This is a genomic window from Janthinobacterium sp. LM6, from assembly GCF_002002885.1.
Classification (GTDB): Bacteria; Pseudomonadota; Gammaproteobacteria; order Burkholderiales; family Burkholderiaceae_D; genus Janthinobacterium; species Janthinobacterium kumbetense.
The window spans coordinates 5663962-5719864 of the sequence record NZ_CP019510.1 but is presented as its reverse complement, the minus strand read 5'-3'; the positions used below and the strand labels follow the sequence as shown (position 1 = coordinate 5719864).

Here is a 55903-nt window from a genome sequence, read left to right as displayed (position 1 = left end):
CCATCGGCACCTATCGCACCTGTAGCAAAAACCGTGTTGGCACCGGCTGCAGCCTGGCCATTCCCAACCAGCACCCGCCCATCGTAATTCCAACGATACGGGTGCCTGGATGAGGCAACACGCCGCTGTGTGACTCAATCACACAGCGGTTTTTTTTTGGAGAATTAGTCGTGCTGATCGTTATCCTTACATTGATCGTTGATACCATCGCCACCTTGCTGGGCGGCGTGTTGCTGCTGCGCTTCTGGATGCAGGCGGTGCGCGTGCGGCCGCCCTCGTCGGTGGCGCAATTCACGTTTCAATTGTCCGACTGGCTGGTGCGCCCCCTGCGCCGCGTGGTGCCGGGCGTGGGCGGGTATGACTGGGCCAGCCTGATTGGCGCCTTCCTGATCGTGCTGCTGGCCAGCTCGGTGCTGTTTATTTCCGGCTATCCTGTCGAAGTGGTGCTGCTCAAGTCGCTGCAACGCTTCCTGCAATGGATACTCTACGGTTTCATGGCCTTGCTGATCATCGAAGCCATCTTCAGCTGGGTCAACCCGCATGCGCCGCTGGCACCGTTCGTACGGGCCCTGAACGAGCCCCTGCTGCGCCCGATCCGCAAGGTCGTGCCGCTGGTCGGCAGCCTGGATCTGTCGCTGCTGGTGGCGTTGATCCTGCTGCAGATCGCGCAGGTGCTGGTGGGGATGATTATTGTGGTGAGGTAATGCGAGGAGGTCGGCCTGGCGCTTGCGCACAAGCCGACCGGACTACATACTAATAGCGGTAACCGAACGCCGCTTCGAACTGGTCGGCGATGCTTTCTGGCGTAAATACGTGGTTTTGCGCGCCCTGGGTGGCGATCTTGATGGCGCCCAGCAGGCTGGCCAGACGGCCGCTGGTTTCCCAGCCCAGGTCGTTGGTGATACCGAACAGCAAGCCGGCACGGTAGGCGTCGCCGCAGCCGGTCGGGTCCAGTACTTCTTTGGCGGTCACGACAGGAATGTCGATGCGCTTGCCGTCCGTATAGATTTCCGACCCTTTTTCGCCGCGCGTGACGATCAGCGCTTCCAGGCGGCTGGCGATGTCCGGCAGGGTCAAGCCCGTGCGTTCCATCAACATTTCCATTTCATAGTCGTTGGCCGACACATACGTGGCTTTGTTGATGAAGTCGATCAACTGTTCGCCATTGAAACGTGGCAACTGCTGGCCCGGGTCGAACATGAAGGGAATGCCCAGCTCGGCCAGGTCGGCGGCGTGCTTGAGCATGCCCTGGTCGCCATCCGGCGAAATGATGGCGACCTTGGCCGGACCCGCATTGGCGATCGGGTTTTCGTGCGCAAACGACATGGCGCCCGGGTGGAAGGCATTGATCTGGTTATTGTCCGCGTCGGCCGTGACGAAGCACTGCGCGTTGTAGCTGTCGGCCTTGATCAGGATGTTGGCGGTGGAAATGCCCAGCTTTTGCAGGCGCTCCAGGTAGGCGGCGCTATCTTGCCCCATGACGCCGACGATGCGCGGGTCGCCGCCCAGCATTTTCAGGCTGTAGGCGATGTTGCCCGAGCAGCCGCCGAACTCCGTGCGCATGGTTGGCACGAGGAAGGACACGTTTACCTTGTGCAACTGGTCGGCCAGCAGGGATTCGCCGAAGCGGCCGGGGAATTGCATGATGGTGTCGGTGGCAAGCGAGCCGCAGATCAGCGATGTTTTGGTCATGATAGTGTCTGTTAAGGGTAAAAGATGGCGATATGGTAGCCAGACGCCGTGAGTTGCTCTAATGCAAAGTACAGTTTGATGGTTTGTTCCGAGCGCGGTGCAAACCCCGTGCTCACGTCGATCGTGGCCGGCAGGTAGTCGCGCGGCGCGATCACCCGGCGCAAGACAGGCTTGTCATTGGCATCGTTGAGTATCAGTTCGATGCTGGGCCAGGCTTGTACACTGCGGCTCTGGTTGCGCAGCAGCGAGACGTAGGAAAAGGTCTGTTCCTTGAGGGTTTGCAATTCGCCCTGTTCGATGGACAGCGCCTCGATCTGCGCCGGCAAGTCGACCTGGCAGCCACTGAGCTTGCACACCGCCATCAGGGTCGGTTTCCACTGCGGAAATTGCGCCGCCAGCGGATTGCGGAAGGTGGTCATCACTTGCAGGAATAATAACAACAGCAGTGCGACCGAGCCGAGGGCCATGGCTGCGCGCAAGGCCTTGCCGCTCTGTTCGCGGCGTCGCCCCAAGGTCACAAAGGCCGGCTCGTCGTCGGCTGGCGGCAGGACGGGTTCTTCGTGACCGTCGGCTGGATGCGGCGCAACGGAGGGCGCGGGCAGCGGCGTGAAGGAATGGTCGGCCAGGGTGGGTTCCCGGCGAACAGACACGGGCTTGTCCAGGTTGACTCTTTCGGCGGCAGGCAATGTTGCGGCCACTGGGGCTGCCGCCGCTTCCAGGTTCGGTTCGCGGCGGCTATCGCGCAAATACGTGGCGAAGGCGGGCGCGTCATCGACCTGGCGGCGCTTGAAGGGGGCCATTGGCTGGGGCAAGGGCGGTTCGGGCAGTTCTGCCGGTGTTTCTACTGGTGTTTCTTCAGGTGTAGCGAGCGGTGCGGCGGCCGGCACGTGGTCCAGCGCCTCGTCGGGCAGGACCACGTCGAGGTCCAGCTCGATGTGCTCGCCATCGTCCGCATCGTCCTTGAGCTGCGCCGTTTCCGGCAGGATGCCGAACGGGTCGAACGAGGTATCGAAGTCGAGGGAATAAATGGGTTCGTCGTCCGTGGCGGACGGCAGGCTGTTGTCGACCGGGTAACTGGTCGACAGCGGGGCGGCAGTGCCGGGGCCGGATGTTAAAAACGGCGATGCCGCAGCTGGATCGACCAGCGCGGCATTGCCGTCAAACACTTCCCTGCACGTGCCACAGCGCACGATGCCCCCACGTAACTTCAGCTGGTCAGCAGCGACCCGAAATATCGTGTTGCAATGGGGGCATTTGGTGGCGAGGGCCATTGCTGTGCTTATGCACCTTCCGCGCGGGGCGCAGGTGCTTGCGTGCTGCCCAGGCGGCCATGCAGGGCCACCCAGCCGTCTTGCTCGGCCCACACACCCAGCTGGATGAACGGTGCGTAGGCGGCGGCCACTTCTTCCGCCTGGCGTGCCAGCACGCCGGAAAGGATCAGGGCGCCACCGTCGGCAACGCGGCCCGACAGCATCGGCGCCATCAGCTTCAATGGGCTCGACAGGATGTTGGCGACGACGATGTCAAACTTGGCCGTGGCGTGTGCCGAGGTGGCAAACGTGTCTGGCAAGAAATATTCGATGTCGCACTGGTTGCGTTCGGCATTGTCGCGCGCCGATTCGATCGCCTGCGGGTCGATGTCGACGCCGGCGACAGTTTCCGCACCGAGTTTCTTGGCCACCATGGCCAGGATGCCGGAACCGCAACCGTAGTCGAGCACGGTCTTGCCGGGAGCAGGGTTCGCTTCCAGCCATTCCATGCACAAACGCGTGGTCGGGTGGCTGCCCGTGCCGAAGGCCAGGCCCGGATCCAGCTCCAGAATCAGGCCGTCAGGATCCGGTGCCTCGTGCCAGCTGGGCACGACCCAGATATTCTTGCCGATGTGAATCGGTGCGAATTGCGACTGCGTCAGGCGTACCCAGTCCTGCTCTTCCACTGGACGCATGGTAAAGGCAGGTACGTCCGTCATGCCGACCGCCTGGGCTGCAGCGGCCACGATGGCGGCCTGGTCGGCGTCGACGTCCGTCAGCGCCACCACGCGGCTGCGTTCCCATGCCGCTTCCTTCGGTTCCATGCCGGGCTCGCCAAACAAGGGCTGCTCGGCTTCCGTGCCTTCATCGGCGTCTTCCACCGAAACCGACAGGGCACCCGCTTCCATCAACGCGTCGGACATGGCCTCGGCGTTGTCACGGGCGATCTCGATGACGATTTCCGTCCAGCTCATGCGCCCGCCTTGATTTCGGATTTCTTGGCGATGCTGGGGCTGCCGCTATTCAGGTTCTTGCCCAGGTCCGGCATATCGGCCAGTTTCTGTTCCAGATAGTGAATGTTGGTGCCGCCTTCGATGAAGCGCGCGTCGATCATCAGTTCGCGGTGCAGGGCGATATTCGTGTTGATGCCTTCGACCACCATTTCGGACAGAGCGATCTGCATGCGGCGGATCGCTTGCTCGCGCGTGGCGCCGTAAGCGATCACTTTGCCGATCATCGAGTCGTAGTGCGGCGGCACGTAGTAGCCGGCGTAGGCGTGCGAGTCGACGCGGATGCCGGGGCCGCCCGGTGCATGCCACGAGACGATCTTGCCTGGCGATGGCGTGAACTTGAATGGATCTTCAGCATTGATGCGGCACTCGACGGCGTGGCCCGACAGCAGGACGTCGCGCTGGCGGAAGCGCAGTTTTTCGCCGGCCGCGATGCGGATCTGCTCTTGCACGATGTCGATGCCGGTGATCATCTCGGTGACCGGATGTTCCACTTGCACGCGGGTATTCATTTCAATGAAATAGAACTCGCCGTTTTCATACAGGAATTCGAACGTGCCGGCGCCGCGGTAGCCGATCTTGCGGCAAGCTTCGGCGCAACGGTCGCCAATTTTCTCGATGAGTTTACGCGGGATGCCCGGCGCTGGTGCCTCTTCGATCACTTTCTGGTGGCGGCGCTGCATGGAGCAGTCGCGCTCGCCCAGCCAGACGGCGTTCTTGTGTTCGTCGGCGAGGATCTGGATTTCCACGTGGCGTGGATTTTCCAGGTACTTTTCCATATACACTTCAGGGTTGCCGAAGGCCGTGCCGGCTTCCGTCTTGGTCATCGCCACGGCGTTGATCAGGGCCGCTTCCGTGTGCACTACGCGCATGCCGCGTCCGCCACCGCCGCCGGCGGCCTTGATGATGACCGGGTAGCCGATCTTGCGGGCAATTTGCACGATCGCTTTCGGATCGTCCGGCAACGCGCCTTCCGAACCGGGGACGCACGGTACGCCAGCCTTGATCATGGTTTGCTTGGCCGACACTTTGTCGCCCATCAAACGGATCGATTCGGAGCGGGGACCGATGAAGACGAAGCCCGATTTCTCGACGCGCTCGGCAAAGTCGGCATTTTCCGACAGGAAGCCATAGCCTGGGTGAATCGCTTGCGCATCCGTCACTTCAGCGGCGCTGATGATGGCGGGCATGTTCAGGTAGCTCAGGGACGACTGGGCCGGGCCGATACAAACGGATTCGTCGGCCAGCTTGACGTATTTCGCGTCCTTGTCGGCTTCGGAGTGGACTACAACCGTTTTAATGCCCATTTCGCGGCAGGCGCGCTGAATACGGAGGGCAATTTCACCACGGTTGGCAATCAGGATTTTTTCAAACATGGTAGGTTCGCGTATGTCTGTGAGAGCCGGCGAGCCGGCGAAACAACAAGTGTGAGGGGCTAAAACTGCAAACGGCCGTTGCCGGCCGTGTGGACTGGGTTTTAGCCGATCACAAACAAGGGTTGACCGAATTCGACCGGTTGGCCGTTTTCGACCAGGATCTGGGTCACGACGCCGGCTTTGTCGGAGTCGATTTCATTCAGGAGCTTCATCGCTTCGATGATGCACAGGGTATCACCTTCCTTGACGGTCGAGCCCACTTCAACATAGGCGGCGCTGCCAGGAGCGGAGGAACGGTAGAAGGTACCGACCATCGGCGACTTGACCACATAGCCCGTTGGCTCGGCGGCGACCACGACGGCGGCTGCCGCAGCAGGAGCGGCGGCTGGCGCGGCTGGCTGGTATTGGGCGGGCATGCCTTGCGGCTGCATCATGACCATCTGGTTTTGCGGCATGGCCGACGATTTGACGATGCGAACCTTGCTTTCGCCTTCGGTAACTTCCAGCTCTGCGATATCCGATTCGGCGACCAGGTCGATCAAGGTCTTGAGTTTTCGTAGATCCATGTAAAACCCCTAGGAATGTAGTTTGTTTTATGAGTGATGCGGTGATGTCCAAGAACCTATCGCCGCGCTAAATGCGTGCAGATCGCGTAGATTAACGTTTTTTAAGCGCAAAGTCGATGGCAAACCGATATCCATCGATACCCAGGCCGCAGATCGTCCCCTGCGCGATCGCGCTGAGAAATGAGTGATGTCGAAACGTTTCGCGTTGATAAATATTCGAGATATGGACTTCCACGAACGGGATGGCGACCCCGGCCAGCGCATCGCGCAAGGCAACGCTGGTATGGGTCAGGCCGCCCGGATTGATGACGATGGCATCGATCCCTTCCGCTCGCGCGGCATGGATGCGGTCGATCAGCGCGCCTTCATGGTTGCTTTGAAAGCAAACCAGGTCGGCACCGGCCGCCATGGCTTGCGCCATTGCTGCCTGCTCGATATCGGCCAAGGTGCTGGCGCCGTAGACCTCAGGCTCGCGCGTTCCCAGCAAATTCAGGTTGGGACCGTTGAGCAGAAGGAGGTTTTTTGCCATGTATGGAAGACCGTTTTAGCGAAAGTTCCGCATTTTGCCGCCAAAGATACGCATTGGCAAGAGAAAAAAGCACGCTCCGAATTTACAATTTATCCAGATCGGCGCGCAACTGATCAAATTTCAAGCGGCCCAGATAGGTCTTTTTGACTTCGCCATCGGCGCCGATCAGTACCGTAAAGGGCAAACCACCCGTGGCATTGCCAAAATGACGCGACAGATCGGTGCCGCTCATGCCGGACACATACACGGGATAGGCGATCTTGACCTTGCTGGCAAAAGTGGCAATATTGCTGGCCGAATCGATGCCGATGCCGATCACCTGCAGGTTTTTCGCCCCGTAGTGGCCTTGCACTTCGGATAACTCCGGCATTTCTTCCACGCAAGGCGGGCACCACGGCGCCCAGAAATTGACCAGCAAATTCTTGCCTTTCCATTGCGACAACGCCTGCGTGACGCCTGCCGCGTCCGGCAGGGACAGCGCATACAGTTCGTTGACGGGACCCGTCGCGCCTGGCGCGATGGCGGTCGTCTGCGGTCCCGCTTGTTTTGCCGCTTCTTTCGCTTTTTCCTTGCTCAAACCGATATAAGCACCCATGCCGCCAAACATCAGCGCCACGATGGTGCAGGCGATCCAATTCTTTTTTGTCATAACTTTATCTATATCAATGTTAGTCGGCAGCCGGCACGCCGTCGGCGAGGCTGGTAGCCAGCAGGCTGCGCAGCCCGGCGATGTCGGTGCGCAGCACTTTTCCATCCGCTTTGGCTTTCAGCGCGCCGCGCATATCGTCGAGCTCATACATGGCCGCGTGCACGCCTTCGTTTTTCCACAAGAAACTGGCTGTCTCGACCGCATCATAACGCGCTCCCTTGAAATGCGGGCTTTCCGACATGTCGAGCACGACATTTTTATTCAGCAGGAAGATGTGGATTTCCTTGGCGCTCTCGGCAAACAGCTGCAAATAGATCTCGTCGTGGGGGCCGGCCGTGCCATTGAGCACGGGGCCGCTGAGCAGGGGATGAAATTGTTGCAACGCTTCCATCACCTGCAGCGCAATCGTGCGCAGCTGGAACAGCCGCGCCGGCTGGCTGTCGGCCAGGAACAGGGCATTGTATTGCCGCACCTGTTCTTCGATCATGTCGTTGTCCGGCAAGATATTGGGACGGTTCGGCGCGTCGCCGAGGACTTGCCGCGCCGCCTTGCGCTTGGCGCTGCCATAGTCGGCGCCATCCTGCGCCACGAGGCGCGCGGCAGCGGCGGCGATTTCCAGGCGCAACTGCGCGCTATCGTCAAATGCATCGTTCGTCATGAGCGAGATGATACTCCGAAGCGGAAAAAGTCATGGCGTCAGGTAAAATCCTGCACTTGCTGTTTTTTATCTCACCGTCTTACTTACTTAAGCGTGCACCTTTCGCACTGATCACATGCATATTCATATTCTCGGCATTTGCGGTACCTTCATGGGCGGCCTGGCTGTCCTGGCCAAGGAAGCCGGCCATAAAGTCACTGGTTGCGATGCCAACGTGTATCCGCCGATGAGCACCCAGCTGGAATCGCAGGGAATCGAACTGATCCAGGGCTTTGATCCGGAACAAACCAAGCTGAACCCGGATTTGTATGTGATTGGCAATGTGGTCTCGCGCGGCAACCCGCTGGTGGAAGAAATCCTCAACCGTAGCCTGCCGTATGTGTCCGGCCCCCAGTGGATCGGCGAACACATCTTGCGCAACAAGTGGGTGCTGGCCGTGGCCGGCACGCATGGCAAGACGACAACGTCGGCCATGCTGGCCTGGATACTCGAAGACGCTGGCTACGCGCCGGGCTTCCTGATCGGCGGCGTGCCGATGAACTTTGGCATTTCCGCCCGCCTCAGCGGCAAGATAGACGGCAAAAGCGCCGATTCGGACTTCTTCGTCATCGAAGCCGATGAATACGACACGGCCTTCTTCGACAAGCGCAGCAAGTTCGTGCATTACCACGCGAAGACGGCGATCATGAATAACCTGGAATATGATCACGCCGACATCTTCCCCGATCTGCACGCGATCGAGACGCAATTCCACCATCTGGTGCGCACGGTGCCCGGCATCGGCCGCCTCGTGTTCAACGGCGACGAAGCGTCGCTGCAGCGCGTGCTGGCGCGCGGTTGCTGGAGCGAAAAAGAAAGTTTTGGTCAAGATGCCAACTGGCAACTGCAAGAGCAGGCCGATGGCAGCCTCGACGTGTACTTCAATGGCCAGCAGGAAGGCCATGTGGCGTGGGCGCTCACGGGCAAGCACAACCGCAGCAATGCGCTGGCGGCCATCGCCGCCGCGCGCCACGTGGGCGTGCCGATTGCCCAGGCGTGCGCCTCGCTGGCCACGTTCGAGAGCGTCAAGCGCCGCATGGAAGTGCGCGGCGTGGTCAACGGCATTACCGTGTACGACGATTTCGCGCATCACCCGACGGCCATTGCCACCACCGTGGGGGGGCTGCGCCAAAAAATGAGCCAAACCGTCGGCAACAGCGGCCGCATCCTGGCCGTGCTGGAACCGCGTTCGAACACCATGAAGCTGGGCGCCATGAAAGATGCGCTGCCCGGCAGCCTCAAGGATGCCGACCTGGTCTTCGGCTTCGGCAGCCATGCCGCGTTGGGCTGGAGCCTGGACGACGCACTGGCGCCGCTGGGTCAGATTGCCAGCGCCTATGAAGACATCGATACCTTGGTGGCGGCCGTGGCCGCCAGCGCCCGTCCCGGCGACCAGATCGTGGTCATGAGCAACGGCGGCTTTGGCGGCGTGCACCAGAAATTGCTGGAGGCGCTGGGCCGATGATTCTGTACCTGCATGGATTTCGCTCGTCGCCCCTGTCGATGAAGTCGCGCCTGCTGGCCGCGCAGATGCAGGCGCTGGGCCGCGAAGCAGAATGGCTGTGCCCGCAGTTGCCGGCCTCGCCCAAGCTGGCCATCGAGCTGGCCCTGTCGCTGGTCAAGGATGCGGCGCCGGCCGACTTGACGATTATCGGCTCCTCGCTGGGCGGCTATTACGCTACCTGGCTGGCCGAACAGCTCGGTTGCCGCGCCGTGCTGCTCAATCCTGCGATTGTTCCCCTGATTGACCTGGAGCAACATGTGGGCGTGACGACCGAATTCCATTCGGACAAGCCATTCGAGTTCAAGCGCGAATACATCGATGAGCTGCGCACGTTTGCCGTGGAGAAAATTACGCAGCCGCAACGCTATTTCCTGATTGCCGCTACCGGCGATGAAGTGCTCGACTACCGCGACATGGTGGCGCATTATCAGGGGGCGCAGCAGTGCATCATCGATGGCAGCGACCATGGCATCAGCGAATTTGCCGCCTACCTGGCGCCCGTGCTGGCCTTTTGCGGCATCGACGCGGACTCTGCCCGGTGAGGCCGGGTTCGCTGCGCCAGGCGCAATGGCACGCGCACGTGAATGCCGTCAATGCGCCGCCGGCCTTGCGTCACTGGCTGACGGGCGGCGGTTCGCTGACGGCCAAGCTGAAAGCGCATAGCAGCGCGTTCCGCGTGCAATGTTTGCATCAGGAAACATCGCGCTGTTTGACCGACGAGGCCGCCATCATCGGTTTGCACCGTGCGGGCCGGGTGTGGGAACGCGAAGTGCTGTTGCGTTGTGATAACAAACCGGCCGTGTTTGGCCATACCGTCGTGCCCATGCAGGCGACGGCCACGGACTGGCCCTTGTTTTCCGCGCTGGGCGAGCGTTCGCTGGGTACGACCCTGTTTGGCGACCGCATGGTACGGCGCGGTGAACTGGAATTTGCCCGCTTGCGCGCCGGGCACCCGCTGGTGCAGCGGGCGCAGGCGGCGCTGGCAGGGGAAGGGCAGCGCGCCGATGAGCAAGCGCTGTTTTTTGCCCGCCGTTGCCTGTACCAGCGTCACCAGGGATTGTTGCTGGTAACTGAAGTATTTTTGCCGGCGGTGCTGGAGTTGACGTCCGTCACTCGCACCGTTGCAACCGACACATTAATAAACAAAGCATAACAATGAATCTATTTTTTGAAGAATCCGGCGATTTCAAGGTCGGCACGGTCCTGTCGCAAGCGGGTGAAGCGTATCAGGTCGAAATGGCCAGTGGCAAGCGCACCAAGGTCAAGGTCAAGGATGTGCTGCTGCAGTATGAAAAGCCGGCCCCGGCCGAGCTGCTGGAACAGGCCAAGGCCGTTGTCGCAGAGATCGATCTCGATTTCCTGTGGGAAGTGGCGGGCGAAGACGAGTTCGGCTTTGCCGAGCTGGGCGCCGAGTATTTCGGCCATGCCCCATTGCCGCCGGAAGCGGCCGGCCTGATCCTGGCCCTGCATTCGGCGCCCGTGTATTTCTACAAGAAGGGCCGTGGCCGCTACAAGGCGGCGCCGGAAGCGTCCCTGAAGGCGGCCCTGGCCGGCATCGAAAAGAAAAAACAGCAGGCGCTGGTGCAAGCCGCGTATGTGGAAGAGCTGAAACAGAACCGCTTGCCCGCCTCGATGCAGCCGATGGTGCTGCAACTGCTGTTCAAGCCGGACAAGAACACGATCGAATACAAGGCACTGGAAGCGGCGTGCACGGAATTGCACACGACGCCGCCGCGCCTGATGCTGGCCGTCGGTGGTATTGCTTCGCCGAAAGACTTGCACCTGTCGAAATTCCTCTTCGAAAATTTCCCGAAAGGCGCCGGCTTCCCGAGCGTGCCCGTGCCATCCGTGACGGCCAAGCTGCCGCTGGCCGACGTGGCCGCCTTCTCGATCGACGACGTGACCACGACCGAGATCGACGATGCCTTCTCCGTGCAACCGTTGCCGGATGGCACCGTGAAAGTGGGCATTCACATCGCCGCGCCGGGCCTGGGTATCCGCCCGGAAGACGTGATCGACAAGATGGCGCGCCAGCGCATGTCGACCGTCTACATGCCGGGCGACAAGATCACCATGCTGCCGGACGAAATCGTCAATGCGTTTACCCTGGCGGAAGGCACGACGTGCCCGGCACTGTCGCTGTACGCCACGCTGGACCCGAAAGCGGACTGGGCAGTTGTCAGCACGCAGACGCGCGCGGAACTGGTGCCGATCGCCAGCAATTTGCGCCATAACCAGCTGGACGACCTGGTCAACGAGGAAACCCTGGCCAGCGGCGAGGGCGAATACCCGCACAAGGCCGATTTTGCCGTGCTGTGGCAATGGGCGCAGCAGCTGGAACAGGGCCGCATGAAAAAGCGCGAAGCGTTTGGTTTGAAGCCGGAACAGAATAACCGCGTCGATTTCAATTTCTATGTGGAAAATGACATCGTCACCGTGGCGCGCCGCAAGCGTGGCGCGCCGCTGGACAAGATCGTTGCCGAATTGATGATTTTTGCCAACAGTACCTGGGGCAAGATGCTGCACGACCATGGCGTGCCGGGCATCTACCGCAGCCAGGGCGGCGGCAGTGGCAATAGCTGGGCGGCAAAGATGCAGGTGCGCATGGTCACCCATGCGGCGCCGCACCAGGGCCTGGGCGTGGATCAATACGCGTGGAGCACCTCGCCCTTGCGCCGCTACACGGACCTGGTGAACCAGTGGCAAATCATCGCTTGCGCCGAGCATGGCGTGACGGCGCCGCTGGTGGCACCGTTCAAGCCGCGCGACGCGAATTTGTTCGCCATCGTCTCCGCCTTCGACGCCGCGTATGCCGCGTATGGCGATTTCCAGTCGAACATGGAACGCTACTGGTGCTTGCGCTGGCTGCATCAGGAAAACGCGCGCCAGGTCGATGCCGTCGTCCTGAAAGATGAAATCCTGCGTTTGGTCGACATTCCGCTGGTTATCAAGCTGCCGGGCATGCCATCGGTGGCGCGCGGCGCCCAGGTGAAACTGGACTTGCTGCGCTGGGACGAAGTCGACCTGAGCATCGAAGCGCGCCTGCTGGAAATCGCCGCCGTGCCGGACGCGGCAGCCGACGCCGTGCTCGACTACGAAGAGGAATCGGGCGACGAAGGCGCGGACGAGGGCGACGTGGCGCCGGAAGCATCGCCGGAAGCGGCCAACCAGGTCAGCGACGCCGAGGCGGAAGTGGCGGAACTGGCCAGCGAAGACGTGGTCAGCGAACCCGGGGTCAAGTAAGGCGTCCGTCAGGCCCAAAGGCGGTGCTGAAAACTGTTGCCGGCACCGCCCTTTGACGTAGAATTCAGCCATCTTGTATCTTGTGCTTGTTGCGAACTGGGTTGCGCGTGAAGTCTTTCCGAGAGAATCGTTTCCTGATGATAGCCGTGGCAGTATCGCTGCTGGCGCACGGCGCCTTGCTGGCGATGCATTTTGTCGCCCCGGCGCCGCAGCGGGCCGTGGCCACCGATCCCGGCCTGGAAGTGATCCTGGTCAATGCCAAGCATGCGAACAAGCCGCTGAAGGCCGAGGCGCTGGCGCAAGCCAATCTCGACGGTGGCGGACAGGCCGACAAGGGGCGCGCCAAGTCGCCCTTGCCCGACATGCGCAAGGTGGAAGAGGGCGACAGCGTCAAGGCCAGCGCCCGGCGCATTGCCGAACTGGAACAAAAACAGCAGGAATTGCTGACGCAGGCGGCCAAGCCGACCCCTTACAGCGCCGCGCCCGTCACGGAAAAGGACAAGCCCAATCCCCTGGCCAGCGGCTCTGACTTGATGGAAAGCAGCAAGGCCATCGCCCGCATGGCGGCCGAGATCAGCCAGACCGTGGAAGACCAGAATAAACGTCCGCGCAAGACTTTTATTACGCCCAGCACGCAGGAAGTCGGCTATGCCATGTATTACAAGACCCTGCAAAAGCGTATCGAGGAAATCGGCACCCTGAATTTCCCGCAAAAGAATGGTCGCAAGATGTATGGCGAACTGGTTGTCTACATCCCCATCTTCCAGGACGGCACGATTTACCAGAAAGAGGGCGGCGCCCGCGTGGAGAAAAGCTCGGGCAACCCGGCGCTGGATGCGGCGGCCCTGGCCATCGTGCGCCGCGCGGCGCCGTATGGCCGTTTCCCACCGAATATGTTGTCGAGTGATAAAGATGACCTGTGGGTCGTCATCACCCGCTTCAAATTTACGCGCGAAGAAAAAATGGAAGCTAACCTGACTGGCGGCAGCAATTGAACAAGCAAGAGATGAATCCCGATCAATATTGCGTCTTCGGCAATCCCATCGCCCACAGCAAGTCCCCCCTGATCCACGCCGCGTTTGCCTTGCAGACAGGCCAGCCCATCGTCTATGAGCGCCGGCTGGCGCCGCTCGATGGCTTTGCCCTGGCGGCCCGTACGTTTGCCGCCGAGGGCGGCAAGGGTGCGAATGTGACGGTACCCTTTAAACTGGACGCGTGCGCGCTGGCCACCGAGCTGACGCCGCGTGCGCAAGCGGCCGGCGCCGTCAATACCCTGCGTTTCGATAATGAAACCATTCTTGGCGACAATACCGATGGCGCGGGCCTGGTGGCGGACATCGTACGCAACGCGGGCGTGAGCGTCGCGGGCAAGCGTATCCTGCTGCTGGGCGCCGGCGGCGCGGCGCGCGGCGTCGTGCTGCCCTTGCTGGAGCAGGGGCCGCAGGAAATCTTCATTGCCAACCGCACCGTGGCCACGGCCGAGGCGCTGGTGGCGCAGTTTGCCGACGCGCTGGCGCACCCCGGGCAGCTGCGCGCCGGCGGCTACATGCAGCCCGATGGCCAGTTCGATATCGTCATCAACGCCACCTCGGCCAGCCTGGCGGGCGACTTGCCGCCCGTGCCGCCGGGTATTTTCGGCCGCGACACCCTGGCGCTGGACATGATGTACGGCGCCCAGCCCACCGTCTTCATGGACTTTGCCGCCCAGCATGGCGCGCAGGTGCGCGACGGCCTGGGCATGCTGGTGGAGCAGGCGGCCGAAGCGTTTTACGTGTGGCGCGGCGTACGACCGCAGACGCAGGATTTGCTGGCGCAATTGCGCAGTGCCCTGTGAGCGCCGGCAAGAAGGGCGCGCGCAAGGGCGACAGCGGCAGCCGCTACGGCTGGATCAAGTGGCTGTTCATCCTGCCCGTGCTGGCGTTTATCGTCGTGCAACTGTATTTCTTCCTGCAAATCTGGTGGTGGGTCGACCATAACCCGACCAGCACGGCTTTCATGCGCGAACAGTTGTCTGTCTTGCAGGACAAGAATCCCAATGCCACCATCAAGCAGACGTGGGTGCCGTACAACCGCATTTCGAACAACCTGAAGCGGGCCATCATCGCCTCGGAAGACGCGAATTTTTCCGAGCACGAAGGCGTGGACTGGGAAGCCTTGCAAAAGGCATATGAAAAGAACAGCAAGAAGCAGAAAGTCGTGGCGGGCGGCTCCACCATCACCCAGCAGTTGGCGAAGAACCTGTTCCTGTCCGGTTCGCGCAGCTATGTGCGCAAGGGCCAGGAACTGATCATCACGTATATGCTGGAAAACCTGATGGAAAAGCAGCGCATTTTCGAGATTTATCTGAACGTGGTGGAATTTGGCACGGGCACCTTTGGCGCCGAGGCGGCCGCGCGCCACTATTACAAGGTCAGCGCGGCGGGCCTGAGCGCGGGACAGGCGGCGAAACTGGCCGTGATGCTGCCGAATCCCCGCTTTTACGACCGCCACCGCGATACGGGCTACCTGAACCGGCGTACCAGTGTCATCCTGCGCCGCATGGGGGCGGCGGAATTGCCTTGAGGATAGTGGAATTTCTTTGCATAAAATTAAAGCTGCCTGATTGGCATTATTGCGGCGCAGCATCTTAATTGGCCCGGTTGGTGCAACGCCGCACTTTTTCCGTGAAAAAGCGGTGCCGGGGGTGGTCGTGAAAAGGCCTTTGCGGGTACACTTGCGCTGTTTTCATTTTTGGCGCCAGCGCCAGCACATCACGATAACCCAACATCCGGCTGAGAGCGCGCATGATCAATGTCTTTGTATTACAGAATGGCCGGCTCAACCAGGTGCCGATCGACAGCCGCGCAGACCTCGAAAATGCCGAACCGGTGTGGGTCGACCTGACCGACCCCACCGATGATGAACGGGCCTGGGTCAAGGCCATCTACAACGTCACCTTGCCGGGCGAAGACGAAGTCAAGGATATTGAAGCGTCGGCCCGCTATTACGAAGCGGAAAACGGCGACTTGCACCTGCGCACGGACTTCCTGCGCGAAGAAGACGACGGTCCCTCGCGCGTCATCACCGTGGCCTTCATCCTGGCCCGCAAGATTTTGTTTTCCATGCATACGGACGACTTGCCCGTGTTCCGCCTGGTGCGCATGCGCGCCCGTTCGCGGCCAGGCTCGATTGCCGACTACATGGATGTGCTGCTCGACCTGTACGCCACCGATGCCGAATATTCGGCCGACGTGCTCGAAGGCATCTACCAGAACCTGGAAGAAGTCAGCACGCGCGTGCTGCAAAAGGAATTTACCGATGCGCACGCGGCTGAAGCGCTGAATGCGATTGCCCACGAGGAAGATTTGAATGGCCGCATCCGCCGCAACATGATGGATACGCGCCGTGCCGTGAGTTTCCTGATGCGTGGCCGCTTGCTCAATTCCGAGCAGTTCGAGGAAGCGCGGCAGATTTTGCGCGACATCGAATCGCTGGATGGCCACACGTCTTTCCTTTTTGATAAAATCAACTTCCTGATGGATGCCACCGTCGGCTTCATCAACATCAACCAGAACAAGATCATCAAGATATTCTCGGTGGCCAGCGTGGCCTTCCTGCCGCCTACCCTGATCGCCAGCGTGTACGGCATGAATTTCAAGCTGATGCCGGAACTGGAATGGTCGTTCGGCTATCCGTGGGCCTGGGGCCTGATGGTCACCAGCGCCATCGCACCCTTCCTGTACTTCCGCCACCGCGGCTGGCTGAAATAAGCCCTTGTCGCCGGGACGCGTCCGCGCCCCGGCGCTACCACCGGATCTTGTCCGGATTTCAATGCGAGCGCAGCAATTTCAAAAATCAGCGATAATCACTGGTATTGCGTGGTATTGAATTGGTATTCGCGCGTAGCCGCTTGCCTGACGCCTGATTCTTTCCCCGTTGGCTGCCTTTGGCAGAAAAGTATCGTCATTCAGACGTTTTCTGCGTGGTAGCGTCCGCCTGTTCCACCTATGATCGTTGCGATGCCAGCCTTGGCCGGCTGGCCGCCGCATTTCCCGTCACTGTTGCCTTCTGGAGAGTCCATGCCTGATACCGTCACCATCCCAACGCGCTTTACCCACCTGATCAGCGACTGCGACGGCGTGCTGGTCGACAGCGAGGCCGTGGCCCTGCAAGCGCTGCTGGAATTGCTGGGGCCGCGCCTGCCCAACCTGCCCGAGGGCGTCACCCTGCAGGGCTTGATCGAGCCGCGCCTGGGCCAGCGCCTGGTGCCGCTGATGCAGGACATTTACAAGGAGCTGGGCTTGCCGCAATTGCCGGCCGACGAGATCATGGCCATCGGCAACGCCGTCGATGTGGCCTGCGATGCGCAGCTGCGCGCCGTGCCCGGCGTGGCGCTGGCGCTGGCAGCCATTCCCCTGCCCAAGGCCGTGGCCTCGAACAGCGTCAGCGCGCGCGTGCTGTCGTCGCTCGAGCGGACCAGCATGGCGCCGCTGTTCGACAAGCGCGTTTTCACGCCGGACCTGGTGGGTCACGCCAAACCGCATCCGGGCCTGTACCTGGCAGCCGCGGCAGCTTTCGGCGTGCCGCCGGGCCAGTGCCTGGTGCTGGAAGACAGCGTCACGGGCGTGACGGCCGCCGTGGCGGCGGGCATGACGGTCCTGGGCTTCATCGGCGGCGGGCATATCGCCGCCGGCCAGGAAGCGCGCCTGAAGGCGGCTGGCGCGCATGTCGTGTTCAGCGACATGGCCAGCCTGCCGGCGCTGGTGGCCGCGGTGATGGACACCGCGGCGGTGTAACTTTACGCGAGCTTGGCAAACACCTTGCGTGCGGCAGCGATGGTGGCGTCGATGACGGCATCGTCGTGCTGCGCCGAGACGAAGCCCGCCTCGAAGGCGGCTGGCGCGAAGTACACGCCTTCGTCCAGCATGGCGTGGAAGAAGGCGTTGAACTTGCTGCGGTCACCCGCCATCATTTCCGCGTAGCTGGTCGGTGGGGTGGCGCTGAAATAGATGCCGAACATGCCGCCGATATAGTCGGCGCAGAAGACCACGCCCGCTTCTTTTGCGGCGGCCGTCAGGCCTTCGGCCAGGCGCTTGGCCGTGGCGCCCAGCTGCTCGTAGAAGCCTGGCTGCTGGATCAGTTTCAAGGTGGCCATGCCGGCCGCCACGGCGACCGGGTTGCCGGACAAGGTGCCGGCCTGGTAGACGGCGCCCAGCGGTGCCATATGGTGCATCAGCGCCGCGCTGCCGCCGAAGGCCGCCACCGGCATGCCGCCGCCGATCACCTTGCCCAGCGCCGTGAGGTCCGGCTGGATGCCGTACAGCGCCTGCGCGCCGCCCAGGGCCACGCGCAAGCCGCACATGACTTCATCGAAAATGAGCAGGGCGCCGTGCTGCGTGCACAGTTCGCGCATCGCCTGCAGGAATGCCGGCGTGGCTTTCACCAGGTTCATGTTGCCGGCCACCGGTTCGACGATGACGCAGGCGATTTCCGCGCCGAAGCTGTCGAAGGCGTCCTTCAGTTGTTCCACGTTGTTATAGTCGAGCACCAGCGTGTGTTTCACGAAGTCTTCCGGCACGCCGGCCGACGTCGGGTTGCCGAAGGTGAGCAGGCCGCTGCCCGCCTTCACCAGCAGCGAATCGGCGTGGCCGTGGTAGCAGCCTTCGAACTTGACGATCTTGTCGCGGCCCGTGGCGCCGCGCGCCAGGCGCAGGGCGCTCATGGTCGCTTCCGTGCCCGACGACACCAGGCGTACCTGCTCGATCGACGGCACCAGGCGCGTGATTTCCTCGGCCATCAGCACTTCGCCTTCGGTCGGCGCGCCGAACGACAGGCCCAGCGCGGCCGCATCCTGTACCGCCTTTACCACTTCCGGGTGGGCGTGGCCGACGATCGCCGGGCCCCAGGAGCCGATGTAGTCGATATAGCGCTTGCCATCCGCGTCCCAGAAGTACGGGCCTTCGGCGCGCGTGATGAAGCGCGGCGTGCCGCCCACGGAGCGGAAGGCGCGCACGGGCGAATTGACGCCGCCTGGCGTGGTTTTTTGTGCGCGGGCAAACAGGATGTCGTTTTGTGAAGTCGTCGTCATGATAATCGTGCCTTGAAAGTGGATCGTTGTCTGTGTCGTCTGTACTTATTGGGCGCCGCGCTGGCGCTGCTGCCGGAACAGCCGGTTCGGCACCAGCTTGCCCATGCCGTGGCGCTGCGCGTGGGCCAGCGCGCCGGTGGTAAATTCCTGCGCCGCCACGACTACCTGCGGCACATCGTCTTCGTTTTCCGCCAGGGCCAGCAGGGCGGTGGCCGCGGCCGACAGGGTGCTGCCGGCGCCGTTGAAGATGCCGGGCAGGTGCTGCCATTCGTCGTGGCGCACCACGCCGTCCTCGCCGAACAGGGTATTGGCGCGCAGCTTGCCTTCGGCCGTGCCGGACTTGCTGGCGTCGGCCGGCATGCCGGTGACGAGCACGTATTCGCAGCCCAGCGCCACCAGGTAATCGACGTCGTTTTGTAATGTGTCGTCCGGGTCGGCATCGCGCCAGGTCTCGGCCAGGCGTTCCAGTTCCACCGGCGAGAGCACCAGCAGGGTCGTTTGCGGGATCAGCAGCTGGCGCACGGCCGTGAGGATGTCTTCGTCGTCCATGCCCTGTTCCGGCAGCGCCGAAATGAAGGGGTCGAGGATCAGCGGCACGTTCGGATAGTCGGAGACGATTTCGGCGATGGCCGTGACGTTTTCCACGCTGCCCAGCGCGCCGATCTTGATGGCGGCCACGGACATGTCTTCCAGCAGTACGCGCGCCTGGTCGGAAACCCAGTCCGGATCGACAGCTTGCACGTCTTCCACGCGCGCCGTATCGCTGATCAACAGGCCCGTGGTGACGGACAGGCCATGGCAGCCGAAGGCTGAAAACGTGGCCAGGTCGGCCTGGATGCCGATCGCGCCGACCGGATCGGACACGCCGAAGCTTAATATGAGGGGAGAAGTTTGGTTTTGCACGGCGGGTAGATTAAGATACCTAATTCAGCATTTTACTTGATTGAAGGGTGGCAGAACGTGAGTAGCAACGAAACAACGCAGCAATTCCAAACGTGGATGTGTCTTATTTGCGGCTGGGTTTATGATGAAGCGGCCGGTCTGCCCGACGAAGACATCGCTCCGGGCACGCGTTGGGCCGATGTTCCGATGAACTGGACCTGCCCTGAATGCGGTGCGCGCAAGGATGATTTCGAGATGGTGGCGCTGTAATTGATCGCAGTCCATGGGATGCCGCTGCCGCACGCAGGTATCGCGGCAGCCTGTGCTATGGTATGAAAGATTGTCGAATAATCACATGACGCGTCCCTTTTTGCCCGAGGCGCCGGCCGATGCCGCGTGCACAGGCACCACGATACTCGTCATCGACGACAGCGCGACGATACGCAGCGCGGCCGCGAAAATCCTGGGCGAGGCCGGTTATCGTGTGGTGGTGGCGGAAAACGGCTTCGAGGCCCTGGCCAAGATCGCCGACTGCCGGCCGGCGCTGATCGTGTGCGACATTGTGATGCCGCGCCTGGACGGCTACCGCACCTGCGCGCTGATCAAGGCCAGCGCGGCGTATCACGCCACGCCGGTGCTGATGCTGTCGTCGAAGGAGGGCCTGTTCGACCGCGCGCGCGGCGCCATGGCAGGCGCCAGCGCCTGCCTGGCCAAGCCGCTGGCGCGCGAGGCGCTGCTGGAGGCCGTGCGGCTGCACCTGGCCAGGCATTTTGAGTAAGTGGTTTTATTGATTGACAACGCAGCAAGGAAGCAGATGGCCATACACACAATTCTGATCGTCGACGACTCGCCGACAGAACGCTATTACCTGAGCGAGATCCTGGTGCGTGCCGGTTACGCCGTCCTCACGGCGCAGGATGGCGCCGACGCGCTGGCGCAACTCAAGCAGGCCAGGCCCGACCTGATCCTGATGGACGTGGTGATGCCCGGTGCGAATGGCTTCCAGATCACGCGCGCCATCGCGCGCGATCCCGAACTGCAGGACGTGCCGGTGATTATCTGCTCCAGCAAGAGCCAGGAAACGGACCGCATCTGGGGCTTGCGCCAGGGCGCGCGCGATTACCTGGTCAAGCCGGTGGTCGAAGCCGAGCTGTTGGCCAAGATCGCCGCGATTTCCTGAGCATGCAGACGATGCCAGGTCACGGCGTGTCCACAGCGGCCTTTCCGCCTGCCGCCGCCATGCCGTCTTTCGAGACGGGTGCGCGGCAGGGGCGCTTGCGCCAGTATCAGCTGCAATTGATCGAGCGGATACAGGCCGCGCGCAGCGGCACGCTGGCGGCGCGCAAGGAACTGGGCGTGATGCTCGGTGGCCGGCCGTGCCTGCTCGACTTGACGCAGCTCGGCGAAATCGTCATTGCCGCCGGCGTGCAGATCCAGGGCGTGCCGCTGGCGCAGGACTGGTACCTGGGCCTGGCGGCCATGCGCGGACGCCTGACGGGGGTCGTCGACCTGGCCCGCTACATGGGCGAAGCGGCTTGCGCGCCCGGCAATTACTGCCGCATCATCACGTTTTCTCCCCGCCTGGGTCTCAATTGCGCTTTGCTGGTCGAACGCGTGCTGGGCTTGCGCCAGCTGCGCACGATGCAATCCATCCCCTTGCCGGATGCGCCGCCGTCCTGGGCGTCGCAGGCGCTGCGCGACAGCGAAGGGCAGCAGTGGCTGCGCCTGGACCTGGCGCAGCTGGCGCAGTCGGCACGCTTCCTCGACGCCGGCTTTGACGGCCCCCCTGACCACAAGGATATTTGCTGATGGGTGCCCATTCCCCTATCCTGGCGGCCGGCATGCCCGAAGCGCAGCACGCTCCGGAAGCACCGGCATCGACGGCCGACCTGCCGCTGCGCCTGCGCGACGCGCTGGGACGGCGCAAGTCGCTGGCCAGCGCGCCGGCCGGGGACTGGAGGCTGCCGCTGATCGGCCATTTTCCGCTGCAAAAACAATTGAGCATTCTGTCGACGGTGATGGCCTTGAGCCTGGCCGCCAGCCTGCTGTTCGTCGGGCTGAACACGCGCAGCGGCAACATCGCCTCGGCGCAGACGCAGCTGGCCAGCGACGCGCTAATGCATTCGCAGCGCATCGGCAAGGCCGCGCCGAACGCCGTGCAAGGCAATCCGGAAGCCTTCCGCCAGCTCGAGGAAAGCCGCAATGAACTGAACCAGGATTTCCGCCTGATGCTGCGCGGCGGGACGTATCACGGCCGCGATATCGGCGAGTCGCGTTCCGCGCTGCTGGCGGCGGTGGCCGACGCGCGCAAGAAGTGGGCCAGCAGCGACCGCGCGGCCAGTACCATCCTGCGCCTGAAACCGGAACTGGGCGAATTCGACAAGACCTTGCAGCAATTGAATGCGCTGTCGCCGGCGCTGCTGGCGCAGACCGAGGAAGTCGCGGCGCTGAAGGTGCAGCGCGGCGGCAATGCGCGCGATCTGGCCGTCATCGGCCGCCTGATGATGCTGAGCCAGCGCATGAGCCGCAGCGCCAGCGAGTTCCTGTCGTCGGGCAGCATCAGCTCGGAAACGGCGTTTTCGCTGGGGCGCGACACGACGTATTTCCGCACGGCCGTCGAAGGCCTGCTCAATGGCAGCGTGTCGCTGCAATTGGCGCCCACGCGCGACGCCGAACTGCGCGACCGGCTCGTGGCGCTGAAGGCCAGTTTCGATACTTACCAGAAGCTGGTCTCATCGATACTCGACCGGCTCGACAAATTCAGTTCGGCGAAAAGTGCCGAACAGCTGATCTTCAACGAGAACGAAGACCTGCGCCAGCGATTGACCCTGCTGCAGCAGATGTACCACGTGAACCAGGAAACCCTGGGCGTCGCCTTCTGGATGATGGTCGGCGGCGTGCTGCTGACCCTGATCGCGGCGGCGGGCATCGGCAGGGTGCTGCTGCAGGACTCCGTCAACCGCACGCGCGACGCCGAGCGGCGGCGCCAGGAAGCGGAAATCCTGCGCCTGCTGTCGCAGGAACAGGAGGAGCAGGCCAAGGCCAAGAATGAACAGAACCAGGCGGCCATCCTGCGCCTGATGAACGAATTGCAGAAGGTCGCCGACGGCGACCTGACGGTACAGGCCACCGTGTCGGAAGACATCACGGGCGCCATCGCCGATTCCGTCAATTACACGGTCGAGGAATTGCGCGGCCTGGTGGGCAGGGTGACGGCGACGGCCGAACAGGTCAACCGCGCCTCGACGCAGGCGCAAAGCATCTCCAGCAAGCTGCTGATCGCGTCGCAGCAGCAGTCGCGCGAAATCCAGGGCGTCAGCGCCACCGTGGTCAAGATGGCCAATGCGATTACCGACGTGTCGAAATCGGCCAGTGTCTCGGCCGACGTGGCGCGCCAGTCGGTGGCGGCCGCGCAGCAGGGTTCGACGGCGGTGGAAAACGCCATCAAAGGCATGCATGAAATCCGCGAGCAGATCCAGGATACCTCCAAGCGCATCAAGCGCCTGGGCGAATCGTCGCAGGAAATCGGCGAAATCACCGAGCTCATTTCCGACATCACCGAGCAGACCAACGTGCTGGCGCTGAACGCGGCCATCCAGGCCGCCTCGGCTGGCGAGGCGGGGCGCGGCTTTTCCGTCGTCGCCGAGGAAGTGCAGCGCCTGGCCGAACGCTCGGCCGCCGCCGCCAAGCAGATCGGCGCGCTGGTGCGCACCATCCAGGCCGATACCCAGGATGCGACGCGGGCGATGGAAACCTCCACGCAGGGCGTGGTCGAGGGCGCGCGCCTGTCCGACGCGGCCGGCGCGGCCTTGAACGATATCAGCCAGGTGTCGAAACACCTGGCTGAACTGATCCAGGGCATCTCGTTCGCCACCGGCACGCAGGCCGGTTCGGCCAGCGGCGTGGCCTTGAATATCCAGCATATCCTGAGCGTGACGGAGCAGACCCAGGATGGCACGCAGCAAACGGCGCAATCGATCCATAAACTGTCGATGCTGGCGCAGGAACTGAAAAATTCGGTGTCGCGCTTCCGCGTCGCCGCCTGAACGCCGCGCCAGTCCAGGGCGAATTCCTTACCGAGGCATGCATGAGCACACCTGATAGTCCACTGCAGTCCAAGCCGTTCGACAGCGAACCTTTGTCGTGGGTGATGGTGGAAATCCGCGAAGCGCTGGGCCGCTCGAAAACAGCTTTGTTCGAGGCGGGTGGCCGCGAGCGCGAGGAACGCGCCACGGCCCTGCAGCATGCGCGCTCGCACCTGCACCAGGCACATGGCGCACTGGTGATGGTCGACGTGGCCGGCGCCAGCCTGCTGACGGATGGCGCGGAGCAGGCGCTTTCGCGCTTTCGCGACGGCAGCCTGGAATACACGCTGGACCATGCGCAAGTCGTCGCCGAACTGTATCAGGCCCTGAGCGAATACCTGGAAGACCTGGTGGCCGGCACGCCGCCGCAGCCGACGCGCTTGTTCCCCTACTACCGCGACCTGCAAACCATGCTGGGCGCCGAGCGCATCCACCCTGCCGACCTGTTTTTTCCGCCCACGACGGTGCTGGAAGGGCATGCGATTGCGCTGGCGGACGCGCCGCCGGTGGCCGATTATCCGGCCTGGCGCGGGCGCTTTGAAAAGTCCCTGCTGCCGTTCCTGAAGGCGCAGGATGATGCGGCGCGGCGCCAGCACGCCGGCGACCTGCACGCCACGCTGGCCCTGGTGGCCGACGCGCAGCAGGAGGCGCCGGCGCGCACCTTCTGGTTCGCCATGCAGGCGTTTGCCGGGCTGGCGGCCAGCGGTGAGGGCATGGGCACGCTCAACGTCAAACAGTTGTTCGGCCTGATCAATCTGCAGTTGCGCCGCCTGGCGCAGGGGACGGCCAGCCTGCCCGAAGCGATGCTGCGCGACGCCCTGTTCTTCATCGCCGCGGCACACGCGCCGACGCCGGAGGCGCGCCAGCTGCGCGCCGCCTTCGCGCTGGAAGGCATGCTGCCCGCCGACGTGGAAACGCGGCGCTACGGCCAGGTCGACCAAAAGGCCTTGCAAGGCGCCCGCACGGCACTGGCGCAGGCGCGTGCCAGCTGGAGCCGCCTGGCGCAAGCTGACCTCGATCCCGCCCTGGGCACGGATTTTGACGCATCGTTGCAACAGGTGGCCGCGCATGCGGAGTCCCTGAAGCAGCCGGCCCTGGCCAGCCTGTTGCGCGAATGCGCGGCCGTGGCGCGGCAAGCCGTGGCCAGCGGGCGCAGTGCGGCCCTGGAAAATGAAATCGGCATGGCGCTGCTGTTTGCCGATACGGGCCTGGAGCAGGTGCGCCGCCTGCCCGACGATTTCGCCGGCAATGCGGAAACCATCGCCGCGCGCCTGCAGGCGCTGCTGGCTGGCGAAGCGCCGCCGCCCGTCACGGCGGGCGAGCTGTCGCGCCAGATCGAACAGGGGCAGACGGTGGCCGTGCTGGCCGAGGAAATGAAGACGGGCCTGCGCCAGGTGGAAAAGGTGCTCAATGCGTATTACGCGGATGCAGCGGGGGCGAAGGCGGGGGCACTCGATGGCGTCGCGCCCGTGCTGGAGCAGTTGCAGCAGCAGTTGGCCGGGCTGGAACAGGACGAGGCGCGCGCCGCCGTGCTGCAGGTCGATGCGGCCGTGCGGCAGCTGGCCGATGGCGACGCCAAGGCGGATGCCAATGCGGAGGCGCAGACCGAGGCGCTCGACGAGATCGCGCAAAATGTCAGTGCGCTGGGATTTTTTGTCGATATGCTGGGCCGTAACGCGCAGGCGGCCAGCGGGCGTTTCCATTTCGACGCGGCCGCCGGCGCCTTCCGCGCCCTGCCATTTGAAAAAGTCGCCGCCGCCGGTGCCGTGCCCGTACCCTTGCTCGACCAGGCCCTGTCGCCTGCCGCGCCTGCCGGCATGGATGCCTTGCCGGCAGTGACCGATGTCGACGCTGAGATGCTCGATATTTTCATCGCCGAAGCGCGCGAAGTGCTGGCCTTTGTCGACACCACCCTGGCCCTGCCGCGCGAGCAGGCTGCCAGCGGCGACCATCTGGCCATGCTGCGCCGCTCGTTCCACACCTTGAAGGGCAGCAGCCGCATGATCGGCCTGGCGCAGTTTGCCGAGGCGGCCGGCGCCATCGAGCGCGTCATGAATACCTGGCTGGCCGAAGCGCGCCCCGTCAGCGACGATCTGTTTACCCTGCTGAACTACGGCTGGTACCAGCTCAGTGAATGGGTGGCGGAACTGGAAGGCGGGGCAGGGCGAGAGCGCGAGGCCGGCATGCTGCTGGCGGCGGCCGAGCGCGTGCGCGAAGGCGGTCCGTTCGAATTGCGCAAGCCGCGCCAGGCCGCGCCTGTGGCCGGCAACGGCAATGTGATCGGCCTTCCCTTGGCCACGGCGCCCGCGCTCCACGAGGCGCTGGACGATCACCTCAAGCACGTGGGCGAACTGCGCATCAGCCTTCCCTTGTACAACATCTACCTGGCCGAGACGGATGAATTGCTGCGCGTGCTCACGCGCGACTTCGGCGAATGGCGTCATGAGCAGCGCGCCGTCAGCGTGGAAGCGCTGCAAGCCGTGCATACCCTGGCGGGGACGTCGGGCACGGTCGGCTTCCAGTCCCTGCGCGACCTGGCGCACGCGCTCGAGACGGTGATCGAAACGGTGGTGTCGCCGCTGGCCGGCCTGCGCGCCGAACAGCACGACGTGCTGGAGCAGGCCACGCAGCGCATCGGGCAAATGCTGCAGGCGTTTGCGCTGGGCGACCTGGCGCCAACGCAGCCGGATATGATCGAAGCGCTCAACACCCTGTGGCGCGCCCTGACGGCGCCGCCCGGCGAGAGCAAGGAAGAGCGGCTCGACGCCCTGTTTGCGGCCGCTTACGCCAGCATCGTCGGCTCACCGGCGCACCCTGCGGAAGCGCTGCCCGACGCGCTGGCCGAGGTCCCTGTGCCGCAGCTCGAGCCCCTGTTCCAGGCGACGTATGCCAGCATCGTCGCCGACGCGCTGCAGCCGGCTGCTGCCGAAGTACCTCCGCCAGCGCCGGTGCACGACAGCGGCGCCAGTGACGACCTGTTCGACGCCGGTTTCGAACATGCGCCGCCATTGGAGCACGCGGCGCCGGAAGCGCCGGCGCCTGCCATCATGCCAGCCGATGCGGCCGCGCTGCTGGCGGCCAGCGCCGGCATCAGCGATGAACTTGACCTCGATTTATTGTCCGTCTTCCTGGAGGAGGGCGCCGACTTGCTGCCGCAGATCGGCGAGGCGCTGCGCAGCTGGCAGCAGCAGGCGCACGATAGCGGGCAGGCGCAGATGCTGTTGCGCACCCTGCATACGGTCAAGGGCAGCGCGCGCATGGCCGGCGCCATGCGCCTGGGCCAGCATGCGCATGAAATCGAGACGCATATCGAAAACATGCTGCACGCGGGCACCGCCACGCCACAGGCTTTCGAGGAATTGCTGGCCCATTACGACCATGCGTTGCACCTGTTCGAGCAGTTGCAGCAGCCCTTGCTGCCCTTGCCGGGCATGGAAGACACGCCGGTTGCCGAACCGAAGGCGGCCCTGGTGCGCGTGCGCGCCGATATTCTCGATCGCCTGGTCAACCAGGCTGGCGAAGTGTCGATCACGCGCTCTAAAATGGAAAATGAAGTCGGCGTGCTGGGCGCATCGCTGTCCGAGTTTTCCGACAACCTGGCGCGCTTGCGGCGCCAGCTGCGCGAAGTGGAAATGCAGGCCGAATCGCAGATTGCCTCGCGCATGGCCGTCGGCAGCGAGCGCGATTTCGATCCGCTTGAATTCGACCGTTTTACGCGCTTGCAGGAACTCACGCGCATGATGGCTGAAAGCGTCAACGACGTGGCCTCTTTCCATGAAAACCTCAGCCACAGCGTCGATGCGGTGACGGACGACCTGGTGCTGCAGGCGCGGTTGACGCGCGAGCTGCAGCGCGACCTGATGCAGATCCGCATGGTGCCGTTTGCCAGCATCGCTGAACGCTTGTTCCGCGTGGCGCGGCAAAGCGCCAAGGAAGTCGACAAGCGCGTCAATCTCGACATCCGCGGCGGCGGCGTGGAAATCGACCGCAGCGTGCTCGAACGCATGGCTGCTCCGTTCGAACACCTGCTGCGTAACGCCATCGTGCACGGCGTCGAGCCGCGCGACGCGCGCCTGGTCGCGGGCAAGAGCGAAACGGGCGAGTTGCTGGTGCAGGTCAGCCAGCAGGGGAACGAAGTGGCGATCGCCTTTTCTGACGATGGCGCAGGACTGGACCTGGAACGCATCTGCGCCAAGGCGCACGGCGCCGGCCTGCTGGCGACGGACGCGCCATTGACCGACGCACAGGCGGCCGAGCTGATTTTCACGCCGGGTTTTTCCACCGCCGACAGCCTGACGGAATTGGCCGGACGCGGTTTTGGCATGGACATCGTGCGCTCCGAAGCGCTGGCGCTGGGCGGGCGCGTGGAGACGCTGACGCAAGCGGGCCTGGGCATGCGCTTCACCATCCACCTGCCGCTGACCCTGGCCGTTACGCAAGTGGTGCTGCTGGCGGCGAACGGCAAGACGTATGCCTTGCCATCGGTACTGGTGGAGCAGGTGCTGCACCTGAAAGGCGAGCAGCTGGAGCAGGTGCGGGCAGCCGGATGCATCGAGTCGCACGGCCAGTCGCTGGCGCTGCACCACCTGTCGGCCATGCTGGGCGAGACGCCGGCGCTACAGGCCACGCAGCGCTATGCGCCCGTGCTGTTGCTGAGAAATGGCAATGACAGGCTGGCCTTGCAGGTTGATGACGTGGTGGGTAACCGCGAAGTCGTGGTCAAGCACGTAGGCCCGCAACTGGCGCGCATGCCGGGCATTGCCGGCGCCACGGTGCTGGGCACGGGCGACATCGTGCTGATCCTGAACCCCGTGGCGCTGGCGCAGCACCTCGAGCACCATCCGGAACTGCTGTCGCAATATGCGCTGGCCAGCCGCGAGCAGCGTGCCGTTTCCAGCGCGTTGGCGGTGCCGGTCGTGCGCGTGATGGTGGTCGACGATTCGCTGACGGTGCGCCGCGTGATGCAGCGCCTGTTCGAGCGCGAAGGCTACCAGGTGCTGCTGGCCAAGGATGGCGTCGATGCGCTGGAGCAGTTGCATGCGCTGGAGCCGGCTGCCATTCCGGCCCTGCTGCTGATCGACGTGGAGATGCCGCGCATGGATGGTTTTGACTTGACGCGCAATGTGCGCAGCGACGACAAGACGCGCGCCATCCCCGTCATCATGATCACTTCGCGCAGCGCCGACAAGCACCGCGCACATGCGTTCGAGCTGGGCGTGAATGCGTATTTCGGCAAGCCGTTCCAGGAAGAAGAATTGCTGGCGGAGGTGGGGCGCTTGTTGACCGAATCTTGAGCTACGTCACCACTTTCACCACGGCATAACGTTCCAGGGTCTCCTTGCGCGCCTCGTCGTGCTGCACCAGCGGTTCCGGATAGTCGCACCCCAGCACGATGTTTTTTTGCTCGAGCAGCATGCGCGGCACCAGCCAGGGCGCGTGAATTTCCTTGTCGCCCAGCGCCTTCAGCTGCGGCAGGTAGCGGCGGATGAAGCGCCCGCCGGCATCGAATTTTTCCGATTGCGTGATCGGATTGAAGATGCGGAAGTAGGGCTGGGCGTCGCAGCCGGACGAGGACGCCCATTGCCAGCCGCCGTTGTTCGACGCCAGGTCGAAGTCATTCAGGTGCAGCGCGAAATACGCTTCGCCGCGGCGCCAGTCGATGCCCAGGTCCTTGATCAGGAAGCAGGCCGTGACCATGCGCAGGCGGTTGTGCATGTAGCCCGTCTGGTTCAGCTGTGCCATCGCCGCGTCCACCAGCGGATAGCCGGTGCGCCCCTCGCACCAGGCCGCAAAGGCGGCATCGGCCTCGGCTCCTGTTTCCCAGGCGATGGCGTCGTAGGCTGGCTTGAAGGCGCCGCCTTCCACATGCGGGTTCTGGTACAGGATCATGGCGTAGAAATCGCGCCAGATCAGTTCGGCCAGCCACACGGGTGCGCCATCGCCGCCGCCGCCCCGGTCCATCAGGTCGACGATGGTGCGCACCAGGTAGCGCAGCGACACGGTGCCGAAGCGCAGATGCATGGACAGGTAGGACGGTCCCTTCAAGGCGGGGAAATCGCGCGCCACGTCATAGCGGGCCACGCGTTGTAAAAAATCCTCGAACAGTTGGCTGGCGCCCGACATGCCGGTGGGAATGGCCAGTTCTGCCAGGTTGCTGGCCTCGAAACCCAGCTCGCCCAAGGTGGGCAGGGGCGCCGGCGTGCCATTGCGCGGCGGCGCCAGGCTGGCCGCATGCGGCTCGATGGCGAACGGCGCCAGGCAGCCGGGTTCCGCGCGCATTTTCTTCAGCCAGGCATTCTTGTACGGCGTGTAGACGGTATACGGCTTGGCCGAGAGCGTCAGCACTTCGTCCTTTTCAAAGATCACCTGGTCCTTGAAACTGAACCACAGGCGCGCGTCGCGCGTGAGAGCGGCGGCCACCGTGGCGTCGCGCGCGATGGCTTGCGGTTCGTAGTCGTGGTTGGCAAAGACGGCGTCGGCGTTCAATTCGGCGGCCAGGCGCGGGATGGCCTCGGCCGCGTCCGCGTGCAGCACGATCAGGTCGCCGCCCAGCTGGCGCAGCTCGCCAGCGAGCTCGGCCAGGCTGGCGTGGATGAAGTCGACCCGCCGGTCGCGGCGCGGCAGGGCCGCCAGGATAGCGGTGTCGTACACGAAGACGCAATGCACGGCCTGGCTTTGGCGCAGGGCGTGATGCAGTGCAGCATGGTCAAACGCGCGCAGATCGCGCCGGAACCACACCAGGGAAGTCTTGATTGTCATTATTTCGCGTGTTCAGGGTCAAAGATAGGCCATTTTTTGCCGCCAACGGGGCTTTATCGCCGCTCGCGTCGCGCCTTTGGCGTCGCTGCGACGGCAATTCAGTGTAAACTACCGGGTATGTTCGTGGTGCTTTATGTGCGACAGCGGTTTTGCAATCAATTTTGCAATTGGCATTGAAACGCACCCGCAGGCATGGCGAATTGACCATTAATTTACAACATAACAAGAATAACGCTTGGCAACACGGTGCGCGCCGCCCAGGATGTGCGGTCGGTTGCGCCAGGCGTACGATAGCGGGGTAAGCGAGACTTGCCAGCAAGCCCACAGAGAGAGCATCGCGTATGAAAAAGAGTAAAATCGACCAGACTCTACCAGGACATCGTCTGATGCAGGGGATGGGAGAACCGGCCGCAACCGGTTCCTCCACCCTGAATCTGGCCAACCATTTCCTGATTGCGATGCCGGCCATGCAAGATCCGATCTTCGGCGGCACGGTCGTGTACGTGTGCGAACACAATGAAAATGGCGTGCTGGGCGTCGTCATCAACAAACCCACTGACATGACCATGGAAGTGCTGTTCGACCGCATCGACCTGAAACTGGCGGCCGGCAGCGACACGCCCATCATCAACGAACCGATCATGTTCGGCGGTCCGGTGCAGGACGACCGCGGCTTCGTGCTGCATACGCCGGGCGCGCGTTATTCCTCGTCGCTGACGGTGACCGATGAAGTGGCGTTTACCACCTCGATTGACGTGCTTGAAGCCGTCGCCAAGGGGGATGGTCCCGAGCGCATGCTGGTCTCGATCGGCTACTCGGGCTGGAGCCCGGGCCAGCTGGAAGACGAGATCGGCCGCAATGGCTGGTTGACGGTCGGCGCCTCGGCCGACATCCTGTTTGATTTCCCCATCGAGCAGCGCTACGTGGCGGCCATTAAACTGCTCGGTATCGATCCTCTCATGCTGGCATCGGAAGCCGGACACGCATGAGCGGTGACGCCATCGACACCATCCTCGCCTTCGATTTCGGCTTGAAACGCATCGGCGTGGCCATCGGCAATACCATGATTTGCCAGGCCAAGCCGCTCAGCGTGATCACGGCCACGGCGAACGAGCCGAAGTTTGCCGCCATCGATAGCCTGATCAGGGAGTGGGGCGCGAGCCGCATCGTGGTGGGCTTGCCCAGCCATCCCGATGGCACGGAACATGAGATGAGCGCGCGCTGCCGTCGTTTCGCCAACCAGGTGCACGGTCGCTTCAACCTGCCGGTGGAACTGGTCGACGAGCGTTATTCATCTGCCGTCATCGCTGCCAGGCGCGGTGAAGTCATCGATGACCGCGCCGCCGCCATCATCCTGCAACAGTATTTCGACGCGAATTATTAATCTGACCTTTGACCCATTCCTGAATGATCAAGAACCCTATGCCGCATCCTACGAATCCTTCCCAACTCGACGCCGAGGCCCTGTACGCGGTCTTGCTGCAACAGGTGCAGAGCGGCCTGGCGGGCATCCCCAACGTGGCCATCGTCGGCATCCATTCGGGCGGCGCCTGGCTGGCTGAACGCCTGGCGCGCGACCTCAACCTGCTCGACCGCCTGGGCGTGCTCGATGTCTCGTTCTACCGCGACGACTTTGCCCAGAAGGGTCTGCATGCAGACGTCAAGCCGACGCAAATCAGCTTTGACGTGGCCGGCGCCACCATCCTGCTGGTCGACGACGTGCTGTACACGGGCCGCACCACGCGCGCGGCCATCAACGAATTGTTCGACTATGGCCGCCCGGCGAAGATCATGCTGGCTGCCCTGGTCGACCGCGGCGAACGCCAGTTGCCGGTGGCCGCCGATTTCGTGGCCGCCTTCACTGCCGTGCCGCCGGGCCAGGCCCTGGTCCTGAAGCAAGCCGACGATGGAAAATTCACGCTCACCATAGATACCCACCATGCTTAATCCGCAACTGAATAAACACGGCGAACTGCAACATCTGCTGACGATTGAAGGCTTGCCGAAGTCTATCGTCAATCACATCCTCGATACCGCTTCCTCGTTCGTCGGCATCTCCGACCGCGATGTGAAAAAGGTGCCGCTGATGCGCGGCAAGAGCGTTTTCAATCTGTTCTTTGAAAACTCCACGCGCACCCGCACCACCTTCGAAATCGCCTCGAAGCGCCTGTCGGCCGACGTCATCAACCTGAACATCCAGGCCTCGTCGGCCAGCAAGGGCGAGTCACTGCTCGACACCATCGACAACCTGTCGGCCATGCATGCCGACATGTTCGTCGTGCGCCACGCGCAGTCGGGCGCGCCCTACCTGATCGCCAAGCACCTGATCGACACCAAGCAGCCGCACGTCCACGTGGTCAACGCGGGCGACGGACGCCACGCGCACCCGACCCAGGGTTTGCTGGACATGTACACGATCCGCCACTACAAGAAGGATTTCACCAACCTGACGGTGGCCATCGTGGGCGACATCCTGCACAGCCGCGTGGCCCGTTCCGATATCCACGCGCTGACCACCCTGGGCGTGCCGGAAGTGCGCGCCATCGGCCCGCATACCCTGCTGCCGGGCGGCCTGGAACAGATGGGCGTGCGCACCTTCACCAACATGGATGAAGGCCTCAAAGGCGTGGACGTGATCATCATGCTGCGCCTGCAGAATGAACGCATGAGCGGCGCGCTGCTGCCGTCGGCGCAGGAGTATTTCAAGAGCTATGGTTTGACTCCCGAGCGCCTGGCGCTGGCGAAACCGGACGCCATCGTCATGCATCCGGGCCCGATGAACCGCGGCGTGGAGATCGATTCGGCCGTAGCCGACGGTCCGCAGGCGGTGATCCTGCCGCAGGTGACGTTCGGTATCGCCGTGCGCATGGCGGTGATGAGTATTTTGGCTGGTAATCAGGGCTGATAGCCCAAGGACGAGTAAGCGAGCATGACGACACTACATATCAAGAACGGCCACCTGATCGACCCTGCCAACGGCATCGATGGCTTGCAAGACCTGTTTATCGCCGACGGCAAGGTGCTGGCCGTGGGCAGCGCCCCGGCAGGTTTCACCGCCGACACCACCTTTGACGCGGCCGGCCTGGTGGTTTCCCCCGGCCTGGTCGACCTGTCCGCGCGTCTGCGCGAGCCGGGCTACGAATACAAGGCAACGCTGGAATCGGAATTGCAGGCAGCCCTCCAGGGCGGCGTCACGAGCCTGGTTTGCCCGCCCGACACCGATCCCGTGCTCGACGAGCCGGGTCTGGTGGAAATGCTGAAGTACCGCGCCAAGACGCAGAACAAGGCGCACGTGCATCCGCTGGGCGCGCTGACCATGGGCTTGAAGGGCAAGTCGCTGACGGAAATGGCCGAACTGACGGAAGCGGGCTGCATCGGCTTCGCGCAGGCGGAAGAGCCGATCGAGGACACCACCGTGCTGCTGCGCGCCATGCAGTACGCGAACACCTTCGGCTACACGGTCTGGCTGCGCCCGCAAGACCCGCACATCGGCCGCGGCGGCATCGCCCACAGCGGCCCGCTGGCATCGCGCCTGGGCTTGTCCGGCGTGCCCGTGATGTCCGAAACCATCGCGCTGCACACGATCTTTGAATTGATGCGCGCCAGCCGCGCGCGCGTGCACCTGTGCCGCATCTCGTCGTCGGCGGGCCTGGAGCTGATCCGCGCCGCCAAGGCCGAAGGCTTGCCCGTCACCTGCGACGTGGGCGTGCACCACGTGCACCTGACGGACGCCGATATCGGCTTTTTCGATTCGAACGCCAGGGTCACGCCGCCGTTCCGCAGCCAGCGCGACCGCGATGCGATCCGCGCCGGCCTGCTCGACGGCACGGTCGACGCCATGTGCTCGGACCATACGCCCGTCGACGACGATGAAAAACTGCTGCCGTTCGGCGAAGCGTCGCCCGGCGCCACGGGCCTGGAACTGCTGCTGTCGCTGGCCCTGAAATGGGCCGACGACTATGCCTTGAACCAGCCGCAAGCGGGCGAGCGTCCGCTGGCGCGCGCCGTGGCCAAGGTCACGTCCGACGCAGCCCGTGTCGCCGGTATCCCGGCCGGCAGCCTGGCCGTGGGCGAAGCGGCCGACATCTGCGTCTTCGATCCCGCCGCGCGCTGGACCGTGTCGTCGGCGTCGCTGGCCAGCCAGGGCAAGCACACGCCTTTCCTCGGCTATGAGTTGAGCGGCATCGTCAAGGCGACCATTGTCGCCGGACAGGTGGCGTTTCAGCGTTAAATTTTTTGTACTGGAGTGAAACTCCAGCATACTGCCGGGGTCAGACCCGCCGGGTCTGACCCCAGAATTTGCTGTGGGTTTGCTTCTTTATCTGGTGTCATTTGAAACTTCTGCTTACCTACCGCCTCGCGCGCATCGCCATTCACCTGAGCTGCGGCATGGCCAAGAGCGCCGTGCTCTTTCCCTGGCTGGACCTGGACGGCCGCAACCGGCGGATCCGCCGCTGGTCGACGCAGCTGCTCGACATCTGCGGCGTGCGTGTGGCGCAGCCGGCCGACAGCGTGCCGGCCCTCGACCATGCGATGGTGGTGGCGAACCACGTGTCGTGGCTCGATATCTTCGTCATCAACGCCGTCCACCCCTGCCGTTTCGTCGCCAAGGCGGAAATCCGCGCCTGGCCTATCCTGGGCTGGCTGGCGGGACGCGCCGGCACCATCTTCATTTCGCGCGGCAGTAAGCGCGACCTGCGCCTGATTTTCCAGGGCCTGGTGGATAAGTTGACGGCCGGCGAGCGCATCGCGTTCTTCCCCGAAGGCACGACCGCCGCGCAAGGGCAGATCCTGCCGTTTCACGCCAACCTGTTCGAGGCGGCCATCGACGCGCACGTGCCGGTGCAGCCGCTCGCGCTCGTGTATGTGGATGACAAGGGAGCCTTGCATCACGCCGTCGATTTCATCGGCGAGATGAGTTTTGCGCAAAGCATGGTGGCGATCCTGAGCGGCCCGCCGATTACGGCGCGCCTGACCTGTCTGGCGCCCATGGCGACCCTGGACGCGCACCGGCGTGAGCTGGCGACGGCAACGCAGGCGGCCGTGGCCGCCGCGCTGCCGCTGGAAAAGAGCGCCTAGTTTTTGACGTGCAGCCAGCGCGCATGCGCGGCGCGTGCCAGGTAGTCGAGGATAAACCCGAGTATGCCGATCAGCACGATGGCGGCCATCAGCTCCGAATACGCGAGGCGGTCGCGCGTATCGAGGATGAAGTAACCGAGACCCGCCGACACGCCCAGCATTTCCGCCGGCACCAGCACGATCCAGATGATGCCGATGGCCAGGCGCACGCCCGTCAGGATGTCGGCCGTGATGCCCGGCAAAATCACCTTGAAGACGATCTCGCTGCGCGTGGCCGACAGGCTGCGCGCCAGCAGCAGCCAGTTCGGGTCGAGCCGCGCCACGCCGGCCGCCGTATTGAGCAAAATCGGCCAGACGGCCGCAAACGCCAGCAGGAAGTACACGGGCGCGTCGCCGACACCGAGCACCATCACGGCGATCGGCATCCACGATAGCGGTGAAATCATGCGCAGCAGCTGGAACAGCGGCATGGCCGCGCCGGAAAAGCTCTTCGACATGGCTACCAGCACGCCCAGAGGCACACCGATGACGATCGCCAGTCCCAGGCCGACAGCTACCCTTTGCAGGCTCAGTACCACGTGCAGCCAGATATCCGAGCCGCCCAGCATTTCCCGGAACGCCAGCGCCGTGGGCAGCGGCGCAAAGGCGGTGGCGATGGGCGTGGATTTCTCCAGCGCCGTCACGCCCATGGACCACAGCAGCAAGGCACAGGCCAGCCCCACCAGGGGCAGGCCGAACTTCGTGAACAACTTGCTTGCCATCGTCAGACCGCCACGGTTTCGCTGCGCAGCAGGTTGGCCGGCAAGCCGAAGGCGGCAGGGCCGCCCACGGCGGTGATGGCCTTGCGTACGAAGCGGTCATCGACCAGGTCGCGCGCGGCGAATTTCGGATCGAGGTTCGCCAGGAAGCGCGTATCGCCTTCGACCTTGGTGCGGCCGATGGCGCGCACCAGTTCTTCCGTGTACGAGGCGAATGGATACGGCTGGAAGTCGATGCGGCGCTGCTGCCAGTTCTTGTGCACGATCAGGCCCTGTTTTTCATAGCCGGCGTAATCGCTGGTGGCCAGCACCTTGGTCAGTACCTGCAGCGGATGCGGCGTGTAGCGGTGCTCACCCACGTTCGACAGCAGCTTGGCCGTGTCAACCTGGTTCGAACGCGTCCACAGCTGCGCCTTGACGATGGCGTTGGTCACCTTCTGCGCCCATTCGGGACGCGTGTTGATGTCGCGCTCGGACAGGAAGGTGACGCAGCACGCATGGTTTTTCCACACGTCGCCCGAAAAGCGCAGGATCTTGCCGATGCCGGCGTTTTCCGCCGCCGCATTGAACGGTTCGGCCACGATGTAACCGACGATGGACTTGCTGGCCAGGGCCGAGACCATTTCGGCCGGCGCCAGTACCACCAGGTTCACCTCGTTCGACTTGATGGCCGCGTTGCGCGCCCGCGTGACCGGGGTCAGGCCGTTCGAGGACAGGATTTGCTGCAGCAGGATGTTGTGGATCGAGTACCAGAACGGGATGGCGACCGTGCGTCCTCCCAGGTCGGAGACCTTGTTGATCTCGTTGGCCACCGTCAGCGCGGAACCGTTGACGTGGTTCCAGGCGACGACTTTCGCGGGGAATTTGGCGCCGTAGCGCACCCACAGGGTGGCCGGTGACAGCAGGTGGATGACGTTGACCTGGCCGGCGACGAAAGCTTCGATGATTTGTGCCCAGCTGCGGAACAAGCGCGGCGTTTCCGCCTGCAAGCCTTCCGCTTCAAACAGCTTGCGGGCATGGGCGACGAGCAGCGGGGTGGCGTCGGTGATTGGCAGGTAGCCGATTTTCACGGGCTGGTCGTCGCCTTTCGGGCCTTGCTGCGCCATGGCGTCACCGGCGAACAGCAGGGGCGAGGCGACGCTGGCCGTGGCCAATGCCGACATGCGCAGGAAGTCGCGCCGCGTCAGGCCGCAATCGCAATCGGACGAGGCGCAGATATGCAGGGGTTTGTTGTGATCTTCGAATGTCATGTGAGTGTTCCGGTCGATTAATTGGGGGCGAAGGCGGGCGTTTGATCCTGCTTTTGCAGCGCCTGCAGGGCGTCGAGGATGTCCATCTTGAGGGCGATCACCTCGGCGCTGTGGCCGATGCGCGGCTGGGCGATGGCGACGGGCCATTCGCGCACGATGTTGCCCGGCTTGCCGCCCATGAGCAGGATGCGGTCGGCCACCAGGATCGCTTCGTCGATATCGTGCGTGACCAGCAGCACGGCCGTGTGCCAGCGGTGCACCACGTCGACCAGCAGCGACTGCATCTCGGCGCGGGTGATGGCGTCGAGCGCGGAAAACGGTTCGTCCGCAAACAGCAGTTCCGGTTCGCGCGCCAGCGCGCGGGCCAGGGCCACGCGCTGCGCCATGCCGCCCGACAGCGCGGATGGGTACAGCTTTTCGCGGCCCTTCAAACCCACCGCTTCGATGGCTTGCGCCACGCGCGCCTGGTGCGCTTCGTGCGTCAGTTGCGGCTGGTGCTTGAAGTCGAGGCCGAAGCCGGCATTGCCCGTGACGTTCAGCCAGGGCAGCAGGCTCGCTTGCTGGAAGACGAGGGCGCTGCGCGGGTCTGGTTCGCGCATGGGCGCGTCGAGGAACTGGATATCGCCCGTGGACGGCGGCTGCAAGCCGGCCAGCACGCGCAGCAGGCTCGATTTGCCGCAGCCGCTGCCGCCCAGCAGGCAGACGATTTCGCGCTTGCGCACGCCCAGAGAGACGTGCTGGAACACGGGTGCGCTGCCCGCATAAGCGTAGCTGAGGTCCTGCGCCTGCAGCGCCCAGTCTTGCGTTTCCACCGCTGCCGTCATGCCGGCGCTCCTGCTGCCGCCTGCTGGCTGTCGAACAGCTGCAGCGCCGCCTGTAACTGCGTCAGGCTGGGGGTGACGATGGGGATGAACGACGATTCGCGCCAGCGGCGGGCAAAGCCCCGCTGCTCGGCGTTCAGGTAGGCGCGCCCGCCCATGGATTGCAGTTCCAGCATCAGCGCCTGCTGCAGCACGTCGGCCAGCTGTATGCGCAGGCGGAACATGGCCGGCGCCTGCGTCTTGAAACGGCCCTCGTGCACGCCGGCCAGCAAGGTCGCGACGGCGGCCTCCAGGGTGGCTTGCAGTGCTTCGATGCGCGGCGTGAGCGCGTTGCGCGAGCCGGCGGAAACTTGCGCCGCCTGCCCCAAGCTGGCGCGCGCCAGGCCGATCGACAGGCCGCACTGCATGCCGAGGAACGATGGGCGTACCTGCGGCAGCCAGGTTGGCGCATTGTCGCTGATGATGTCCGCGGCGGGGATGTGCACCTGCGCCAGCTTGACGGAAGCCGTATTGCTGCCGCGCAAGGCGATCAGGTCCAGGTCGTCGCTGCGCTGCACGCCTGCCGTGCTGCTGTCGAAGGCAACGATGACGGGGGGCGCGCCGTCGTTCGGCGCCACGGCGGCTGCCGCGACAAAGCCCGCCTTGCGCAAGTTCGTCACCCAGGCCAGGCCGCCGTCGACGAGCAAGCCGTCATCGCGGCGCGCGCCCGTGATTTGCAGTTGCTCGATGCCGGACAAGAATTTCATGGCGTTCGACAGGCCGCTGGCGCCCGCCTGCGTGCCGGCCAGCAGGCCGGGCAAGCGGCGTTCGGCCAGGGCGTGGTTTTCGCTTTGCAGCAGGAATTCGATGAAGCAGCGCTGGCCCCAGAAGACAAAGGCCGCCGTCACCGATTGCTCGGCCACTTTGGCGATGGCGTCGATGGCGTCGCGCACGTCGCCGCCCGCGCCGCCATGTTCCTGTGGCACGCCGATGGCCAGCAGCTGGTCGCCAGCGAGGGCAGGCAGGACGATTTCAGCCAGTTCCGACGATTGGTCGAGTTGGTCGGCGTGCATGTGCAGCCAGTGATTGAGGTGGCCCATGTCAGACGGCGCCAGGCAGGTAGGGCGTCAATTGCGGATTGACGGGCGTGCCGGCCAGGCTGTTGGAGAAATTGCACAGCGTCGCCAGGCTGATGCCCAGCACCACTTCCAACGCCTGTTGTTCGTTGTAGCCGGCGGCCAGGAAGGCTTGATAGTCGGCGTCCGTGACGGCGCCGCGCGTGGCGATGATGGCCGCGGCGAAGGCGGCGACGGCGTCCAGCTTGGCGTCGTTCGTCGGCTGGCCGTGCTGCAGGGCGCGCACGGTATCGGCCGTCTGTCCCGCTTTTTTCAGCGAGATGGCGCTATGGCCGGCGATGCAGAAATCGCAGCCGTGGATGCGCGCGGCCGTGATCTGCACCACCTCGCGTTCCATTAACGTCAGGCTGGCGCGCGCATTGATGCCGGAGACGGTCAGATAGGTTTCCAGGGCCAGCGGGGCATTGGCCAGCACGCCGATCAGGTTGGGCAGGAAGCCATTGTTGGCGATGGCCTTTTCCACGAAGGGGCGGCTATCGGCCGGGGCGGTATCGAGAGTGTGCAGCGTCAGACGGGACATGGGGTACCTTGCTAAGTTGGTAAGTCACTCATGCATTATATCGGCCATGCCGTGCAGGTAACAGACGTCAGCGTCGTCCTTTTGTGCTCGTTCGTCTGCGATTGTGTGATCCTTGATTTCAGCTGGCCAGTTGGCGCTGGCGCTGGTCGCGCCGGTAGGCGCCTGGCTGCTCGCCCGTGACCCGCTTGAAGGCGCGCGTAAAGGCGGCGTGCGAGCGGTAGCCCACCAGTTCGGCCGCGCGTTCGACGGAGACGCCGTCGTGCAGCCGGCGCGCGGCGATCTTCATGCGCAGCAGGAGCAGGAACTGGGCCGGCGAGTGGCCGCTGGCACTGGCGAAATGCTTGCAGAAGCTGGCGCGCGACATGCACGCGGCCTTGGCCATGTTCTCGATTGACCAGTCGTCGGCGGGGGCGACGAGCATGCGTTCGAGCAGCGGTGAAAATGCGGGCTGGTGCAGCAGCGACAGCAGGCCGGCCGCCACCTGCTCGCCCTGCGCCACATGGCGTATCAGGTAAAAGAACAGCAGTTCGACCAGGCGCGCGATGAGCGGCGACGGTTGTTCCGGGTCGCCGCCGGCTTCTGCCAGGATCAGGTCGAACAGCGCGGCAGCGGCGCTGAAGGCGGGCGCATCGCCGCGTATCAGCAGGTACGGCGGGAAGGAGTCGACGATCATCGCGGAAAGGGCGCCGCGAAATTGAAAGAAGCCGCAGGCCAGCGCCGTCGCCGGCTGGTCCGTGGGCGATTCCAGCGGCAGCATGGCTTGCGCGCTGACCGCCTGCAGCGGGTCGCTGTGCGGGCTGAGAAAGTGCGGCAAGTCGCGCAGCAGGAAGACGCCGTCGCGCGGGCCGAGCGCAATCGGTGCCGCCCCGTCGAGGTGCAAATAGCAGTGGCCATCGAGCACAAGGTGAAAGCTGCCCAGTTCCCGGCCCGCCGTGGAGGCGCGCCAGCGGCCGCAGTACTGGCCCACATGCAGGATGGCGGTGTCGAGTTCCAGGCTGCCGAGCAGCCAGCGCGCCAGTCTGTCGGTATCAGGATGCATGGGATCGCAAAGGCAAAAGCTGCATCATACGGGCTGCGCGCGGCAAGGCCAACGACCGATTTCGACTAAGCATATGCGCGCCATGCTTGCCATTTAGCGCTTGCCGCTGTGCTGCTGGAAGGCGGGGCAGGCGACTTGCAGCAGCGAGCGGTCTTCCAGGCACACGGCCGACAGCTTACCACCCCAGACGCAGCCGCTATCGAGGCCGATCAGGTGCTCCCGCAGCTGCAGTCCCAGCGCCGACCAGTGGCCGAAGACGATGGTGTCGCCGGCGCTGCGCCGTCCCGGGACGTCGAACCACGGCAGCAGGCCGGAGCCCGGCGGCGGGCTGCCGCTCTCCTTCATCTTGAAGTCCATCACGCCTTCCCGCGTGCAAAAGCGCAGCCGCGTCATGGCGTTGACGATGCAGCGCAGCCGGTCGGCGCCCTGCAGGTCGTCGTGCCAGGCGGCCGGTTCGTTGCCGTACATGGTGTGCAGGAAGGCCACCCAGCCGTCGCTGCGCAGCATCGCGGATACTTCCCCGCTCAGGGACTGGGCCTGGGCCGCGCTCCATTGCGGCAGCAAGCCCGCATGCACGAGCACATGGCCTTTGTGCTCCAGTGCCAACGGCCGCTGGCGCAGCCAGTTGATCAACTCGTCGCGGTCGGGCGCGTCGAGAATCTCGGCCAGCGTATCGGACGCATGCTCGGGGCGGATGCCGTTGGCCACGGCCAGCAGGTGCAAGTCATGGTTGCCCAGGACGCTGTCGGCCAGGCCCTGCTGCGCCAGCGCGTGCACGTGGCGCAGCGTGGCCAGCGAGGCCGGGCCGCGGTTGATCAGGTCGCCAGCGAACAGCAGGCGGTACGGGCCATTCGCTGCCGCCTGGATCAGTTCGATCAGTTCGATGGTTTGTGCATGGCAGCCTTGCAGATCGCCGATAAAGTAAGTTTTCATATGTGCCGGGATGAAGTGAACTACGCGCCTGCATTATAAGCATGCCTGCCCTTTGGTGTTGGGTGCATTCCTGGGCGGTACCCGATTGCGCGCACGGCCGGCGGGAAGAAAAGCGGATGCCGATTATGCTGTCGGAGATTTAATGGGGCGGCATTGTCCGCTGGCGTATATCGATAATAATCCGCCAGCGCGTTTATCGGAATGGATGGCCGCGTCATGCTGGCCTTGCAAGTAGCCTGCGCAGGAAGCCGGAATGCCACTCATCCATGTTTATTTATTTTATACGCGCACTTTCGGCATATTTTTCATTGAATCTTAATGTGGAGCAGATAAATAAGCCGATAGCCGTGATTCAATGGGCGATGGATTATGCAACGCTGCGCAGATGTTTATGCAATGTAGTATATTTCACGCTTATTTTATTATTTAAATTAATGTAAAGGATGTACGGGATGGATTTGTCTACGATGACGATGCTGGAATTGCGCAAGCTGGAAGATAATGTCAAGCAGGAATTGAACAGCCGCGAACGTGAAGATTTGAACAAGGCACGCGAACAGATCATGGCCATCGCGCAGCAGGCGGGCATTCCGCTGAAACAGCTGATACTCGACGGCTTGCACCCGCGCACGGGCAAAGTCGCGGTGCGCTACCGTCATCCTGACAATGCGACCGAGCAATGGACAGGCCGTGGCCGCCAGCCGCTGTGGGTCAGGCAATGGGTGGAATCGGGCAAGTCGATCGATCTGCTGCGCGTATAATTCGGTATACTCTTGGCGCAGTAGCAAGCTGTCAGCCCCGCGCTGCACCTTGCCAGGCGCCCTATTTGACTCTCTTTATACCGCCCACACCATGCTTCCATTGTCCAGAACGATCTTCAAGGCCTACGATATTCGCGGCATCATCGCTAAAACCCTCGATGCCAGCGTGGCCCACAAGATCGGTCAGGCATTTGGCCAGGCCGCCCTGGCCAAGGGCGAGCAGCGGGTCGTGATCGGCCGCGATGGCCGCCTGTCGGGGCCGGAATTGACGGTGGCGCTGGCGCAGGGCTTGCAAGCGGCAGGCGTCGACGTGATCGACCTGGGCGTGGTGGCCACGCCGATGGTCTACTTCGGCACGAATGTGCTCGACACGCGTTCCGGCATCATGGTCACGGGCAGCCACAATCCGCCCGACTACAACGGTTTCAAGATGGTGCTGGCCGGCGAAGCGATCCACGGCGAAGCGATCCAGGCGCTGTACCACAGCATCGTCGCGCACGACGGCAGCGCCAGCGTCACGCCGGGAGCGTACGCCACGCACGATATCCGCGCCGCCTACCTGCAGCGCATCCTGGGCGACGTCAAGCTGGCGCGCCCGATCAAGATCGCCGTCGATTGCGGCAATGGCGTGGCCGGCGCATTTGCGGGTGACCTGTTCCGCGGCATGGGCTGCGAAGTCATCGAACTGTTCTGCGAAGTCGACGGCAATTTCCCGAACCATCATCCGGATCCGGCGCATCCGGAAAACCTGCAAGACCTGATCCGCTGCCTGGCCGAGACGGATGCGGAAATCGGCATCGCCTTCGATGGCGATGGCGATCGTCTGGGCGTGGTCACCAAGGATGGCCAGATCATCTACCCCGACCGCCAGATGATGCTGTTCGCCGCCGACGTGCTGACTCGCCATCCGGGCGCGCAAATCCTGTACGACGTGAAATGCACGCGCCACCTGGCGCCTTACATCACCAAGCATGGCGGCGTGCCGCTGATGTACAAGACGGGCCACTCGCTGGTGAAAGCCAAGCTGCGCGAGACGGGTGCGCCGCTGGGCGGCGAAATGAGCGGCCATATCTTCTTCAAGGACCGCTGGTACGGTTTCGACGATGGCCTGTATTCGGCCGCGCGCCTGCTGGAAATCCTCACGCGCGAAGCCGACCCGTCAAGCCTGCTGAACTCCCTGCCGCAGTCCGACAGCACGCCCGAACTGCACCTGGAACTGAAGGAAGGCGAGAATGTCGTGCTGATGGACATGCTGCGCCGCGACGCCGTCTTCCCGGGCAATGAGCAGATCATCACCATCGACGGCTTGCGCGTGGAGTATGCGGATGGTTTCGGCCTGGCCCGCTCGTCGAACACCACGCCGGTAATCGTCATGCGCTTCGAGGCGGAAACGCCGGCAGCGCTGGCGCGCATCCAGGGGCAGTTCAAGAGCGTGATCCTGGCTGCCAAGCCAGACGCTGTGCTGCCGTTCTGACAGCATGGCCGGCCAAGCTGGCGCACAGGCGCCCTTGAAAATCCTGCTGGTGAGGGTGTCCTCGCTGGGCGACGTGCTGCATAACCTGCCGATGGTGGCGGATATCGCCCGCCATTATCCGAATGCGACCATCGACTGGGTAGTCGAAGAGGGTTACGTCAGCCTGGTGCGCCTGAATCCGCGCGTGGGTACCATCTTCCCGTTCGCGCTGCGGCGCTGGCGCAAGAGCCTGGGCAAGAAAGAAACGCGCGCGGAAATCGCTGCCTTCTTCCGCAGCCTGCGGCAGACGCGCTACGATTATGTGTTCGATACCCAGGGCTTGCTCAAGACGGGCATCATCATGGGCGCCGCGCGCCTGGCGCCGGGCGGGCAGAAAGTCGGCCTGGCCAATGGCAGCGAAGGCTCCGGCTACGAAGGCATCTCGCGCATTTTTCATACGAAAAGCATTCCGCTCGACCCGCGTACGCATGCGGTAGCGCGCGGCCGCCTGGTGGCCGGCGCGGCACTCGGCTACACGGTCGACACGCCGGCCGATTTCGGCTTGCCGGAAGTATCGGGCAGCGAACCGCGTCCGGACTGGATGGGCGCGGCGCCCTACTGCGTGTACTTCCACGGCACGGCGCGCGACGCCAAGAAATGGGCGCCGGAAAACTGGATCGCTCTGGGCCACGCGCTCGCTCCCATGCCGATTTTGCTGCCCTGGGGGTCGCCCAAGGAAAAGGCGGAAGCCGAACAACTGGCGGCCAGCTTGCCCAACGCTCGCCTGCTGCCGAAGCTGTCGATGGGCGACGCCACCCTGCTGGCGCGCCATGCGGCGCTGGTGATCGGCGTCGACACGGGTCTGACGCATATCGCCGCCGCCTTTGTACGTCCGACAGTGGAAATCTATGCCGATTCGCCGCTGTGGAAAACGGAAGGCAACTGGTCGCCGAAAATCATCAACCTGGGCGATAAAGGCGCGCCGCCCGGCGTGCCGGAAGTGCTGGCCGCGGCGCAGCGCCTGCTGGCCGACTATCCGCCCGCCTGACTTCAACCGCCTGACTTCAACATCAAACAAACATGCGACTTCTTTATACCCTTGCCTGGTGGCTGGCCTTGCCCCTGGTGCTGGCGCGGCTGTGGCTGCGCGGACGCCAGGAATCCGGCTACCGCCAGCACTGGGGTGAGCGCCTGGGCTTTTATGGGCGCCAGCCGACTTCCGCTATCGACACCATCTGGCTGCATGCCGTCTCCGTCGGCGAGACGCGCGCGGCCGAACCGCTGATCGATGCGCTGCTGGCCGCATGGCCCGCGTGCCGCATCATTCTCACGCACATGACGCCGACGGGGCGCGCCACGGGCAAGGCACTGTTTGCGAAACACGGCGCGCGCCTCGTGCAAAGCTACCTTCCGTACGACACGGGCGCCATGCCGGCCCGTTTCATCCGCCATTTCGCGCCGCGCATCTGCATCCTGATGGAGACGGAAGTGTGGCCAAACCTGATCCACCAATGCAATCGCTACAAAGTGCCCGTGGTGCTGGCCAATGCGCGCCTGTCGCAGCGATCGCTGGGCAAGGCGCAGCGCCTGGGTAAACTCATCGCCGATGCGGCGCGCGGCATCACCCTGGTCGCGGCGCAGACGCAGGACGACGCCGATCGCGTACGTCAGCTGGGCGTGCAGGAAGTCGTCGTCACGGGCAGCATCAAGTTCGACGTCGTCGTACCCGAAGCGGCGCTGGCGACAGGCGCCTGGTTGCGCGGCGCCATCGGCCAGCGCCCCGTGCTGCTGTGCGCCAGCACGCGCGAAGGGGAAGAACAATTGATTCTCGACGCCTTGCCCCGCGCCAGCCTGCCTGCCAATGCACTGCTATTGATCGTGCCGCGTCATCCGCAGCGCTTCGACGAGGTGGGAAAATTGGTGCTGGCGCAGGGCCTGGCCGTGCAGCGCAGGTCCGGCCTGGCGCAGGACGACACTGTTGCTGCGGGCACGCAGGTGCTGCTGGGCGACTCGATGGGCGAGATGTTTGCCTATTACGCGGCCTGCGATTGCGCTTTTGTGGGCGGCAGCCTGCTGCCGCTGGGCGGGCAAAACCTGATCGAGCCGGCGGCTTTGGGCAAGCCCGTGCTGATCGGCCCCCACACCTTCAACTTTGCGCTGGTGACCGAGCAGGCGATTGCCGCCGGCGGCGCCGCGCTGGTGGCGGACGCCGACGCGCTGATGGCGCAGGCGGCGGCCCTGCTGCAGGACCCCGCGCGTTTATCGTCGATGGGACAAAAGGCGCTGGCGTTTGCGAACCAGCACCGGGGCGCCACGCCACGCACCATCGCGGCGATTCAACCTTTATTGTTGGTTTAATTCCGGGGTCAGACCCGCCGGGTCTGACCCCAGCTTTGCGCCGTTTGGTGGGAGTACCGTTAAAACAACACCGGCAGTTCTTGCGAGCGCTTCCTTAATGCCTGCTTGGCGCCATCGTAATCGGGATAGATCGATTCCACGGTGGCCCAGAAGCGGGGGCTGTGGTTCATTTCCAGCAGGTGCGACAGTTCGTGCGCCACCACGTAGTCGATGAGCGGCAGGGCGAAATGGATCAGGCGCCAGTTCAGGCGGATCTTGCGCTCGATGGTGCAGCTGCCCCAGCGCGTGCCGGCCGAGGACAGCGATAAGGAATCGTACTGGACGCCCAGCTTGTCCGCATACACGTCCAGGCGCGCCTCGAACAGCTGGCGCGCTTCGTGCTGAAACCATCCCTTCACTTTTTCCTTCAACTGCTGTTCACTGCCCGTGGGCGTGACCCATACGTGCAGCTCATTCGTCTCGCGCTGGAAGCTGGCGCGGTGGCGCGGCGCCTGGTGCAATCTTAAGGTAATGTCGCCGCCGAGGTAGGGCAGTATGGCGCCGTCGACCCAGGCCACGGGCGGGCGCTGCTGGCGCTGTACCTTGCGCTCCCCGCGTTCCAGCAGTTTCGAGACGATCCAGCCTTGCTTGGCGCGGATGGCGTTGTCGATTTCGGCCAGGGTGACGCGCTTGGGCGCCGTGACGCGCAAGCCGTTATCGTCGATCATGAAGCCGATGGAACGGCGCGTGGAGCGGCGCAGGGCAAATTCGACGAGGTGGCTGCCCAGTTGCAGCTGGCGCAGTGGCGGGCCATCGTCGGTGCGTGGTGGTGAAGGCAGGGGAGGCGGGGCGGGACGAACGATGGGGGGCGCGGGTGCCACTAGCGGTGGCGCCACGGGCGGCGCTGGCGGTGCCGTGGGGCGCACCGCCGGGGGCGTGCTGGTCGAGACGTCATGCGCGAACAAATCCAGTTGCTGGTCGCCGACCCTGATGGTCTTCATCTGCTGGCGCAGTGTCGGCTCCTGGATGACCGCGCTGATGCCGTCTAGCCAGCGTTGTAGGCGTGAGGCGAAATGACGCGCATTTCTGATTCTATCCAATTTTCCACCTGTTGCATCATGCTGTCCGGGGTTTGCCCTTCCGGCGAAATCGGTTTGCCTATCGAGACGGTGATCAGTCCCGGGCGTTTGAGGAATGACTGCTTGGGCCAGCATTCGCCTGAATTATGCGCAATCGGCACCACCACGGCGCCCGTGGCGATGGCCAAACGCGTGCCGCCGCTCTTGTACTTGCCCGCCTGACCCACGGGAATGCGGGTGCCTTCAGGGAACATGATAATCCATTGGCCATCTGCCAGGCGGCGCTTGCCATGCGCGACGACGCTCTTGAACGCATGCTTGCCCTGCTTGCGGTCGATGGGGATCATGCGCAGCAGCGCCATGGCCCAGCCGAAGAAGGGGATGTACAAAATCTCCTTCTTGAACACATACACGAGCGGACGTGGCAGGCTGGGAAGCAAAAAGATGGTTTCCCAGGCCGACTGGTGCTTCGACAGCACGATGGCCGGCGCGTCGGGGAAGTTCTCGGCACCCTTGACTTCATAGCGGATGCCGCAAATGACCTTGGCACACCACAGGATAAACACGTTCCAGCGCGAGGTGACCCAATAGCGCTTGTTATAGCTCAATGGCGCGGCAAAAAAGCACACGCAGGCCCAGACGATGGTGGCCACGATCATGATGATCATGAACAGCAGGGATCGCAGGAACAGGGAAATATTACGCAATGCGGTTCTCCGAAGATTAGATACTGAATGCCACTGTGGGCGCCGGTGCCGCTGGCGCCTTGAGCAGGTGGCTGACGACGGCGGCCAGGTCGGGGAAGACCTGGGTGCCAGGCGGCAGGCCGCCCGTTTCATTGGTCTTCTCGCCCTTGCCCGTCAGGACCAGGTAGGGCACGCAGCCGCTGATGAAGCCTGCCTGCAGGTCGCGCAACGAATCGCCGACCGTGGGCACGCCTTTCAGGCTGGTGTTGTAGCGCTGCGAAATTTCATGGAACATGCCGGGCTTCGGCTTGCGGCAGTCGCAATTGTCCGCGCCCGCGTGCGGGCAAAAGAAGATGGCGTCGATATCGGCGCCCACCTGCTGCGCCAATGTGTGCATCTTCTGGTGGATCGCGTTCAAGACCGTCATGTCGAAATATTCGCGTGCGATGCCCGACTGGTTCGAGGCGATGACGACGCGATAGCCGGCCTGGTTCAGGCGGGCGATCGCTTCAAGCGAGCCGGGGATCGGCAGCCATTCGGCCGGCGACTTGATGAAGTCCGGCGAGTCATGGTTAATGACGCCGTCGCGGTCGAGAATAATCAGTTTCAGCGCCGGCGTGCCCATTATGCCGCCAGCTTGGAAATGTCGGCCACGCGGTTCATCATGCCGTGCAGCGACGACAGCAGTGCCAGGCGGTTGTTGCGCAGGGCGACATCCTCGGCCATCACCATCACGTCGTTGAAGAAGCCGTCGACATCGTCGCGCAGCTGCGCCAGGGTTTGCAGGGTGCTGGTGAAGTCGCCCTTGGCGAAGGCCGCGTCGACTTCCGGCTGCACGCGCGAGACGGCGGCGGCCAGTTTTTTCTCCGCTTCGTCCTGCAGCAGCGCCACGTTGACGCCGCCGGCGGCGACCTGGCTCACGGCTTCTTCGTTCTTTTTCAGGATGTTCGTGATGCGCTTGTTGGCGGCGGCCAGCGAGGCGCTTTCCGGCAGCGCGGCAAACGCCTGCACGGCTTCCAGGCGCTGCACGATGTCGTCCAGGCGGTCGGGATTCTGCGCCACGACGGCTTCGATTTCATTCGGCGAGAAACCGCGCTCGCGCAGGATGCCGCGCAGGCGGTCGAGCATGAAGGTGGCGACATCCGCGACGGGGTCCTTGAAGCCGGGAACGGCTGCGAACTGCGCGGCGGCATCAAACAGCAAGCCCTGGATCGACAAAGGCAGGCGTTTTTCCAGCAGCATGCGCAGCACGCCCAGGGCATGGCGGCGCAGCGCGAACGGATCCTTGTCGCCCGTCGGCGCCAGGCCGATAGCCCAGATGCCGACCAGGGTTTCGAGCTTGTCGGCCAGGGCCACGGCGGTGCCGGTGCCGGTGGTTGGCAGGCTGTCGCCGGCAAAGCGCGGCTGGTAATGCTCGGAGGCGGCCAGCGCCACTTCTTCCGGTTCGCCGTCATGGCGCGCGTAGTAGGTGCCCATGATGCCTTGCAGCTCGGGGAATTCGCCCACCATGTCGGTCAGCAGATCGGCCTTGGCCAGCAGGGCGCCACGTTCGGCCAGGGCCACGTCGCCACCCAATTTTGCGGCGATGGCGCCGGCCAGCGACTTGACGCGTTCTGTGCGGGCTGCCTGCGTGCCCAGCTTGTTGTGGTAGACGACATTGGCCAGCAGCGGCAGACGCGATGCCAGCGTCTTCTTCTTGTCTTGCTCGAAGAAGAACTTGGCGTCGGACAGGCGCGGGCGCACGACGCGCTCGTTGCCGCCGATGATGTGCTCTGGCGTGTCCGTCTCGATGTTCGACACGATCAGGAAGCGCGAGCGCAGCTTGCCTTCGCTGTCCGTCAGGGCGAAGTATTTCTGGTTCGTCTGCATGGTGAGAATCAGGCACTCCTGCGGCACGGCCAGGAATTCTTCCTCGAAGTGGCACTCATACACGACCGGCCATTCGACCAGCGCCGTGACTTCATCGAGCAGCGCTTCGGGCATCAGTACCTGGTCGGCACCGGCCTTGTCCAGCAGCTGGGCGCGGATGCGCTCCTTGCGTTCCTCGTTGCTGGCGATGACGCTGGCGTTGAGGATCAGCGACGGCGCATAGTTTTCCGCGTGCGCGATGGTGATCGGCGCGCCGTCGGTGAGGAAGCGGTGGCCCAGGGTGGTGCGGCCGGCCGTCAAACCCAGCAAGGTCAATGGCAGGATATTGATGCCGTGCAGGGCGATCAGGCTGTGGGCCGGGCGCACGAATTGCACGGTGCTGCCGTCCGGGCGCTGATAGCTCATCAGCTTTGGAATCGGCAGCTTGGCGGCCGACTCGGCCAGGGCAGCTTGCGCGCCCGTTTCCAGTTTGCTGCCGGGCGCCGTGTAGGTGTAGAAGAAGCTTTCAGCCTTGCCGTCGGCGGCGCGTTCCAGCTCGGCCACCGTCAGGTCGGGGAAGCCCAGCGCGGTCAGTTTCTTGGCCAGCGGCGGCGTGCCGTTGCCGTTCGCGTCCAGCGCCACGGAGACGGGCAAGACTTTTTCGCGGATCGATTTATCGGGCGAGACTTCACGCACGTTGGTGATGGAGACGGCCAGGCGGCGCGGCGAGGCGTAGCTGGTGGCGACGCTGTCGGCTTCCAGGAAGTCGCGCGCTTTCAGGCCGTTGACGATGCCGGCCGTGAAGGCGGCGCCCAGTTTGGCCAGCGCTTTCGGCGGCAGTTCTTCGGTTAGCAGTTCGATGAGCAGTGTTTGGTTCATGGTGTTCTTGTCTGGTACGGCGGTGTATGAGCTAGGCAATCAAGCGGCGGCGGGTTGGTCTGCGGCGGGCAGCATCGGGAAACCGAGGCGCTCGCGCGAGTCGTAGTACGCTTGGGCCACCAGGCGCGACAGGGTGCGCACGCGACCGATGTAGGCGGCGCGTTCCGTCACCGAGATGGCGCCGCGCGCGTCGAGCATATTGAAGCTGTGCGAAGCCTTCATGATTTTCTCGTAGGCGGGCAGGGTCAGTTGCAGCTCGATCAAACGTTTCGCTTCCGCTTCGTAGTTGCCGAACTGTTCGAACAGCAGGTCCGTATTCGCGTGCTCGAAGTTGTAGGTCGATTGCTCCACCTCGTTCTGGTGGAAGACGTCGCCGTAGGTCAGCTTCTTGGTGACCCCGTTCTCTTCCCACTCGGTCCACACCAGGTCATACACGTTTTCCACGCCTTGCAGGTACATGGCCAGGCGTTCGATGCCGTAGGTGATTTCACCCAGCACGGGCTTGCAATCGAGGCCGCCCACTTGCTGGAAGTAGGTAAATTGGGTCACTTCCATGCCGTTCAGCCAGACTTCCCAGCCCAGGCCCCAGGCGCCCAGGGTCGGGCTTTCCCAGTCGTCTTCGACGAAGCGCACGTCATTCTGCTTCAAATCCAGGCCCAGGGCGGCCAAGGAACCCAGATACAGGTCGAGGATGTTTTCCGGCGCGGGCTTCAACACCACCTGATACTGGTAGTAGTGCTGCATGCGGTTTGGATTTTCGCCGTAGCGGCCATCCTTCGGGCGGCGCGACGGCTGCACATACGCGGCGCGCCAAGGCTCCGGGCCGATCGCGCGCAGGAAGGTGCCGGTGTGGAAGGTACCGGCGCCGACTTCCATGTCGTAAGGCTGGAGCAGGGCGCAACCTTGCTTGTCCCAATAGGTTTGCAAGGTCAGGATAATTTGTTGAAATGTGAGCATCGTATGAGTTCGCCGCGCGGGAGGCTGCGCTTTGTTAAGGTTTGCTTGAAGCCCGGACGCATGCTTGGAAGCGCGTCCGGGCCGGGTTTTTGCTAATTTTAGCGGTTTTTACGGGCCCACTGTGACTCTTCGGGCAATATCGGCCGCTTATTGCTGCGCGGCGCGGCCACGGCGAGCGGCGCGCGACAGCAGGAAGGCCGTCAGCAGGGCCAGCGCGGCCAGGGCCAGCACCAGTTTGTTGCCGTATAGAATGTATGGCGTCATGCCGCCCATGCCTTGCACCTTGGCCGCCAGGGTGGCTTGCTGTTCCGGCGGCAGCAGGCTTTGCACCACGCCCTTGCCGTCGATGACGGCGGTGGCGCCCGTATTTGTCGAGCGCAGCATCGGGCGGCCCGTTTCCAGGCTGCGCATCTGCGAAATCTGCAAATGCTGCGGGATGGCGATCGAGTCGCCGAACCAGGCCAGGTTCGAGATATTGAGCAGCACGGACGCCGACTGCTTGCCGCTGCGGTGGGCGCTGGCCAGCTGGCCGGCAATTTCCTCGCCAAACAGGTCTTCGTAGCAGATATTCGGCAGCACCAGCTGGTCGCGCACGGCCAAAGGCGCTTGCACCTCGGCGCCACGGCCCATGTCGCCCAGCGGGATGGCCATCATGGCGACAAACCAGTGCAGGCCGGGCGGCACGAATTCGCCGAACGGCACCAGGTGGTGCTTGCGGTATTGGTAATACGGTCCCGGCGTGCCGTTGGGTGTGATCCCTAGGGCCGCATTGTAGAAGCGCTGCTGCTCGTCGAGCACGGGCATGCCGAGCAAAATCGTGCTGCCCGTCTGCTGCGCATACGTCGCCAGGCTATCCAGATAGCCGGGCGGAAGCTGGTGCGGCAGCACGGTGACGGCCGTTTCCGGCGTGGCGATCAGGTCGGCCGGCGCGCTGGTGATGGCGCTCTGGTACATCTGCAGGGCGCCCAGCACGAAGCCGGGGTCGAATTTCTGCTGCTGCGGCACATTGCCCTGCAACAGGCGCACCGTGATCGGGCGTCCGACCGGGTGCGTCCACGCCACGTACTGCAAGCCGAGGCCGGCCGCGTACAGGGCAATGACGCCACCCAGCGCCAACCAGCGCGTGCGGTGCAGGGGGTGGACTAGCAGCAGCAGGGCGCCGGCCGACAGCGCCGCCAGCCAGCCCAGGCCATACGCGCCGACGATGGGGGCAAAGCCGGCCAGCGGGCTGGCATTGTGGGCGTAACCGGTGGCCAGCCACGGGAAGCCCGTAAACAGCCAGCCGCGCGTCCATTCGAACAGAGTCCAGGTTGCGGGCAGCACCAGCAGGGTCATGGCGGGCAGGGACAGCACCCAGCGCTGGCGCAGCCAGGCGGCCGCGCCCATGGCCAGGGCCACGTAAATGGCCATCAACAGGGCCAGCAGGGCCACGGCGACGGCGGCAATCGGCGCGGCCATGTCGCCATAGCGGTGCATGGAGATGTACAGCCAGTGCGTGCCGGCCGCGCACCAGCCGAAGCCGTAGGCCCAGCCGATCAGCGCGCCGCCCTTGACGCTGGACGAACGCAGCACCTGGTAGAACAGCACGCCCAGGCTGAGGATTTGCAGCGGCCAGTAGCCGAAAGGGGCGAACGCCAGCACCGCGACGGCGCCGGCGATGGCGGCAGTCAGCATGCGCGCCCAGGTGCTGCGGGGCGGTTTGGCGGGGGCGTTGGGATCTAAGCGTCTGAAACGCATTTACAGGACGCGCATGTCAGAGTTCCAGTTCCGGCACGTTGGGCAGGCGCTCGACGAGCAGCACGTGCACCTGGCGCGCATCGGCGCGCAGCACCTCGAAGCGCAGGTTGCCCAGGTCGAAAATATCGCCCTTGTGCGCCATGCGGCCCAGGTACTTCGAAACGAGGCCGCCGATGGTGTCGACGTCGTCGTCCACCAGGTGGCTGCCCACTTCTTCGTTGAACTGTTCGATCTCGGTCAGCGCCTTGACTCTCCAGCGGGGGCCGAACTGGCCTTCCTTCAGCGACAGGATGTTGTCCTCGGCTTCGTCGAAGTCGTATTCGTCCTCGATGTCGCCGACGATCTGTTCCAGCACGTCTTCGATGGTGATCAGGCCGGCGACGCCGCTGTATTCATCGACGACGATGGCCATGTGATTGTGGTTGGCGCGGAAATCGCGCAGCAGCACATTCAGGCGTTTCGATTCGGGGATGAAGATGGCGGGGCGCAGCATGTCGCGCACGTCGAAAGTTTCTTCAGCGTAATAACGCAGCAAGTCTTTCGCCAGCAGGATGCCGATGACCTTGTCGCGCTCGCCTTCGATCGCGGGGAAGCGCGAGTGGGCGGTGGACAGGACTTCCGGCATCCATTCCTCGATCGGCTTGCTGATGTCGATGACATCCATTTGCGAGCGGGGAATCATGATGTCGCGCGCACAGAGATCCGATACCTGGAACACGCCTTCGATCATCGACAGGGCGTCGGCGTCGATCAGCTTGCGTTCATGCGCATCGTGTAGAACTTCGAGCAATTCTGCACGGTTCTCTGGCTCGGGGGAAATGAGTGCGGTCAGGCGTTCAAACAGTGACCGGTGGGGCTTGACGTCAGTTCTGACGCCACTAGGGTGCTCGGGCATAGGAGGCGTGAGCCGTTGTTGCGAAGGGATATAGGATACACCAAAAGTGGGGGAATACCGGATTTCCCCGCTTTTGATGCAAATTTAATACGTTGAAGTGCGCCGTTGCCCGATGTTTTACGCGGCGTCCGGGCCCAGCACGCGTGCGCGCAAGGCCGCCACGTCGGCCTGCCAGTCGGCGTAATGCTCGCTGTCCTGCCACAACTGGCGCAGTTCCGAGGTCTCGGCCGTGATGCGGTCGAAGGCCAGGCGCGCTTTTTCCAGCAGCGGCTGCGTCACCTTCTTCTTGCAGGCGGCCACCCACTCGTCCACGTCCGCCGTGGCCGGGTCGTCCTCGCCCGGCTTGCCCAAGAGGCGCGCGATCACTTCCAGCGCGGCCAGCGCTTCGGCGGCGAACGGCGCTTCCAGCTCCGCTTCCTGGCTGTCGATGACGTTGTCGAGCGTCGTCTCGACCAGTTCCAGGGTTTTGTATTCGTGCAAGTCCTGCGCCCAATCCATGGCGTAGTCGTTGCCGAAGGCATCTAGCGCCCAGGTTCCCATGGTCTTACTCCTTGTACGGATCGGTGATGCCGAGCTTGGCCAGGATGTCCGTTTCCAGTCCCTCCATTTCGGCCGCTTCCTCGTCATCCATGTGGTCGTAGCCCTGCGCATGCAGCACGCCATGCACGATCAGATGGGCCGTGTGCTCTTCCACGCTCTTCTTTTGCTCCGCCGCTTCCTTTTCCAGCACGTCCGTGCACAGGATGATGTCGGCGCGCGTCGGCTCGTCGTCGCTTAACTCTTCGCCTTCGTTGTAGGCGAACGTCAGCACGTTGGTGGCGTAGTCCTTTTCGCGGTAATCGCGGTTCAAGGTACGGCCTTCTTCCGCGTCGACGAAGCGGATGGTGAATTCGGCGGGGGCGAACAGGGCCGCCTTGACCCAGCGGCGCACTTTCGGGCGCGTGATCAGGGAAGCCAGGCGGGCGTCCGGGTATTGCACGGACAGGGACAGTTTATTTTTTTCGGACATTTTTGGCGGCAGCTGGTTTCAACAAGGGGAGTAACTGGGCGGCGTCGGCGTTGGCCGCCTGCGCCGTTTCGTAGGCGTCGACGATGCGCGCGACGAGCGGATGGCGCACCACGTCGGTGCTGTTAAATTGCGTGAAGCCGATGCCGCGCACGTCTTTCAATACGTGCACGGCGTCGATCAGGCCGCTCGTCTGGCTCTTGTGCAGGTCGACTTGCGTGACGTCGCCCGTCACCACGGCCTTGCTGCCGAAGCCGATGCGCGTCAAAAACATCTTCATCTGTTCGACGGTGGTGTTTTGCGCCTCGTCAAGGATGACGAAGGCGTGGTTCAGGGTGCGTCCGCGCATGTAGGCCAGCGGGGCGATCTCGATCACCTGTTTTTCAAACAGTTTTTGCGTGCGGTCAAAGCCCAGCAAATCATACAGCGCATCGTAGAGGG

General features: G+C 63.7%; 54 protein-coding genes (1 of these 54 cut by a window edge). 26 read left to right on the top strand and 28 right to left on the bottom strand.

The window, feature by feature from the left end:
* Window positions 1-170: 170 nt before the first annotated feature.
* Window positions 171-704, top strand: a complete 534-nt coding sequence (locus BZG29_RS25135) for a YggT family protein (RefSeq protein ID WP_034780256.1) — start codon at window positions 171-173, stop codon at window positions 702-704.
* 49 nt (window positions 705-753) lie between these two features.
* Here the strand turns inward: BZG29_RS25135 and BZG29_RS25130 are convergent, their stop codons facing one another.
* The 8 genes from BZG29_RS25130 to BZG29_RS25095 all read right to left on the bottom strand — a co-directional run bounded on the left by BZG29_RS25130 (window position 754) and on the right by BZG29_RS25095 (window position 7730).
* A complete protein-coding gene (locus BZG29_RS25130) occupies window positions 754-1692 on the bottom strand; it encodes a carbohydrate kinase family protein (RefSeq protein ID WP_034746615.1) in 939 nt (312 codons plus the stop codon).
* Between the two features lie 11 nt (window positions 1693-1703).
* Complete coding sequence (locus BZG29_RS25125; RefSeq protein ID WP_077408500.1) at window positions 1704-2963, bottom strand: DUF3426 domain-containing protein; 1260 nt, start codon at window positions 2961-2963, stop codon at window positions 1704-1706.
* 8 nt (window positions 2964-2971) lie between these two features.
* Window positions 2972-3916, bottom strand: coding sequence for a 50S ribosomal protein L11 methyltransferase (gene prmA / locus BZG29_RS25120; RefSeq protein WP_077408499.1), 945 nt, complete (start codon window positions 3914-3916; stop codon window positions 2972-2974).
* The gene (gene accC, locus BZG29_RS25115) at window positions 3913-5328 is read right to left on the bottom strand and encodes an acetyl-CoA carboxylase biotin carboxylase subunit (protein WP_077408498.1); all 1416 of its coding nucleotides are present in this window, start codon (window positions 5326-5328) and stop codon (window positions 3913-3915) included. Before accC ends, prmA begins: the two co-directional genes overlap by 4 nt.
* 101 nt (window positions 5329-5429) lie before the next feature.
* Window positions 5430-5894, bottom strand: coding sequence for an acetyl-CoA carboxylase biotin carboxyl carrier protein (accB, locus tag BZG29_RS25110; RefSeq protein WP_077408497.1), 465 nt, complete (start codon window positions 5892-5894; stop codon window positions 5430-5432).
* A gap of 91 nt (window positions 5895-5985) precedes the next feature.
* Window positions 5986-6423 (bottom strand): type II 3-dehydroquinate dehydratase, encoded by a 438-nt coding sequence (gene aroQ, locus BZG29_RS25105; protein WP_034746628.1) that lies wholly within the window; start codon window positions 6421-6423, stop codon window positions 5986-5988.
* Window positions 6424-6505: 82 nt separating this feature from the next.
* A complete protein-coding gene (locus BZG29_RS25100; RefSeq protein WP_077408496.1) occupies window positions 6506-7072 on the bottom strand; it encodes a TlpA disulfide reductase family protein in 567 nt (188 codons plus the stop codon).
* A 19-nt stretch (window positions 7073-7091) separates the two neighbouring features.
* A complete protein-coding gene (locus BZG29_RS25095; protein WP_077408495.1) occupies window positions 7092-7730 on the bottom strand; it encodes a hypothetical protein in 639 nt (212 codons plus the stop codon).
* A 151-nt stretch (window positions 7731-7881) separates the two neighbouring features.
* On the opposite strand from BZG29_RS25095, the gene mpl reads away from it, so the two are divergent.
* From mpl to BZG29_RS25050, 9 genes are all read left to right on the top strand, one after another.
* Window positions 7882-9234: a UDP-N-acetylmuramate:L-alanyl-gamma-D-glutamyl-meso-diaminopimelate ligase gene (gene mpl, locus BZG29_RS25090; protein ID WP_253192914.1), complete on the top strand. Its 1353-nt coding sequence runs from the start codon at window positions 7882-7884 to the stop codon at window positions 9232-9234.
* A complete protein-coding gene (locus BZG29_RS25085; protein WP_077408493.1) occupies window positions 9231-9815 on the top strand; it encodes a YqiA/YcfP family alpha/beta fold hydrolase in 585 nt (194 codons plus the stop codon). The genes mpl and BZG29_RS25085 overlap by 4 nt, the downstream gene beginning before the upstream one ends.
* Window positions 9812-10426: a chorismate lyase gene (locus BZG29_RS25080; protein ID WP_077408492.1), complete on the top strand. Its 615-nt coding sequence runs from the start codon at window positions 9812-9814 to the stop codon at window positions 10424-10426. The genes BZG29_RS25085 and BZG29_RS25080 overlap by 4 nt, the downstream gene beginning before the upstream one ends.
* A gap of 2 nt (window positions 10427-10428) precedes the next feature.
* Window positions 10429-12516 carry an RNB domain-containing ribonuclease gene (locus BZG29_RS25075; protein ID WP_077408491.1) on the top strand — a complete coding sequence of 696 codons (2088 nt, stop codon included), beginning with the start codon at window positions 10429-10431 and terminating at the stop codon, window positions 12514-12516.
* A gap of 137 nt (window positions 12517-12653) precedes the next feature.
* On the top strand, window positions 12654-13511 hold the full coding sequence (locus tag BZG29_RS25070) for an energy transducer TonB (RefSeq protein WP_077408490.1): 858 nt from the start codon (window positions 12654-12656) through the stop codon (window positions 13509-13511).
* An 11-nt stretch (window positions 13512-13522) separates the two neighbouring features.
* The gene (gene aroE / locus BZG29_RS25065) at window positions 13523-14350 is read left to right on the top strand and encodes a shikimate dehydrogenase (RefSeq protein ID WP_077409281.1); all 828 of its coding nucleotides are present in this window, start codon (window positions 13523-13525) and stop codon (window positions 14348-14350) included.
* Entirely contained in the window at window positions 14347-15078 is a 732-nt protein-coding gene (gene mtgA, locus BZG29_RS25060; protein WP_077408489.1) for a monofunctional biosynthetic peptidoglycan transglycosylase, read from the top strand. The genes aroE and mtgA overlap by 4 nt, the downstream gene beginning before the upstream one ends.
* 221 nt (window positions 15079-15299) lie before the next feature.
* Entirely contained in the window at window positions 15300-16265 is a 966-nt protein-coding gene (gene corA, locus BZG29_RS25055; RefSeq protein WP_077408488.1) for a magnesium/cobalt transporter CorA, read from the top strand.
* A gap of 309 nt (window positions 16266-16574) precedes the next feature.
* Window positions 16575-17291, top strand: coding sequence for an HAD-IA family hydrolase (locus BZG29_RS25050; RefSeq protein ID WP_077408487.1), 717 nt, complete (start codon window positions 16575-16577; stop codon window positions 17289-17291).
* Window positions 17292-17293: 2 nt separating this feature from the next.
* On the opposite strand, the gene hemL is transcribed toward BZG29_RS25050, so the two are convergent.
* Window positions 17294-18583: a glutamate-1-semialdehyde 2,1-aminomutase gene (hemL, locus tag BZG29_RS25045; RefSeq protein ID WP_077408486.1), complete on the bottom strand. Its 1290-nt coding sequence runs from the start codon at window positions 18581-18583 to the stop codon at window positions 17294-17296.
* Window positions 18584-18628: 45 nt separating this feature from the next.
* On the bottom strand, window positions 18629-19486 hold the full coding sequence (locus BZG29_RS25040; RefSeq protein WP_077408485.1) for a hydroxymethylpyrimidine/phosphomethylpyrimidine kinase: 858 nt from the start codon (window positions 19484-19486) through the stop codon (window positions 18629-18631).
* Between the two features lie 96 nt (window positions 19487-19582).
* Between BZG29_RS25040 and BZG29_RS25035 the strand changes: the two genes are divergently transcribed.
* The 6 genes from BZG29_RS25035 (at window position 19583) to BZG29_RS25010 (ending at window position 28844) form a co-directional block, all read left to right on the top strand.
* Window positions 19583-19735, top strand: a complete 153-nt coding sequence (locus BZG29_RS25035; protein ID WP_010401308.1) for a rubredoxin — start codon at window positions 19583-19585, stop codon at window positions 19733-19735.
* An 85-nt stretch (window positions 19736-19820) separates the two neighbouring features.
* Window positions 19821-20243, top strand: a complete 423-nt coding sequence (locus BZG29_RS25030) for a response regulator (protein ID WP_077408484.1) — start codon at window positions 19821-19823, stop codon at window positions 20241-20243.
* 36 nt (window positions 20244-20279) lie between these two features.
* The gene (locus BZG29_RS25025) at window positions 20280-20645 is read left to right on the top strand and encodes a response regulator (RefSeq protein ID WP_077408483.1); all 366 of its coding nucleotides are present in this window, start codon (window positions 20280-20282) and stop codon (window positions 20643-20645) included.
* 2 nt (window positions 20646-20647) lie between these two features.
* Window positions 20648-21274 (top strand): chemotaxis protein CheW, encoded by a 627-nt coding sequence (locus BZG29_RS25020; protein ID WP_077408482.1) that lies wholly within the window; start codon window positions 20648-20650, stop codon window positions 21272-21274.
* Entirely contained in the window at window positions 21274-23511 is a 2238-nt protein-coding gene (locus BZG29_RS25015; RefSeq protein WP_077408481.1) for a methyl-accepting chemotaxis protein, read from the top strand. Before BZG29_RS25020 ends, BZG29_RS25015 begins: the two co-directional genes overlap by 1 nt.
* Before the next feature lie 41 nt (window positions 23512-23552).
* Window positions 23553-28844, top strand: a complete 5292-nt coding sequence (locus BZG29_RS25010) for an Hpt domain-containing protein (RefSeq protein ID WP_077408480.1) — start codon at window positions 23553-23555, stop codon at window positions 28842-28844.
* A 1-nt stretch (window position 28845) separates the two neighbouring features.
* Here the strand turns inward: BZG29_RS25010 and BZG29_RS25005 are convergent, their stop codons facing one another.
* Entirely contained in the window at window positions 28846-30309 is a 1464-nt protein-coding gene (locus tag BZG29_RS25005; RefSeq protein WP_077408479.1) for a deoxyribodipyrimidine photo-lyase, read from the bottom strand.
* A 386-nt stretch (window positions 30310-30695) separates the two neighbouring features.
* On the opposite strand from BZG29_RS25005, the gene BZG29_RS25000 reads away from it, so the two are divergent.
* The 6 genes from BZG29_RS25000 to BZG29_RS24975 all read left to right on the top strand — a co-directional run bounded on the left by BZG29_RS25000 (window position 30696) and on the right by BZG29_RS24975 (window position 35388).
* Window positions 30696-31298, top strand: coding sequence for a YqgE/AlgH family protein (locus BZG29_RS25000; protein WP_077408478.1), 603 nt, complete (start codon window positions 30696-30698; stop codon window positions 31296-31298).
* Window positions 31299-31309: 11 nt separating this feature from the next.
* A complete protein-coding gene (gene ruvX / locus BZG29_RS24995) occupies window positions 31310-31693 on the top strand; it encodes a Holliday junction resolvase RuvX (RefSeq protein WP_077409280.1) in 384 nt (127 codons plus the stop codon).
* A 38-nt stretch (window positions 31694-31731) separates the two neighbouring features.
* The gene (pyrR, locus tag BZG29_RS24990) at window positions 31732-32256 is read left to right on the top strand and encodes a bifunctional pyr operon transcriptional regulator/uracil phosphoribosyltransferase PyrR (RefSeq protein WP_034780225.1); all 525 of its coding nucleotides are present in this window, start codon (window positions 31732-31734) and stop codon (window positions 32254-32256) included.
* Window positions 32249-33214, top strand: coding sequence for an aspartate carbamoyltransferase catalytic subunit (locus tag BZG29_RS24985; protein WP_034746695.1), 966 nt, complete (start codon window positions 32249-32251; stop codon window positions 33212-33214). The genes pyrR and BZG29_RS24985 overlap by 8 nt, the downstream gene beginning before the upstream one ends.
* Window positions 33215-33238: 24 nt before the next feature.
* A complete protein-coding gene (locus BZG29_RS24980; protein WP_077408477.1) occupies window positions 33239-34540 on the top strand; it encodes a dihydroorotase in 1302 nt (433 codons plus the stop codon).
* 101 nt (window positions 34541-34641) lie between these two features.
* Window positions 34642-35388 carry a 1-acyl-sn-glycerol-3-phosphate acyltransferase gene (locus tag BZG29_RS24975; RefSeq protein ID WP_077408476.1) on the top strand — a complete coding sequence of 249 codons (747 nt, stop codon included), beginning with the start codon at window positions 34642-34644 and terminating at the stop codon, window positions 35386-35388.
* Here BZG29_RS24975 and BZG29_RS24970 read toward each other — a convergent pair.
* The 7 genes from BZG29_RS24970 to BZG29_RS24940 form a co-directional block, all read right to left on the bottom strand.
* The gene (locus tag BZG29_RS24970; RefSeq protein ID WP_077408475.1) at window positions 35385-36149 is read right to left on the bottom strand and encodes an ABC transporter permease; all 765 of its coding nucleotides are present in this window, start codon (window positions 36147-36149) and stop codon (window positions 35385-35387) included. The genes BZG29_RS24975 and BZG29_RS24970 overlap by 4 nt on opposite strands.
* Window positions 36150-36151: 2 nt before the next feature.
* Window positions 36152-37396 carry an ABC transporter substrate-binding protein gene (locus BZG29_RS24965; protein WP_077408474.1) on the bottom strand — a complete coding sequence of 415 codons (1245 nt, stop codon included), beginning with the start codon at window positions 37394-37396 and terminating at the stop codon, window positions 36152-36154.
* Between the two features lie 17 nt (window positions 37397-37413).
* The gene (locus BZG29_RS24960; protein WP_077408473.1) at window positions 37414-38220 is read right to left on the bottom strand and encodes an ABC transporter ATP-binding protein; all 807 of its coding nucleotides are present in this window, start codon (window positions 38218-38220) and stop codon (window positions 37414-37416) included.
* On the bottom strand, window positions 38217-39296 hold the full coding sequence (locus tag BZG29_RS24955; protein WP_077408472.1) for an acyl-CoA dehydrogenase family protein: 1080 nt from the start codon (window positions 39294-39296) through the stop codon (window positions 38217-38219). Before BZG29_RS24955 ends, BZG29_RS24960 begins: the two co-directional genes overlap by 4 nt.
* A gap of 1 nt (window position 39297) precedes the next feature.
* Window positions 39298-39852 (bottom strand): carboxymuconolactone decarboxylase family protein, encoded by a 555-nt coding sequence (locus tag BZG29_RS24950; RefSeq protein ID WP_077408471.1) that lies wholly within the window; start codon window positions 39850-39852, stop codon window positions 39298-39300.
* A 118-nt stretch (window positions 39853-39970) separates the two neighbouring features.
* Window positions 39971-40891 (bottom strand): AraC family transcriptional regulator, encoded by a 921-nt coding sequence (locus tag BZG29_RS24945; RefSeq protein ID WP_077408470.1) that lies wholly within the window; start codon window positions 40889-40891, stop codon window positions 39971-39973.
* Window positions 40892-40984: 93 nt separating this feature from the next.
* Entirely contained in the window at window positions 40985-41824 is an 840-nt protein-coding gene (locus BZG29_RS24940; protein ID WP_077408469.1) for a symmetrical bis(5'-nucleosyl)-tetraphosphatase, read from the bottom strand.
* A gap of 452 nt (window positions 41825-42276) precedes the next feature.
* Here BZG29_RS24940 and BZG29_RS24935 point away from each other — a divergent pair, with 452 nt between their 5' ends.
* The 4 genes from BZG29_RS24935 to waaA all read left to right on the top strand — a co-directional run bounded on the left by BZG29_RS24935 (window position 42277) and on the right by waaA (window position 46396).
* The gene (locus BZG29_RS24935) at window positions 42277-42585 is read left to right on the top strand and encodes an H-NS histone family protein (protein ID WP_077408468.1); all 309 of its coding nucleotides are present in this window, start codon (window positions 42277-42279) and stop codon (window positions 42583-42585) included.
* A 91-nt stretch (window positions 42586-42676) separates the two neighbouring features.
* Window positions 42677-44059, top strand: coding sequence for a phosphomannomutase/phosphoglucomutase (locus BZG29_RS24930; protein ID WP_077408467.1), 1383 nt, complete (start codon window positions 42677-42679; stop codon window positions 44057-44059).
* A gap of 4 nt (window positions 44060-44063) precedes the next feature.
* A complete protein-coding gene (gene waaC, locus BZG29_RS24925; protein WP_077408466.1) occupies window positions 44064-45086 on the top strand; it encodes a lipopolysaccharide heptosyltransferase I in 1023 nt (340 codons plus the stop codon).
* Between the two features lie 32 nt (window positions 45087-45118).
* Window positions 45119-46396, top strand: coding sequence for a lipid IV(A) 3-deoxy-D-manno-octulosonic acid transferase (waaA, locus tag BZG29_RS24920; protein ID WP_077408465.1), 1278 nt, complete (start codon window positions 45119-45121; stop codon window positions 46394-46396).
* A 59-nt stretch (window positions 46397-46455) separates the two neighbouring features.
* On the opposite strand, the gene BZG29_RS24915 is transcribed toward waaA, so the two are convergent.
* The 10 genes from BZG29_RS24915 to BZG29_RS24870 all read right to left on the bottom strand — a co-directional run.
* Window positions 46456-47376: a SprT family zinc-dependent metalloprotease gene (locus BZG29_RS24915; protein ID WP_077408464.1), complete on the bottom strand. Its 921-nt coding sequence runs from the start codon at window positions 47374-47376 to the stop codon at window positions 46456-46458.
* Window positions 47377-47420: 44 nt separating this feature from the next.
* Window positions 47421-48161, bottom strand: coding sequence for a 1-acyl-sn-glycerol-3-phosphate acyltransferase (locus BZG29_RS24910; protein WP_034746739.1), 741 nt, complete (start codon window positions 48159-48161; stop codon window positions 47421-47423).
* A 16-nt stretch (window positions 48162-48177) separates the two neighbouring features.
* Window positions 48178-48765, bottom strand: coding sequence for a D-glycero-beta-D-manno-heptose 1,7-bisphosphate 7-phosphatase (gene gmhB, locus BZG29_RS24905; RefSeq protein WP_058048328.1), 588 nt, complete (start codon window positions 48763-48765; stop codon window positions 48178-48180).
* On the bottom strand, window positions 48765-50867 hold the full coding sequence (gene glyS, locus BZG29_RS24900) for a glycine--tRNA ligase subunit beta (protein ID WP_077408463.1): 2103 nt from the start codon (window positions 50865-50867) through the stop codon (window positions 48765-48767). Before glyS ends, gmhB begins: the two co-directional genes overlap by 1 nt.
* A 39-nt stretch (window positions 50868-50906) precedes the next feature.
* Window positions 50907-51824, bottom strand: a complete 918-nt coding sequence (gene glyQ / locus BZG29_RS24895) for a glycine--tRNA ligase subunit alpha (protein WP_034780177.1) — start codon at window positions 51822-51824, stop codon at window positions 50907-50909.
* A 147-nt stretch (window positions 51825-51971) separates the two neighbouring features.
* On the bottom strand, window positions 51972-53498 hold the full coding sequence (lnt, locus tag BZG29_RS24890) for an apolipoprotein N-acyltransferase (RefSeq protein ID WP_077409279.1): 1527 nt from the start codon (window positions 53496-53498) through the stop codon (window positions 51972-51974).
* Window positions 53499-53577: 79 nt separating this feature from the next.
* Entirely contained in the window at window positions 53578-54456 is an 879-nt protein-coding gene (locus BZG29_RS24885; protein WP_034746750.1) for a transporter associated domain-containing protein, read from the bottom strand.
* Between the two features lie 117 nt (window positions 54457-54573).
* Window positions 54574-54996, bottom strand: a complete 423-nt coding sequence (locus BZG29_RS24880; protein WP_077408462.1) for a DUF4259 domain-containing protein — start codon at window positions 54994-54996, stop codon at window positions 54574-54576.
* 4 nt (window positions 54997-55000) lie between these two features.
* On the bottom strand, window positions 55001-55465 hold the full coding sequence (gene ybeY / locus BZG29_RS24875) for an rRNA maturation RNase YbeY (RefSeq protein ID WP_077408461.1): 465 nt from the start codon (window positions 55463-55465) through the stop codon (window positions 55001-55003).
* Window positions 55449-55903, bottom strand: partial view of a PhoH family protein gene (locus tag BZG29_RS24870; protein ID WP_077408460.1) — the 3' end only. The gene runs 610 nt beyond the window's last position; the window shows 455 of its 1065 coding nt (coding positions 611-1065); its start codon lies beyond the right edge, outside the window; its stop codon occupies window positions 55449-55451. Before BZG29_RS24870 ends, ybeY begins: the two co-directional genes overlap by 17 nt.

Excerpts from the sequence above, each read along its gene's own strand:
- BZG29_RS25130 (WP_034746615.1), bottom strand. The coding sequence starts at position 1,692 with ATGACCAAAACATCGCTGATCTGCGGCTCGCTTGCCACCGACACCATC.
- BZG29_RS25125 (WP_077408500.1), bottom strand. The coding sequence starts at position 2,963 with ATGGCCCTCGCCACCAAATGCCCCCATTGCAACACGATATTTCGGGTC.
- prmA (WP_077408499.1), bottom strand. The coding sequence starts at position 3,916 with ATGAGCTGGACGGAAATCGTCATCGAGATCGCCCGTGACAACGCCGAG.
- accC (WP_077408498.1), bottom strand. The coding sequence starts at position 5,328 with ATGTTTGAAAAAATCCTGATTGCCAACCGTGGTGAAATTGCCCTCCGT.
- accB (WP_077408497.1), bottom strand. The coding sequence starts at position 5,894 with ATGGATCTACGAAAACTCAAGACCTTGATCGACCTGGTCGCCGAATCG.
- aroQ (WP_034746628.1), bottom strand. The coding sequence starts at position 6,423 with ATGGCAAAAAACCTCCTTCTGCTCAACGGTCCCAACCTGAATTTGCTG.
- BZG29_RS25100 (WP_077408496.1), bottom strand. The coding sequence starts at position 7,072 with ATGACAAAAAAGAATTGGATCGCCTGCACCATCGTGGCGCTGATGTTT.
- BZG29_RS25095 (WP_077408495.1), bottom strand. The coding sequence starts at position 7,730 with ATGACGAACGATGCATTTGACGATAGCGCGCAGTTGCGCCTGGAAATC.
- mpl (WP_253192914.1), top strand. The coding sequence starts at position 7,882 with ATGGGCGGCCTGGCTGTCCTGGCCAAGGAAGCCGGCCATAAAGTCACT.
- BZG29_RS25085 (WP_077408493.1), top strand. The coding sequence starts at position 9,231 with ATGATTCTGTACCTGCATGGATTTCGCTCGTCGCCCCTGTCGATGAAG.
- BZG29_RS25075 (WP_077408491.1), top strand. The coding sequence starts at position 10,429 with ATGAATCTATTTTTTGAAGAATCCGGCGATTTCAAGGTCGGCACGGTC.
- BZG29_RS25070 (WP_077408490.1), top strand. The coding sequence starts at position 12,654 with ATGATAGCCGTGGCAGTATCGCTGCTGGCGCACGGCGCCTTGCTGGCG.
- aroE (WP_077409281.1), top strand. The coding sequence starts at position 13,523 with ATGAATCCCGATCAATATTGCGTCTTCGGCAATCCCATCGCCCACAGC.
- corA (WP_077408488.1), top strand. The coding sequence starts at position 15,300 with ATGATCAATGTCTTTGTATTACAGAATGGCCGGCTCAACCAGGTGCCG.
- BZG29_RS25050 (WP_077408487.1), top strand. The coding sequence starts at position 16,575 with ATGCCTGATACCGTCACCATCCCAACGCGCTTTACCCACCTGATCAGC.
- hemL (WP_077408486.1), bottom strand. The coding sequence starts at position 18,583 with ATGACGACGACTTCACAAAACGACATCCTGTTTGCCCGCGCACAAAAA.
- BZG29_RS25035 (WP_010401308.1), top strand. The coding sequence starts at position 19,583 with ATGTGTCTTATTTGCGGCTGGGTTTATGATGAAGCGGCCGGTCTGCCC.
- BZG29_RS25030 (WP_077408484.1), top strand. The coding sequence starts at position 19,821 with ATGACGCGTCCCTTTTTGCCCGAGGCGCCGGCCGATGCCGCGTGCACA.
- BZG29_RS25025 (WP_077408483.1), top strand. The coding sequence starts at position 20,280 with ATGGCCATACACACAATTCTGATCGTCGACGACTCGCCGACAGAACGC.
- BZG29_RS25020 (WP_077408482.1), top strand. The coding sequence starts at position 20,648 with ATGCAGACGATGCCAGGTCACGGCGTGTCCACAGCGGCCTTTCCGCCT.
- BZG29_RS25015 (WP_077408481.1), top strand. The coding sequence starts at position 21,274 with ATGGGTGCCCATTCCCCTATCCTGGCGGCCGGCATGCCCGAAGCGCAG.
- BZG29_RS25010 (WP_077408480.1), top strand. The coding sequence starts at position 23,553 with ATGAGCACACCTGATAGTCCACTGCAGTCCAAGCCGTTCGACAGCGAA.
- BZG29_RS25005 (WP_077408479.1), bottom strand. The coding sequence starts at position 30,309 with ATGACAATCAAGACTTCCCTGGTGTGGTTCCGGCGCGATCTGCGCGCG.
- BZG29_RS25000 (WP_077408478.1), top strand. The coding sequence starts at position 30,696 with ATGCAGGGGATGGGAGAACCGGCCGCAACCGGTTCCTCCACCCTGAAT.
- pyrR (WP_034780225.1), top strand. The coding sequence starts at position 31,732 with ATGCCGCATCCTACGAATCCTTCCCAACTCGACGCCGAGGCCCTGTAC.
- BZG29_RS24985 (WP_034746695.1), top strand. The coding sequence starts at position 32,249 with ATGCTTAATCCGCAACTGAATAAACACGGCGAACTGCAACATCTGCTG.
- BZG29_RS24980 (WP_077408477.1), top strand. The coding sequence starts at position 33,239 with ATGACGACACTACATATCAAGAACGGCCACCTGATCGACCCTGCCAAC.
- BZG29_RS24970 (WP_077408475.1), bottom strand. The coding sequence starts at position 36,149 with ATGGCAAGCAAGTTGTTCACGAAGTTCGGCCTGCCCCTGGTGGGGCTG.
- BZG29_RS24965 (WP_077408474.1), bottom strand. The coding sequence starts at position 37,396 with ATGACATTCGAAGATCACAACAAACCCCTGCATATCTGCGCCTCGTCC.
- BZG29_RS24960 (WP_077408473.1), bottom strand. The coding sequence starts at position 38,220 with ATGACGGCAGCGGTGGAAACGCAAGACTGGGCGCTGCAGGCGCAGGAC.
- BZG29_RS24955 (WP_077408472.1), bottom strand. The coding sequence starts at position 39,296 with ATGGGCCACCTCAATCACTGGCTGCACATGCACGCCGACCAACTCGAC.
- BZG29_RS24950 (WP_077408471.1), bottom strand. The coding sequence starts at position 39,852 with ATGTCCCGTCTGACGCTGCACACTCTCGATACCGCCCCGGCCGATAGC.
- BZG29_RS24945 (WP_077408470.1), bottom strand. The coding sequence starts at position 40,891 with ATGCATCCTGATACCGACAGACTGGCGCGCTGGCTGCTCGGCAGCCTG.
- BZG29_RS24940 (WP_077408469.1), bottom strand. The coding sequence starts at position 41,824 with ATGAAAACTTACTTTATCGGCGATCTGCAAGGCTGCCATGCACAAACC.
- BZG29_RS24935 (WP_077408468.1), top strand. The coding sequence starts at position 42,277 with ATGGATTTGTCTACGATGACGATGCTGGAATTGCGCAAGCTGGAAGAT.
- BZG29_RS24930 (WP_077408467.1), top strand. The coding sequence starts at position 42,677 with ATGCTTCCATTGTCCAGAACGATCTTCAAGGCCTACGATATTCGCGGC.
- waaC (WP_077408466.1), top strand. The coding sequence starts at position 44,064 with ATGGCCGGCCAAGCTGGCGCACAGGCGCCCTTGAAAATCCTGCTGGTG.
- waaA (WP_077408465.1), top strand. The coding sequence starts at position 45,119 with ATGCGACTTCTTTATACCCTTGCCTGGTGGCTGGCCTTGCCCCTGGTG.
- BZG29_RS24915 (WP_077408464.1), bottom strand. The coding sequence starts at position 47,376 with ATGAAGACCATCAGGGTCGGCGACCAGCAACTGGATTTGTTCGCGCAT.
- gmhB (WP_058048328.1), bottom strand. The coding sequence starts at position 48,765 with ATGGGCACGCCGGCGCTGAAACTGATTATTCTCGACCGCGACGGCGTC.
- glyS (WP_077408463.1), bottom strand. The coding sequence starts at position 50,867 with ATGAACCAAACACTGCTCATCGAACTGCTAACCGAAGAACTGCCGCCG.
- glyQ (WP_034780177.1), bottom strand. The coding sequence starts at position 51,824 with ATGCTCACATTTCAACAAATTATCCTGACCTTGCAAACCTATTGGGAC.
- lnt (WP_077409279.1), bottom strand. The coding sequence starts at position 53,498 with ATGCTGACTGCCGCCATCGCCGGCGCCGTCGCGGTGCTGGCGTTCGCC.
- BZG29_RS24885 (WP_034746750.1), bottom strand. The coding sequence starts at position 54,456 with ATGCCCGAGCACCCTAGTGGCGTCAGAACTGACGTCAAGCCCCACCGG.
- BZG29_RS24880 (WP_077408462.1), bottom strand. The coding sequence starts at position 54,996 with ATGGGAACCTGGGCGCTAGATGCCTTCGGCAACGACTACGCCATGGAT.
- ybeY (WP_077408461.1), bottom strand. The coding sequence starts at position 55,465 with ATGTCCGAAAAAAATAAACTGTCCCTGTCCGTGCAATACCCGGACGCC.